Source organism: Kribbella deserti, assembly GCF_042434725.1.
GTDB lineage: Bacteria > Actinomycetota > Actinomycetes > Propionibacteriales > Kribbellaceae > Kribbella > Kribbella deserti.
On record NZ_JBHLTC010000049.1, the window covers coordinates 1 to 56733 of the forward strand.

Sequence of the window (56733 nt, forward strand, 5' to 3'; positions counted from 1 at the left end):
CCCTACCCCACCACCACCCGAACCCATTCCTCAACAGGCTCTGCAGCCAGGTAGTCGCGCAAATACTCGGCAGTGGACTGTGTCGGCTGACGTGTTCCGAGGGTCGACCGTCGGAATAGGGGATGGACCCGTCAGATTTGGTACGTCGACCCCCGACGTCAAAGGTCGACCCGGTGAACAGGCGAGATAAGGACCCGGTCGTCCGCGGGCGCGGATCGGTCCACCTCCGCGAGCGGCGTCAACCACGCCGACGTGGCCACTTGTGATCCCGGTACGGGACCGCTCGAGTCGACCGGCAGACCTCACCCGCGGCCTGACCACGCGACTCCTCAGGGGGACGGGTGGCAACGGAACAATCCGGCTCCGGTGGATCCCGCCGTCTGCGGGGCACTGAGAGGGCGGATGAACGCATCCTGAGGGCGGACTCGCGCGCCCGGATATCGGGCGGCTCGGTCCCGCTCGGCCTGGCGATTCAGAAACTGTCCGAGGCGGCGTTTAGGGTGAGGTTCATCCCGCTCACCGGCGTCCCCTGGAGGTCTGTTCAGACATGCCGTCCGCCGACAGTTTCGTGCATCTGCACAACCACACCGAGTACTCCATGCTGGACGGCGCCGCACGGATCAATGAGCTGTTCAAGACCGCCGAGCAGATGGGCATGCCCGCGCTGGCGACGACCGACCACGGGTTCGTCTTCGGCGCCTACGAGTTCTGGAAGACCGCCCAGAAGTACGACGTGAAGCCGATCATCGGCGTCGAGGCATATCTCACCCCGGGCACGCACCGTACCGAGCGCCGCCGGGTGAAGTGGAGCGAGGGCGGTAACAGCAGCGACGACGTCTCCGGCGGCGGGTCGTACACGCATATGACGCTGCTGGCGAAGAACACCAACGGCATGCACAACCTGTTCCGGATGGCCTCGCTGGCCAGCCTCGAGGGCTACTACTTCAAGCCCCGGATGGACCGCGAACTGCTCCAGACCTATGGCGACGGCCTGATCGCGACCACCGGCTGTCCCGGTGGCGAGGTCCAGACCCGGCTGCGCCTCGGGCAGTACAAGGAGGCCGTCGCGGCCGCGGCGGAGTTCCGCGACATCTTCGGCGCGGACAACTTCTACTGCGAGCTGATGGACCACGGCCTCGACGTCGAGAAGGGCGTGCAGGCCGACCTGCTCAAGCTGGCGAAGGAACTCGGCCTGCCGCTGGTCGCGACGAACGACCTGCACTACACCCACCCGGGTGACGCCGTCGCGCACGCGGCGCTGCTGTGCGTGCAGTCCGGCTCGACCCTGTCCGACCCGAAGCGGTTCAAGTTCGAGGCGGACGAGTTCTACCTGAAGCCGTCGGAGGCGATGCGCGAGCTGTTCCGCGACCACCCCGAGGCCTGCGACAACACGCTGCTGATCGCGGAGCGCTGTAACGTCACCTTCACCGAGGGGGAGGGCCGGTTCATGCCGCGCTTCCCCTGCCCGGAGGGACACAACGAGGAGTCCTGGTTCGTCTCCGAGGTGGAGACCGGCCTGCACAAGCGTTACCCGGCGGGCGTGCCGGACCACGTCCGCAAGCAGGCGGAATACGAGATCGAGGTCATCACCTCGAAGGGTTACGCCGGCTACTTCCTCGTCGTCGCCGACTTCATCAACTGGGCGAAGAACCAGGGCATCCGGGTCGGCCCGGGCCGTGGTTCCGGTGCCGGCTCGATGTGCGCGTATGCGATGCGCATCACCGACCTCGACCCGCTGCGGCACGGCCTGATCTTCGAGCGCTTCCTGAACCCGGAGCGCATGTCGATGCCCGACTTCGATATCGACTTCGACGACCGCCGCCGCCCCGAGGTGATCCGCTACGTCACCGAGAAGTACGGCGATGACCGGGTCGCGATGATCGTCACCTACGGCACGATCAAGGCCAAGCAGGCGATCAAGGACGCCGGCCGGGTGCTGGACTACCCGTTCGCGATGGGTGACCGGATCACCAAGGCGATGCCGCCCGCGGTGATGGGCAAGGACATCCCGCTGTCCGGCATCTTCGACCCCTCGCACAAGCGCTACAGCGAGGCGACCGAGTTCCGCTCGCTCTACGAGTCCGACGCCGACGTGCGCAAGATCGTCGACACCGCCCGTGGCCTGGAGAACCTGAAACGCCAGTGGGGTGTGCACGCGGCCGGCGTGATCATGTCCAGCGAGCCGCTGATCGACCTGATCCCGATCATGCGCCGCGAGCAGGACGGCCAGATCATCACCCAGTTCGACTATCCGAGCTGCGAGACGCTCGGCCTGGTCAAGATGGACTTCCTGGGTCTGCGCAACCTGACGATCATGGACGACGCCGTCAAGAACGTGGAGGCGGCGCACGGCATCGAGCTCGACCTCGACGCGCTCGGTGAGACCCTCGACGACGCCAAGACCTATGAGCTGCTCGGCCGTGGTGACACCCTCGGCGTCTTCCAGTTCGACGGTGGCCCGATGCGGGCGCTGCTGCGGCTGATGAAGCCCGACAACTTCGAGGACATCTCCGCCGTCGGCGCGCTCTACCGCCCGGGCCCGATGGGTGCGAACTCGCACACCAACTACGCCCTCCGCAAGAACAAGCAGCAGGAGATCAGCTACCCGCACGACGAGCTCGCGGACGCGCTGGAGCCCATCCTCGGTACGACGTACGGCCTGATCGTGTATCAGGAGCAGGTCATGGAGATCGCGCAGAAACTCGGCGGTTACACGCTGGGTAAAGCGGATCTGCTCCGCCGGGCGATGGGTAAGAAGAAGCGCGAGGTGCTCGACGCGGAGTATGTCGGCTTCTCCGAGGGCATGAAGGCGAACGGCTTCTCCGAGCAGTCGATCAAGGCGCTGTGGGACGTCCTGGTCCCGTTCTCCGACTACGCGTTCAACAAGGCGCACTCCGCGGCGTACGGTCTGGTTTCGTACTGGACCGCCTACCTGAAGGCGAACTACCCCGCGGAGTACATGGCCGCCGTTCTGACGTCCGTCAAGGACGACAAGGACAAGATGGCCATCTACCTGAACGAGTGCCGCCGGATGGGCATCAAGGTGCTGCCGCCCGACGTCAACGAGTCCGACTCGAACTTCACCCCGGTCGGCACCGATATCCGCTTCGGCCTGTCCGCGATCCGCAACGTCGGCGTCAACGTGGTGGCCGAGATCGTCTCGGCGCGCGAGTCCGAGGGCCGGTTCACCGACTTCGTGGACTTCATCGACAAGGTGCCGCTGCCGGTCTGCAACAAGCGCGTGATCGAGTCGCTGGCCAAGGCCGGCTCGTTCGACTCGATGGGACATGCGCGCCGCGCGGTCGTCGCCGTGCACGAGCAGGCGGTCGACGAGGCCATCGACCTCAAGCGCAACGAGGCACACGGCCAGTTCGACCTGTTCAGCATGGGCGACGACGACACCGGCGAGGGTGGTAGCCGGCTGACCGTGCAGGTGCCGGAGATCGAGGAGTGGGACAAGCAGACCAAGCTCGCCCACGAACGGGACATGCTCGGGCTGTACGTGTCCGACCACCCGCTGTTCGGCGTCGAGCACGTGCTCACCAACGGCACCGACTGCACGATCGGCCAGTTGCTTGCCGACGACGAGCGCCCCGACGGCACTCAGGTGACGATCGGCGGCCTGGTCACCTCGGTCCAGCGCAAGGTGAACAAGCGCGGCGACATCTACGCCATCGTCACGATCGAGGACCTGGAGGGTTCGATCGAGGTGATGATGTTCTCCTCGGCGTACCAGCTGGCCGCGCATGTACTGGTCAACGACGCGATCATCTTGATGAAGGGCCGGATCCGGCGCCGCGACGACCGGATCGAGCTGAGTGGTTCCGACGTCACCGTGCCCGATCTGACCGAAGGCCCGTCCGGACCCGTGGTCATCTCGATGCCGGTCAACCGGTGTACGCCGCCGGTGGTCGAGCAGTTGCGCGAGGTGCTGTCGTCCCACCCGGGCATGACCGAGGTGCAGTTGCGTTTGCAGGCCCGGCAGAAGACGACGGTGATGCGGATCGGTGACCGGTTCCGGGTCACTCCGACGCCGTCGTTGATGGCCGACCTGAAGGCGTTGCTCGGCCCGCACTGTCTGGCCAGCTGATGATCCAGCTGCGTGACCGCGGTGCGGTAGGCCTTCGGTGATGGGTCACACTGGCGAGGTGAGCCAGTATCCCCAGCCGTATTACCAGCAGCCCGTCGTGCCTGAGCCGCCGATGCCCTGGGCCCGTGCCCTCGGCATCACCGTCGCCGTTTATCTGGTGGCGGGCGCGATCGGCGGCTGGGCCTGGCAGCAGTTCGCGCCCCTCGCCCGGTACACGGTCGACGCGAACGGTGGCGCCCTACCGGAAGAGGAGATGACCCGGGTCTTCGGTCCCGACGGCACCTTCACCGCGATCGGTTTCATCGCCGGCCTGGTGCTCGGCGGTGCCTTGTTCTGGTGGCTGAATCGCTACGGTCCGTGGTCCGTCGCGATCGTTGTGGCCGGTTCCGCGCTCGGCTCAGTCGTGGCCTGGGGCGTCGGTATGCTGCTCGGCCATGATCCGCTGGACCCCCGGCTGGAGGCCGCCAAACCAGGCGACCTACTGCCGGCACCGCTCGAACTGCATGGCTGGACCCCCCTTGTTTCCTGGGTTGTCGGGGCAGCTCTTGTCGCCGCCATCATCGCCGCGACGACTTGGCGGAACGATGCGCCCGCGCCTGCAACCGGATCGGCTCCGGCTGCGTCGGAACAGACGCCGTGGATGCACTAACCTGACCCGGCCCGGCGACCTGCCGGACGATCGGAGGGGGCTCGATGTCTGACCACACCAACCCGCCGTACGGCGGCCACCCGGGTGGGGGAAATCCCGGTGGTCCCTACAGCGGCCAACCCGGCCCGGCCCACGGCGGCGCACCGGGCCAACCCGGGCCTTACGGTCCTCCCGCCGGCCAGCCCGGGCCTTACGGTCCTCCCGCCGGCCAGCCCGGGCCTTACGGTCGGCCTGCCGGCCAATCGCCTTACGGTGCTGGGCGTCCGCAGCCCGGGCCCTACGGTCCTCCCTCTGGCCAACCGCCTTACGGACAAGGCGCTCCGGGCCAACCCACACCCGGCCAGTACGGCGCTCCGAGCGGTCCCGGCGGCCCTGGCGCCCCGAACGGGCCCGGTGGACCCGGGGCTCCTGCTGGTCCCGGTGGTCCGGGGCCTTATGGAGTTCCCGGTGGTGCCCCGCCGTACGGCGTTCCCGGTCAACCGGGTGGACCCGGGCACTACGGCCCGGGCCAGTACGGCGGCGGGCAGCCGGGGTCGACGTACGGAGCGGGTGGTTTCGGCCCCGGTGGTCCCGGCGGCCCTGGTGGCGTGCACATGCAACAGTGGCAGCCTGAGCCGCAGAAGCGCCGGAACAAGCTGGTCCCGCTCATCGCGGCACTGGCCGTCTTCCTTGTCGCAGGCGCCGGTGGAGCCTTTGCGTACAGCAGGATCTCGGGCGGCGGCGAGCAGCCCGAGGCGGTCCTGCCCGGTAACGCGATCGCCTACGCGCGCATCGACCTCGACCCGGGTGCCGGCCAGAAGGTGGCCGCACTGCGTTTCGGGATGAAGTTCCCGTCGGTCAAGGAAAAGATGGGCATCACCAGCGACAAGGACGATCTGCGCCAGAAGCTGTTCGAGTTCATCAAGAAGGAGTCGGGCGGCGAACTCGCCGACGTCGACTTCAAGAAGGACATCGACCCGTGGCTCGGCGACCGCGCGGGCGTTGTCGCGCTGCCTGGCGGTGACCAGAAGCCGGAGCCGGTGGTCGCCGTTCAGATCAAGGACGAAGGCAAGGCCAAGGCAGGTCTGGACAAGCTCTTCGCCAATGAGGATGCCGAGGACAAGCCGGGCATGGCCTTCAGCGGCGACTACGTGCTGCTGGCCGAGGACCAGGCCCTCGCCGAGAAGGCGGTTGCCGACGGCAAGCAAAACCCGCTGGCCAAGAACAGCGAGTTCACCAAAACGATGGACGAGCTGGGCGAACCGGGCTTCGCCTCGTTCTGGGCCGATGGCAAGGGCATCGCGGCGATGGCCACCAAGGAGTTGCAGCGGCCCGACGGCAAGGTGCCCGCGGGCAGTTTCGCTGCCGCGCTGCGGTTCGACGACAAGTTCGTCGAGCTGAAGGGCATCGGCCGCGTGGATCCGTCCACCGCGAAGCTCCCGATGACCGGTGGCGCCTCGGCCGCGGTGAACACCCTGCCGTCGACCACCGCGGCCGCGATCGGTATCGGCAGCGGCGAATCGATCATCGGTGAGATCTGGACCCAGATGCAGAAGGTCTCGTCCGACAAGTTCAACCCGACCGAGATGGCCAAGGGCTTTGCCGAGCAGTACGGTCTGGTCCTGCCCGACGACCTCAAGGTCCTCTTCGGCAAGAGCCTCGCGGTTTCGCTCGACAAGTCGACCGACGGCGGTCCCAAGGTCGCGGCCAAGATCAACACCGATCCGGCCAAGGCGGCCGCGGTAGCCGACAAGCTGCTCGGCATCGCCCGCAGCAAAGGCCGGGAGATCCCGGTCGTCAAGGTCCAGGACTCCGACACCCTCGTACTCGGCACCTCCCAGTCCTACGCGGACGAGGTACTGAAGGACGGCAACCTAGGTGATTCCGAAGCCTTCAAACAAGCCGTCCCGAACACGGACAACGCCATCATGCTGGCCTACGTCGACTTCGAGGCTGTCTCCGCCATGCAATCCCGACTCGACAACCCCGACCTCAAAGCCCTCCGCTCCGCCGGCCTGGTCAGCCAAGTAACCGCCGACGGCAAATCGGACTTCACCCTCCGCCTAGTAGCCAAATAACCAGCACTCCACCTCCAGCCGTCGGCGCCCCCGGCCCCGGCGGCTGGCGGCCATCCAGCCAGGCCCAGACGCCGACCCTGGCCCATCGACATGCAACGCAGCCCGCCCCGCGCGTCGTATCCCGCTCATCGGACCCTTGTGACGCGGTGTGTCGCCGTTCATTGGACGCTTGTGACCATCTGCCGGCGTGTCGTCGGGCCCTTGTGACCAGGCGTGTCGTGGTTCATCGGACTCTTCTGACCGGGCTGGCGAGCTGGTTCGTGCGGAGGCATCTCCGGTTGGCAGGTCAGCGCGTACTGGCGGGGAAGATCTTTGCGCGGAGGTGGTCGGGTAGTTGGCGGTATTGCCAGTCGCGTTCTTCCACCGTGGCGATTTCGTCCGCGCCGGCTTGGGTGGCGGCCTTGGCGGCGTACGACGCGGAGTGTGACGCGTGCGTGATCACGTGCGCGGTCGCGGCGGCATGCCCGGCGGCGCGCGCGGCGGAACGTGCCGCCGGCTGCGAGACCTCCCGGGCCGCCTCGTGCGCGGCGAATGCGGCATCCCGCGCCGCCGTCACCGAAATCTCCCCTCGGGCCCAGGCATGTGCAGCCTCGATCGCGAGTCGCGGGCGGTCGTCGGTGGGCTCGGCCTGCTCGAAGTGGGGGAGGACGTGTTCGGCACAATCGGCGGCCCAACGAGCCAGCGCTTGGTGATCCTCCATGCATCCTTCCCCAGGCTGCGATCACACTCTCTGGTAAATCGTGTGCCTAAGCGCGAGCCCTCGGCAACAATTACGGCATGTCCCGCCCAGGTTCCCTCAGCCAGACGCCCAACCCGGCGCTCGGCCCGGGCGAAGTCCCTGACGATTCAGCCTTCCTGGATCGCCTGGCCGACCGCCTCGCCGGACTGCCCGGAGTAGAAGCCGTTTCACTAGGTGGCTCGCGGGCGCAGGGCACGAATCGCCCGGACAGCGACTGGGACCTCTCGATCTACTACCGCGGCACCTTCGATCCGCAGGACCTGCGCGATGTCGGCTGGCCCGGTGAGGTGGCCGAAGTTGGCGCGTGGGGAGGGGGCGTCTTCAACGGTGGAGCCTGGGTCCACGTCGAGGGCCGGCCGGTTGACATCCACTACCGCGACCTGAACTCCGTCGAGCACGAACTGGCCGAAGCTCGGCAAGGGCGGTTCCGGACCGAACGGCTGATGTTCCACCTGGCCGGGATTCCCAGCTACATCGTCGTCGGCGAACTCGCGATCAACCAGGTCCTCCGCGGCGACCTGCCACAGCCGTCGTACCCCGAGGCCCTGCGCGAGAACGCCCCGAAGGTCTGGTGGAGCCTCGCCGAGCTCACCTTCGGATATGCCGCCGACGGCCATGCCGCCCAAGGCCGTCTGGCCCAATGCGCTGCCACGTTGACCGTCGCCATGTCGTACGCCGCCCACGCGGTCCTCTCCGCCCGGGGCGAATGGACCACCAACGAGAAGACCCTGCTCAGCCGCGCGGGCCTCTCGGGACTCGACGACATCCTCACCGATTTCACTCCGGCCAACCTCCCCGATGCCTGCGAAGCCGCCCGGGCCCTGGCAGACTCCGCCCGCTCCGCAGGCTGATTCCCGCTCCGCAGGCTGAGGCCTACTGGTCGGAAGACCCGGGTGTACGTCGTACCGGGTCTTCGATCGCGAGCTGGGCGCGGACATGGTCCTCGAGGTCGTTCATCGTGCTGGTGAACGCCTGCTCGAGATCCACGCCGACCGCGTCGGCGATGACCAGCACGCTCCAGAGGCAGTCGGCTAGTTCATGTCCGAGGGCGGCGGGCAGATCCTCGGGCCCGGGACGGGAACCCGCGTGCGCGCCGACCAGTTTCGCCAGGTCGCCCACGTCGCCGGTGAAACCGTTCATCAGCTCGGTCGCGGACCACGCACGCCCGTCCCGTCGTACCTCCCAGTCGGCGTACAACGCCCGCACCTCAAGAGCCCGCCCACGCATCTCCGCAAAGTCCATCCCGGCAACCTACCGACCGAGCCGGGGCTGGATCAGGCCTGCCGGGGCTGGATCAGGCGTCGGCCGCGAGCGCCGCCAGCACGCCTTCGCCGTACTTGGCGAGCTTGTTCTCACCGACGCCGCTGATCGTGCCGAGTTTGGCGAGCGTGTCGGGTATTTCGGTGGCGATCTGGCGCAGGGTGGCGTCGTGGAAGATGACATACGCCGGGACGCCTTGTTCCTTGGCGACGGCGCCACGCCAAGCACGCAGCCGCTCGAACACCGGCAGCGCCTCGGGCAGCAGATCCGCGGCCGGGCTCGCCTTCCGCGACGACCTGGACGGCCGGCTCGCGCGCTCGGGCTCGCGGCGCAGCGGGACCTCGCGCCGGCGGCCAAGGACCTCGGCGCTGTCCTCGGTGAGCACGAGCGTGCCGTAATCACCTTCGACCGCGAGCAGTTGCCGGGCGAGGAGCTGCCGGATCACGCCGCGCCATTCGGTGTCGCGCAGCTCGGTTCCGATGCCGAAGACGCTCAACTTGTCGTGGTCGAACTGGGTGACCTTCGGCGTGGTCTTGCCGAGCAGGATGTCGATGATCTGGCCCGCGCCGAACTTCTGCCGCCGTTCGTGCTGGAGGCGGTAGACGGTTGAGAGCAGCTTCTGCGCGGCGATAGTCCCGTCCCACGACTCCGGCGGGTTGAGGCACGTGTCGCAGTTGCCGCATGGAGTAGCGGCTTGACCGAAGTAGTTGAGGAGCTGGACCCGTCGGCACTCCACCGTTTCGCACAACGCGAGCATGGCGTCCAGATGCGCACTAAGTCGTCGCCGGTGCGCGAGATCGCCCTCAGACGTGTCGATCATCTTGCGCTGCTGAACGACGTCCTGCAGACCGTAGGCCAACCAGGCGGTCGAGGGCAGTCCGTCACGACCGGCGCGGCCAGTCTCCTGGTAGTAGCCCTCGACCGACTTCGGCAGATCCAGATGCGCGACGAATCGCACGTCCGGCTTGTCGATTCCCATGCCGAAGGCGATCGTCGCGACCACGATGAGCCCGTCCTCGCGCAGGAAGCGGGACTGGTTCTTCGCGCGCACGCGGCTGTCGAGTCCGGCGTGGTACGGCACGGCCGGAATGCCGTTCTTCACCAGGAATTCCGCGGTCTTCTCGACCGAGTTGCGCGAGAGGCAGTAGACGATTCCCGCGTCGCCTTCGTGCTCATTGCGAAGCAGATCGAGCAACTGCTTCTGCGGGTTGTCCTTCGGCACGATCCGGTACTGGATGTTCGGCCGGTCGAAGCTGGCGACGAAGTGCTTCGCCTCGGTGAGGTTCAACCGGGTCGCGATCTCGGCGTGCGTAGCCTCGGTCGCCGTCGCGGTCAACGCGATCCTCGGCACGTCGGGCCAGCGCTCGTGCAGTTCCGACAACATCAGGTAGTCGGGCCGGAAGTCGTGTCCCCATTGCGAAACGCAGTGCGCCTCGTCGATCGCGAACAGCGAGATCTTGCCCTGGTCGAGCAGCCTGGTGGTCGCCTCGACGCGAAGGCGCTCGGGCGCCAGGTAAAGCAGATCGAGCTCACCCGCGAGGAACGCCTGTTCAACCTCGCGGCGCTGCTCGAAATCCTGTGTGGAGTTGAGGAATCCGGCCCGGACGCCGGCCGTGGTGAGCGCGTCGACCTGGTCCTGCATCAACGCGATCAGCGGCGAGATGACCACGCCCACGCCGCTGCGCACGAGCGCGGGAATCTGGTAACAAAGGGACTTCCCGCCGCCGGTCGGCATCAGCACCAGCGCGTCGCCACCGGAGATGACGTGCTCGATGATCTCCTGCTGTTCGCCGCGGAAGGCGTCGTAACCGAAGACCCGGTTCAGCACGTTCAGTGCTTCGCTGACCTCCGACGCGATCTCGGGCCTGAAGGCGTCAAGCGTCGGCGGCTTCTCCTCCAGGGTTGGAGCGTTCGATTCGGACGGGTTCTCCACAGCAGCCACCCCGGGATTCTACGAGCCCGTCGACGGCAATACCCGCCACCAGGCCGCCCCTGTGGATAACCCGCCCGCAATGCGTGCGCTTGGTGCTTCGTTGGTCAGGGCTTTTCGCCGGCGTAGGTGCCCACGCTCCAGAAATTGCCCTCATGGTCGCTCACCGTGAAGCCGCGCGATCCATAATCCTCGTCCCGCAAACCACGCACCAGCTTCGCCCCGGCGGCCTGGGCCCGCGACAAGAGGCCATCCGGGTCGTCGTACACGAGGTAGTTCGAGGCCGGATGGTCCGCGAGCACGTCGAACTCGCTGTCCGCGCCACGGTCGAGCGAGCTGACCATCACCCCGCCACCGGTCGGCCAGTGCAACTCGGCATGCGCGATCGACCCCTCGCTCTCCCCGGGGTACGACGCGATGAGCCGGAAGCCGAGGCCTTCGGTCAGGAAGCGGATCGCCGCCGCTCCGTCGCGATACACGAGTGTCGGCCAGACGCCGATCACGTTCTTCTGTTGCTTCGTTTCAGTGCTCATGCCTGCCAGAATGCTCGGTTCCGGCTTGATCGTCTTGAACGAATGGGAGTTCCTCGATCATCCACTGGCGCGGCGAACACCCCGCCAGCGCATGCCACTCGCGGGTCAGATGGGCCTGATCGGCGTACCCCAGATCGGCCGCGAGGTCCGCCAGCTTCGTCCGGGGTTTTCGTTTGAGGCGCACGACGGCTCGCTCGAACCGCAACACCCGGGCCGCGACCTTCGGAGCAAGGCCGAACTCCTGGCTGAACCGGTCCGTCAGGTGCCTCCGGCTCCAACCAACCTCTTGGGCCAGTTCCTGCACACTGATGGCGCCGGCTGATTCGCGCAGCCGTCGCCAGGCCCAACCCAATTCCGGTCTGAGGCCGTCGGACACCCGCCCGGGATCTTGCTCGAGCAGGAGGCCTTCGATCCGGTCGAACCGTTGCTCCCAGGCCGGTATCGCCTGGAGCTGATCCGCCAACTGCTTCGCTGGCCGACCCAAGAGCGCGTCCAGATCAACAACGATCGATCCGAGCTCACCAGCCGGTACGCCGAACAGCGCGCGGGCTCCCGCGGGAGTGAGCGCGAGCTGGATGCCCGAACGGTTTGGGGAGTCACCGATCGCCACCGCCCGTGAGTGCAACCCGCTGATCAGCATGTCGAACTTGTCGACGGGCGCACCCGGCCAGGCCACGCCGAGCGGCTCGTCGAGGCTGATCACCACGGTCAGGAACTGCGAGGGCAACCCGCGATGCAGCGCAGGCGGATCGCCGGAGTAGGCATACCCCACGAGCTCCGCGACGAACGGACGCAGCGCCGGGGTGGCGCTGCGACCGCGAAGCTCGAACTCGGGTGCCATTTCTCCAGGCTAGATCCTGGCGCCGACAATTTTTGGGCGGGCGAAGCCGTTGGGTCTACTTGCGCACGGTTGCGCTGGGCCCACCCCAGATCAGGGTGGCGTCCACGAAGTACACGCGGTAGTCCCGGGCTGCAGCCGACGTGTAGGTGTAGGCGTACTTGCCGAGGCTGCTGGACTTGACGGACTTCAGCGGCTTCCAGGTCGTCGTACCCGGCGCCTTGTACTGCAACTGTCCGACCGATCCCGCCCACGCCACGAACTTGTTGGACGTATGGGCATAGCGGGCGGACGACGTACGCAAGGTGACCTTGCTGCCTACACGAGTGGCCGTCACCTGGGCCCACGAGCCCATCTTCACCCAAGTAGCGGGGGTGTTCTGAGTTGCGACTTGGTTGACGTCGTCGTCCCAGGCCCATTGCGGCTTGAACCGCCACAGGCCCCAGTAGTGGTCGGGCCACTGATGCACCATCGAGGTGGAGCCGTACTCGAACCGAGCCGTCGGCGGGAAGGGCTTCACATTGTCGGGGTTATACGCGCGCCAACTCGAGGAGACCACGCCGGCTCGCTTGCAGTCCGCGCCCTCCCGGAACGTCACGGCGGTGTTGGGTGTGACCACCCGGATTTTCGCTGGTACGAGCAACGTGCACGGCGGCAACGCCTGTACGTCGGCCTGCGCGGTGGCCGGTACGGCGAGCATCGGGGCGGCGGCTAGGCCGGCAAGGGCAAGAGCTGATCCAAAACGCATGGCTTCTCCGAGTCATCGCAGGGTCTCTCGGGACCGTACAGGAGAACCGCTGGCCAGCGCGATGGATCATTTCACCTTGCCAACGGGCTGCGCTCGGTGCAAGCGGTGGTCAGTCCAAGTCGTAGGCGGACCGGATCGCGTCGGACAACGCGAGCTCCTGATCCGGCAGCAGATAGCCGATCGCCCGCCCGAGCTGCTTGCGGGGAATGGTCTGCACGTTGTCGCAACTCACCACGCTCGGGTGGTCGAGACCGTTCTGAAGGCCGACCGGCACCTCGGTCGACAGCCCGCGCACCGTACTCGTGATCGGCGCGACGGTGACGTTGTTCAAGTGCGGGCGGACCAGCTCACGCGTAAGCACCAGCACCGGCCGCGGCTTGTCCAGCCGGGCAATATGAATCGGCCGCATCAGTCGAGATCAGTCAACGGCGTCGATCCGGCGTAACTCGCCAATTCGTCCAGATCGTCACGGGCCCCATCCGGCCCTTGGTGCTCGCTCAGCGCCGCCAGAATCGCCGCGTCCTTCGCCGCCAGATCCCGCCGCCGCTCACGCTCCATCGCCCGAGCCACCACAGTGGCCCGGCTGGGCGCCAACTTGTCGTCCACCAGCCGATCGATGAACTCCACAATCTCATCCGGCAACCGCACGGTAATCTGCTTACTCATCCCACAACCATACCACTCTGGTATGCAGTTGGGATTCGCCTAGGAGGCCGAAATTCTCCTCGAGGCGTACGAGTACGACGCGGCAGGCAACCTCACCGGCCGCACGGAAGTTGGTAAGCCGAAAGACATCTTCGCCTGGGACGTTGAAGGACGTCTAGCGTCGGTGACATCTACGTCGGGGGCGACGTCGATGGTGTACTCCGCCGACGGCCAGCGTCTCATTCGGCGTGATCCGACGGGTGCGACGCTGTACCTGCCCTCGACGGAGGTTCGCTGGACTAAGGCGACGGATTCGCTCAGTTCGACGCAGTACTACAGCTTCAACGGCACTCCGGTGGCCGTCCGAACCGGGGTCGAAGCGGCTGATCTGGTCATCACAGATCCGCATGGAACCGGCCAAATCGGCATCAACGCGTATACGCAGGACTATTCGCGGCGTCGCTCCGACCTGTTCGGCAACGTGCGCCAGACAGCCGGCCCGTGGGGGGCAACCAATCACGGTTTCGTCGACGGCGTCATCGACGCTTCGACCCGCCTGACGCATCTAGGCGCACGCGAGTACGACTCGAAGATGGGCCGCTTCATCTCGGTAGACCCGGTGATGGACCTGTCCGACCCGCAATCCCTCAACGGCTACAGCTACGGCAACAGCAACCCCCTCGTCTACACCGACCCGGCCGGCACCCAGAACGAATCGTTAGGCGACGGAGGACTACCGCCGCCGTTGCCGGCCGACCCGCCTCCGACGGCGGATCCCGAGCCGGACACCGCCACTGACGAGGTGCCGACCGGCAGTTCGGACTCGCATTGGGAGCAGATCGGCAACTGGAAGAGCAGCTTCGACCGCACGGTGAAGCGCAAGGCCCGTGAGCTCGGCGAAAACACCGCAGATTGGATCACCGACAATCCGAGTGGCCAGCAGATGGCTGCGTCGCTCGGAAAAAAATTCTACGAGGACACCAAAGAAGAAATAATTAACTGGACGACTGCCTGCGGCTCCGCGTCAAACAGTGCGGTTTGTAAGATCCGAACTGCAGGTATCGCCTTCTGGCTCGTCCCTGGTGGAGGCATAGTATCCAAGCCTGCTGTTCGCCCCGTCGTGAATGTTGCGGTCAAGCAAGCCGAAAAGGTGGCAGCAAAAAACGCGGCAGGCGAGTCGTCGATCCGGGTATACCGTGTTGAGGGGCCCGGCAATAAGCGTTTGGACATTGATTCTGCAGGTGATGTATCAATTAAGGGCAGGGGTATGTTGTTTTTGAATTTTGGAGATGAGGCCCGCGCCCAGAGATTCTTGGCGAACCGGCTTTCTCAGGGTCATGCTGGAACAACGATTAAGTCGTTCGCTGTGCCTACGTCGTACTACGATGACCTGGTGTCGCGCTCGGTGCCCGAAAGGATGGCCAGGATGGGATCAGTGGTTCAAGTCGACGTGAATCAGACCACAAGGTCGTTCGGCCTTCGGTCATCGGAGTTTCCGGGCCTGCAGTGCGCGATCATCCCGGGGAGCGGGTGCTGATGCTCATACTTGATGAGCTTCGTCACTTGGCGTCGGGTGCCCGCGCCGATGAGACACCCGGAGGAAGCGGACTCGCTTCACTAACTGTGACCAGCGATGGCGAGATCGACAGGGTCGTCGAGCGTGTCACAGAAGTTCTCCGTGCCGTTGTTGAGTCGTCAGCGGTAGCATGGGACGCTGACGCGGTGGCGCTGAGGTTGCCTGGGTGGTTCGTAGCCGGCTGCGCGCCGGCACAGTCCGTCGATGAAGCTCAGAAATGGCTGAGTTGGTGGCGTGGCTTGGACGATGACGCTCGGGCTAAGGCATCTAGCGAGGCGCCATGGAGTGTCGCCGATTGGCTAGCCTGGCTGAATCCGGCCGAGCGCCAATGGTATTGGTGGGATGCCGTAGTGCAGGACCAGCATTCAGCCGCAATTCTCGTAGAAGTTACCGGATGGCCAGCGGCACTTGGGGCACTTGTCTGGCTGCTTCGAGTGGCGGGTGCGGCAACGGTGGCGGTTGCCGACGGCGGCTAATCCAATTCAATGCGCACCTATGGTTAGGGCCAGGCCGACCGGCAACGGGTAGGGCCGTTCGGCAGGAAGCAGCGAACGCGCGGTATCCAGTGCGCCTCCGGCAATGGCGCACTGGATCTCACGCACCCGCTCGGTGACATCGTCGATGTGGACGATCCAATCGTTAACGTAGGCGCGGGTGGCAGGGCCACTGAGACCAACTTGGATCGAACGCCACGGAAGTGGCGCGAGGGTGATACTGCGCTCAGGGTCCCACTGAACCCTGACCGAACTCGCCTCTTTACGTGCTGCCCAGGTGGCGTGATCGGCATAGACGTCAGCCTCGAAATGACTGAGGCACGAAAGGGAGAGTGCTTCCTCAAAGCCGGCGCGAGTAATCTGGATGGCCAGGATGTGTTCTTGGCTGAGCTTAGTGGCCCATCGTGAGATGCAAATAGCCATAGTTTCGCCGAAACCCGGTTGAGCCCTCCAGTAAAGGTGCTCGTCTTCGGTGTGCTGCAATGGGTGCGATACGCGGATGAGTTGCCATCCGCCGGAACTACTGGCACTGCGATGTGCCTTCGCTGGGCGAGGAGACCGTTGCGCACGGTGCCCACGCTAGAAGAAGTCGACGCCGCGACACGGAGCATTCTGGCGGTAAGTAACCATTACCGAGCAGTTAGTTGGGGGACATGTTGGACCAGGGGAGGTCTACGGCGGGGAGGCTGGGGAGGGCGGTTATGGCGGCTAGTTCGGCGTCTAGGAGGCCGACTAGGTGGGCTAGGCGGGTGGTGGTGTCGGTGGCTTCCAGGAGCTTTTGGCGTTCCGGGGTTAGGAGGACCATGGCGGCGGACATGAGGTACGAGAGGGTGCTTGGGTCGTCGGGGAGGCTGCCGATGTGGAGGCCCGGTTGGCTGATCTCGGTGACGGCTTCGGCGTAGCGGCGGAAGCGGTTGACGGCGATGGTGGCTGCGCCGAGGGGGTCGTCGCCGGGGGTTTCGGGTAGCCAGTCGACGTTGGCGACCAGGTAGTCGCCTTCGGCATCGAGTTCGGCGACCTGAAAGCGACGGTTGCCCGTCAGAGTCACCTCCATCGGGCCTTCGAGGGCCCCGGTCGCGCCGTTGCCGGCGTCCATGGTGATCTCGGAGATGCTGGCGGCGCAGCCGATGCCGTGCAGGGAACGGAAGACGCGGTCGCCGAGTTCGTAGCCGTCGCGGATGGTCACCGCGCCGCAGACGAGTTCGCCGCCGTTTTCGACCAGGTCGCGGATGACGGCGCGGCTCTGCGCGTCGCGCACCGGTACCGGTATGACCAGCCCCGGGAAAAGGACCGTGTCGACGGTCAGCAGGGGCAGGCGGGAGTCCATGTCACGAGCGTAGTGCCCAGCCCCACGCCGACACCCGCGATTACAAGTCCCCGGCCCGCCACGGGATGGTCACAAGGGTCCGATGAAGGGCGACACGCCTGGTTACAAGGGTCCGATGACGCGCCCGGGGTGGGGAGGTGGGAAGTGGGTGGCGGTCGGTGGGGTGGCATTCATCGGTCCGAATCTGCCCGCTTGGATTGGCGGCGAGGTGGCGGGTTGTGGAGAGGGCGGGCAGATGCAGACCGATGAATGCGGAGGCAGGATCTGGATGGGCGCGCCGTTGTGGACGGGGCGGTGGGGGTGGGGGTGGTGGACGGTAAACTTGGGGCATGATTCGCCGCGTTGACCTGCGGGGCCGCGTGGCTGCTGGTGAGGTCCTTGACCTTCAGGCCCTTGTGCCCCGAGCCGAGTTCGATGTCGAGAAGGCTCTCGACGTCGTCCGACCCATCACGGAAGCCGTCCGCCATCGGGGTGCCGACGCCATTCGTGAGTTCGGCGCGAAGTTCGACCATGTGGCGGTCACCGATCTGCGCGTACCAGCCGAGGCGCTGAAAACCGCCCTCGAAGAGCTTGATCCGGCCATCCGGAGCGCCTTCGAGGAGTCGATTCGCCGCGTCCGCGAGGTGAGCGAGGACGAGCGCGGCGAGGACGTGCACTCGGAACCGGCCAAGGGCGGCCGGGTCACCCAGCGCCTGGTGCCGGTCCAGCGCGTCGGGCTGTACGTGCCGGGCGGGCGCGCGCCGTTGTCGTCGAGCGTCGTGATGAACGTCGTACCAGCGCAGGTCGCCGGAGTGCCTTCACTGGCTGTCGCGTCGCCGCCACAGCAGGACGGGCTGCCGCACCCCACGATCCTGGCCGTGTGCGAGCTGCTCGGCATCGATGAGGTGTACGCGATGGGCGGGGCGCAGGCCATCGCCGGTTTCGCGTACGGGTTTGAGGGCTGCCGCAAGGTCAATATGATCACCGGCCCGGGCAATATCTATGTGGTCGCGGCCAAGCGGTTGCTGAAGGGCCAGATCGGGATCGACTCCGAGGCCGGGCCCACCGAGATCGCCGTACTCGCGGATGACACGGCCGACGCCGGGCACGTCGCGGCCGACCTGATCAGCCAGGCGGAGCACGACCCGATGGCCGCGAGCGTGCTCGTCACGCCCAGCACCAAGCTGGCCGACGAGGTCGAAGCCCAGCTGATCAAGCAAGTCCAGAACACGAAGCACGCCGAGCGCATCACCGAGGCGCTCAGCGGTGAGCAATCCGGCATCGTGCTGGTGGACGACCTTGATCAAGGCACGGCGGTCGTTGACGCGTACGGCGCCGAGCACCTTGAGATCCAGACCGCCGACGCCGAACAAAGGGCCGAAACGATCAACAACGCGGGCGCCGTCTTCATCGGGGCCTGGTCGCCGGTCAGCCTGGGCGACTACTGCGCCGGGTCGAACCACGTCCTGCCGACGGCCGGTTGTGCCTGCCACTCGTCGGGTCTGTCGGTGCGGAGCTTCCTCAAGGCCATGCACGTGGTGAACTACACCCGCGAGGCCCTCGAGGACGTCGCCGGTCACGTGGTCACCCTCGCGAACGCGGAGGACCTACCGGCCCACGGTGCGGCGATCACCCAGAGGTTCACCCAGTGAGCCTGCCGATCAGGGAAGAGTTCCGTCACCTCGAGCCGTACGGCGCACCCCAGCTGGACGTGCCCGTCGCGCTCAACGTCAACGAGAACCCGTATCCCCCCAGCGAGCGAGTCGTCGCTGATATCGCGCACGCCGTCGCGCAGGCAGCGGCGGGCCTCAACCGGTACCCGGACCGCGAGTTCCTCGACCTGCGGGCCGACCTGGCGGCGTACCTCTATCGCGAGTCCGGCGCCATCCTCCGGCCGGAGCAGCTCTGGGCCGCCAACGGGTCCAACGAGGTGATGCTGCACATCCTGCAGGCCTTCGGTGGTCCGGGCCGGCGGGCGCTGAGCTTCGCCCCGACCTACTCGATGTACCCGGAGTACGCGCGCGACACCCACACCGAGTGGATCGTCGGGCGTCGCGAGGGCGACTTCACGCTCGACCGGAGCAAGGCCCTCGCGGCGATCTCGCGGCATCGCCCGTCGGTCGTGCTGCTCGCCTCACCGAACAACCCCACCGGTACGGCGCTGCCGATCGACCTGATCGAGGCGATCGCGGCCCGTACGGCGGAACTCGGCTCGGTCCTGGTCGTGGACGAGGCGTACGGCGAATTCCGTCGCGAGGGAACTCCCAGCGCCACGACGCTGCTCCCGTCGTACCCGAACCTGGCCGTCGCGCGCACGATGTCGAAGGCCTTCGCGCTTGCGGGGGCGAGGCTCGGTTATCTTGCCGCGAGCAACGACCTGATCAACGCGCTGCGGGTGGTCCGGCTGCCGTACCACCTGTCCGCGGTGACACAGGCCGTCGCGCGGGCCGCCCTGAGGCACTCCGAGGAGTTGCTGAGCCGGGTCGGCCAGCTCCGGCAGGAGCGGGACGAGACCGTGCACTGGTTGCACAGCCAGGGTCTGCAGGCGGTCGACTCCGACGCCAACTTCGTACTGTTCGGCACCTTCCGGCAGCGGCATGCCGTCTGGCAGTCGCTGCTCGACGACGGTGTCCTGATCCGGGAGACCGGGCCGGACGGCTGGCTCCGCGTCTCCATCGGCACCGCCGCCGAGATGGCCGCCTTCAAGGCCGCCCTCGAGAAGGTGCTCAAGGCAAGTGAAAGGTGAACCGATGAGCAGGACTGCCCGGGTCGAACGTGAGACCAGCGAGTCGAAGGTCGTGATCGAGGTCGATCTCGACGGCACCGGCCGCGCGGACATCTCGACCGGCGTCGGCTTCTACGACCACATGCTGAACGCGCTGGCCAAGCACGCGCTGCTCGACCTGCAGGTGAACACGGTCGGCGATCTGCACATCGACGCCCACCACACCGTCGAGGACACCGCGATCGGCCTCGGTCAGGCGCTCAAGGAAGCCCTCGGCGACAAGCGCGGTATCCGCCGGTTCGGCGACGCGACCGTGCCGCTGGACGAGGCGCTGGTGCACTGCACGGTGGACCTGTCCGGCCGGCCGTACTGCGTGCACACCGGTGAGCCCGACGGACAGGTGTACGCCGTGATCGGTCGCGACTACGCCGGTTCGCTGACCCAGCACGTCTTCGAGACGCTGGCCTTCAACGCGGCCATCTGCATCCACATCCGGGTGATCTCCGGACGCGACCCGCACCACATCGTCGAGGCCCAGTTCAAGGCGTTCGCCCGGGCCCTGCGCGCCGCGGCCGAGCTCGACCCGCGCCAGCCGGGCATTCCCAGCACCAAGGGAGCCCTGTGACGGCGAAGGTCGTTCTGCTGGACTACGGCTCGGGCAATATCCGCAGTGGCGAGCGTGCGCTGCAACGCGTTGGCGCCGACGTCACCGTGACGGCCGACTTCGACGAGGCGCTGAACGCCGACGGCCTGCTGGTTCCGGGCGTCGGCGCGTTCGAGGCGTGCATGACCGGCCTCAAGGCGGTTCGCGGTGACAAGCTGATCGATCAGCGGCTCACCCGGGGCCGGCCGGTGCTCGGGATCTGCGTGGGCATGCAGATCTTGTTCGGACAAGGCATTGAGCATGGTGTCGAGACCGACGGCTGCGACCAGTGGCCGGGAGTGGTCGAGCGCCTGCAGACCACCGAGCCGATCCCGCACATGGGCTGGAACACGGTCGAGGCCGCCGACGGTACCGAGCTGTTCAAGGGCATCGAGGGCGAGCGGTTCTACTTCGTGCACTCGTACGGCGTTCGCGAGTGGCGCCTCACCGAAACCCGGGAATCCGTCACGCCCAAGGTGACCTGGGCGTCGTACGGCGGAGACCGGTTCGTCGCGGCCGTCGAGAACGGGCCGTTGATGGCGACGCAGTTCCATCCGGAGAAGTCCGGGGACGCCGGCGCCGCCCTGCTACGGAACTGGGTCAGCTCCCTAGCCTGATTCACTCCTGACACCGGTCACGGTTCGGGCATCGACGCGAGGTTTTTGCCTTCGGCCACTTCCGTAGATGACATCGATGCTGTCACACTCACACGCCAAACGCTTCGGAATCTCGGGGATTCCAGGAGGCCGTACGTGCTGGCTGTGCAGAACCTCGAAGTCGTGTACGACGATGTGATGCTGGTACTGCGAGGCGTGAGTCTCCAGGTCGAGCAGGGGCGGATCGTTGCCCTGCTCGGGGCCAACGGTGCCGGTAAGTCGACGCTGTTGCGTGCGCTGTCCGGGCTGCTCGATGTCCATGAGGGCCGGGTCAGCCGCGGCCGGATCACGCTCGACGGCGAGCCGATCCACGGTCTGCAGGCGAGCCGGATCGCCGAGCGCGGCATCAAGCAGGTGATGGAGGGCCGGCGGATCTTCGCCGAGCTCACCGTCGAGGAGAACCTGCGCGTCGGGGCGCACGTCAAACCCCGCGCGACCCGGCAGAACCTCGATCGCACCTACCAGCTGTTCCCGGTGCTGGCGGATCGCCGGCGTAAAACCGCGGGCTATCTGTCCGGTGGCGAACAGCAGATGCTGGCCATCGGCCGTGCGCTGATGTCCGATCCGCGCTACCTGCTGCTGGACGAACCGAGCCTGGGTCTCGCGCCGATGATCGTGCAGCAGATCCGGGACGTGATCGTGGAGATCAACGCACAAGGCACGACCGTGCTGCTGGTCGAACAGAACGCGGCGATGGCGCTCTCGATCGCCGAACACGGCTACGTGATGGAGAACGGCGCCATGGTGATGGACAAGCCCGCGGCGGCCTTGCTCGACGACGGGGACGTACGCGAGTTCTACCTCGGCCTAGGTGCCGAAGGCGCGTCCAAGTCCTTCCGGGACGTCAAGCACTACAAGCGCCGCAAGAGGTGGTTGTCGTGATCCTGACCTTCGAGGATGTCGTGCTCTCCTTCTCCGGCGTCACCGCGCTCAACGGCGTCAGCTTCGAAGTCGGTGAAGGCGAGCTGTTCGCGGTCATCGGCCCGAACGGCGCCGGTAAGACCTCCATCTTCAACGTGCTCTCCGGGGTCTACCGGCCCGAGCAGGGCAAGGTCCGGTTCAAGGCCGAGGAAGACGAAGACGTGGATCTACTGGGGAAACGGCCCAGCCAGATCGCCAAGCTCGGCATCGCCCGCACCTTCCAGAACATCGAGTTGTTCTCGAACCTCACGGTGATCGACAACCTCATGCTCGGCCGCCATCACCACCATCCGTACGGCGTGCTGCAGGCCTTCGCGTGGTTCGGTACCGCCCGGCAGAACGAGCTGACCAATCGCGCCAAGGTCGAGGAGATCGTCGACTTCCTCGAACTCGAGCAGTGGCGCCGCCTGCCGGTCGGCCTGTTGCCGTACGGCGTGCAGAAGCGGGTGGAACTCGGCCGGGCGCTCGCGTCCGAACCGCGGCTGCTCCTGCTGGACGAGCCGGTGGCCGGGATGAACCTGGAGGAGACCGAGGACATGGCCCGGTTCATCCTCGACATTCGCGACGAGCTCGGCCTGGCGATGGTGATGGTCGAACACGATATGGGCCTGGTGATGGATCTGGCCGACCGGATCATGGTGATCGACTTCGGCCGTCCGATCCGTACGGGTCGTCCACGCGAGGTCGCGGCGGATCCCGACGTGATCCGGGCCTACCTCGGCGAAGAGCATCGGATCACCTCATGACCAGGACCGTCGCGAGCCGGGTCAAGACCAGGGCTGAGCAGACACCCGAGCGGATCGCCCTGCGGGAGAAGGACCTTGGCGTCTGGCAGCAGGTCAGCTGGTCGGCGTACTGGGAGACCGCGGAGCTGGTCGGGCACGCGTTGCTGGCCCTCGGAGTCGAGGTGGGCGATCGGATCGCGATCCACTCGGAGAACCGGCGCGAGTGGCTTTACAGCGATATCGGCATCGTCGCGGTCCGCGCGGTCACGGTCGGCCTTTATCCGACCAACCCGGCTCCGGAGGTCGGCTACCTGCTGAAGCATTCCGGCGCGCGCGTGCTGATCGCGGAGGACCAGGAACAGGTCGACAAGGCGCTCGCGGTGGACACCGAGCTCGAGTACATCGTCTACCTGGAACCACGCGGCATCCGGAACCGGTACGACGACCAGCGCTTGCTGGCCTGGCCGGATTTCCTTGCCCTCGGCTTCGAACACCGTGAGCAGCATCCGGACGCGGTGACCACTCGGATGGCCGAGGCGCAACCGGACGACATCGTGGCGCTGATCTACACGTCGGGGACCACCGGGCCGCCGAAGGGCGCGATGCTTTCGGTGGCGAACGTGGAGTTCGCGATCGTCGAACTGGTCGAACGTGGCGGGTTCACCTCGCCGCCGCCGTCCTCGAAGGACCTCAGTCTTTCGTACCTGCCGTTGTGCCATGTCGCGGAGCGGATCTTCAGTTGCTGGTTCAGCGCCGCCGCCGGGGTGTGCGTGCACTTCGCCGAGTCGATCGAGACGGTGCAGGGCAACCTGCGCGAGGTGCAGCCGTCGATCCTGTTCGGCGTACCGCGAATCTGGGAGAAGATCGCCGCCGGTATCCAGATCAGGTCGGAATCCGCCAGCCCGGTCAAGCGCGCGATGGGCCGGTTCTGGCTGCGCCGGGCCGACGCGATCGGAACCACTCTGGTGGCCAACGAGGGCCGGCACACGATCGGCTCGCGGCTGCAGTACGCGATCGGCTACGTGTTCTTCTACCGCGCGTTGCTGGACCGGATCGGCCTGCGCAAGGTGCGGTACGCCGCCTGTGGCGCGGCGCCGATCGCCCCGGACGTACTGCGGTTCTTCATGGGCCTGGGCGTGCCGATGCACGAGGTGTACGGCATGACCGAGAACACCGCCGTCGCGACCGCGAACCGGCCGGGCCGGGTCAAACTCGGCACGGTCGGCGAGGTGCACGACGGGGTCGAGCTGAAGGTGGACGAGCAGACCGGCGAGATCCTGACCCGGCACGGCGGCACGTTCGCCGGTTACTGGCAGGACCCGGAGGCGACCGCGCGGGTGATCGACGCCGACGGCTGGTTGCACACCGGCGACGTGGGGGAGTGGGTCGACGGCACGCACCTGCGTATCACCGACCGGATGAAGGACATCATCATCACCGCCGGTGGCAAGAACATCGCGCCATCGGAGATCGAGAACGCGCTCAAGGCCTCGCCGTACATCAAGGAGGCCATCGTGATCGGGGACCGGCGCAGCTATCTGACCGCGCTGATCGGGATCGAGCCGGACACGGTCGGCCACTGGGCCCAGACCCGGCGGCTGGCCTACTCGACGTACCACGATCTCGCGTCGAAGCCGGAGGTGATCGCACTCGTCCAGGAGGTGGTCACCGAGATCAACGAGCGGTTCGCGACGGTCGAGCAGATCAAGCAGTTCCGGCTGTTGCCGAAGCTGCTGGACCATGAGGACGGCGAGCTCACCGCGACCCAGAAAGTCAAGCGCAGCGCGGTGACGACGGCCTTCACCGACCTGGTCGAGTCGATGTATTCGGGAGGCCGGCGATGAACGACTTCCTCGCGACGCTGATCCGCGGACTCGGCAGTGGCTCGATCTATGCCCTGCTGGCGTTGGGCTTCGTGATCATCTACAAGTCCATGCGGGTGATCAGTTTCGCGCAGCCGGCCTTCATGATGGCGGGCGCGACGCTGGTCAGCCATCTGGTCCTGCGGATGGACTTCTGGCTGGCGCTGCTGGTCGCGTTACTGCTGACCGGGCTGCTCGGCGCCGGGGTCGAACGGCTCGCGCTGCGCCCGATGATCGGCAAGCCCGTCTTCGTGATCGCGATCATCACCCTTGGCGTGGACATCGTGATCCGCACGGTGGTCAACTCGTTCATCGGCCTGGACATCCGCCAGATGGCCGACCCTTGGGGCCTGCGGCAACTAACCGTGTTCGGCCTGACGATCGACCAGCGCCACCTGGCCACGCTGGTCGCGACCCTGCTGGTGGTCGCCGCGCTGTTCGCGTTCTACCGGTACTCGCGGATGGGCCTCGCGATGCGCGCCGCGTCGTACGACCAGGAGGTGGCGCTCGCCCAGGGCATCTCGGTCGGCCGGGTCTTCTCGCTGTCGTGGGCGCTCGCGGCGATGCTGGCCGCGCTCGCCGGAGTGTTCCTGTCCACCGGCATCGGGTTGGAGCAGAACCTCTGGCTCACCGCGCTGAAGGCCTTACCGGTCATCATTCTCGGCGGTCTCGATTCGCTGGGCGGTGCCGTGGTGGCCGGTCTCGCGATCGGCGTGGTGGAGGCACTGGTCGGCTCGTACGGCGGCCGGGTCAGCCCGATCTTCGGCGGCGACTTCTTCCTGGTGGTCCCGTATCTGCTCATGCTCGCGGTCCTGCTGGTCAGACCGTACGGCTTGTTCGGCACCAGGGAGGTGGAACGGATATGAGCAGGGGCCGCCCGCAGTTGTACCTGTCGTACGCCCAGGACATGGCGTTGCTGAACACCCCGACCAAACGGGCCTGGACCGTGGTACTCGTCCTCGTGGCGGTGCTGATGCCGTTCCTGCTGGAGGACGACCTGCTCGTCGTACTGGCCACCGCGTTCGTGGCGGCCATCGGCGCGATCGGCCTCAACCTCGTCACCGGGTACGCCGGTCAGGTTTCGCTCGGGCACGCGTTTTTCCTCGCGCTCGGGGCGTATACCGCCGCGGCCGTGTCGGGCGATCCGGACAGCCCGCGGCTGATCGGTTTCGGCATCACCTCGATCCCGGTCTGGCTGCTCGCGTCCGGACTGGTCGCGGGACTGGCCGGGCTGATCGTGGCACCGCTGGCCGCGCGCTTGCGCGGGTTGTACCTGGCGGTGGTGACGCTCGGGCTGGTGTTCATCGGGGAGCACGTCTTCAAGCACTGGAAGAGCCTGACCGGTGGTGTCGGAGTAGGCCGGCCGGCCGCCGTACCGGAGTTGTTCGGCATCCAGTTCGCGGTGGACGGCGCGTTCTTCACGAAGGCGCAGAAGCTTTACCTCCTGATGTTCGTGCTGCTGGTGATCTTCGGCGTGCTCGCGCGGAACCTGGTCCGCTCCCGGATCGGGCGCGCGCTGGCCGCCGTACGGGACCGCGATCTCGCTGCCGAGGTGATCGGCGTGGACGTGACCCGCTACAAGATGATCGCGTTCGCGGTGTCGTCGTTCTACGCGGGCGTCGCGGGCGCCCTGCTGTACGTGATGATCGGCTTCGTCGAACCGGGGTCGTTCAACCTCGGCTTGTCGGTGCAGTACATCGCGATGATCCTGATCGGTGGCGTCGCGACCATCTCGGGCTCGGTGATGGGCGCGCTGTTCATCACCTTGCTGCCGCGGGTCACCCGCGAACTTCCCGCCATCCTGCCGTTCGTGAGCTCGAGCTCCACCGGCGCCGGGATCAGCGTGTTCCAGCTCGAGACGATTCTGTACGGCCTGCTCATCATCGGGTTCTTGATCTTCGAACCCCGCGGGCTGTTCGGCATCTGGATCCGTATCCGCAACTACTGGAAGACCTGGCCGTTCTCGCACTAATCCCGGGAGGGAGTTGTCATGCGCAGAAGCACTAGGGCGATTGCGGTGGGCCTGGTGGCCGCCGTACTGGCCGTCGCGGGGTGCCGCAACGACGCACCGGAGACACAACAGGGCACCGAAGGCGTCAAGTTCGACGTCGGCGTGACCAAGGAGCCATGCCCGGAGGCGGTCGACAAGTCGCGCGGCTGCATCTACCTCGGGGTGATCTCGGACCTGACCGAGGGCCCGTTCAAGGCGCTCGGCGTGTCCGTCACCGAAGGGCAGAAGGCATTCTGGAAGCGGGTCAACGCGGCCGGCGGCATCGGTGGCTACGAGGTGGACATCACCAAGTTCACCAAGGACAACAAGTACAACCCGCAGATCCACAACGAGGTCTACTCCGAGATCAAGCCGGACGTACTCGGTCTGGCGCAGACCCTCGGTTCGCCTCCCACCGCCGCGATCCTGGCCGATCTGAAGTCGAGCGGCGTGGTCGCCGTACCGGCCTCGTGGACGTCGGCCTGGGCCTTCGAGGACGTCATCTTGGAGTCGGGAACCAACTACTGCTTCGAGTCGATGAACTCGGTGGACTACGGCGCGGAGACGTTGCAGGCCAAGTCCGTCGCGGCGGTGCACTTCCCGGGTGACTACGGTGACGACGCGGCCGCTGGTGCGAAGATCGCGGCCGAGGCCAACGGCATGACCTTCACCGATATCCCGACCGCGCCCGGGCAGGAGAACCAGGGCTCAGCGGTGGCGAAACTGGTCGCGGCCAAGCCCGATCTGGTCATTCTGAGCACGGGTCCGACCGAGGCCGCGACGATCGTGGGCGGGGCGGCGCAGGCCGGGTTCAAGGGCAAGTTCATCGGCACCAGCCCGACCTGGAACCCCGCGCTGCTGAAGTCGCCGGCTGCTCCCGCGCTCACCGCGTTGTACCTGCAGTCGGGCCCCTGGGCGCCGTACGGCACGGACAGCCCGGGGCACCAGGCGCTGCGGGAGACACTCGACGAGGCGATGTTCAAGGCGGCGCCGAGCGACGGCTACACGGCCGGCTGGGTCTGGTCGTACCCGATGCGGGCCGCGCTGCAGAAGGCCGTCGAGAGCAAGGACCTGACCCGTGCGGGACTGCTCGCCGCAGCCAAGTCGCTGGAGACGGTCGACTACGAGGGCATGCTGCCGCCCGAGGCCGGCAAGTACGGCGGTGAGGCGAACGACCGGGTCTTCCGGCAGAGCATCATCTCCAAGGTCGACGCGCCGTCGCCGACGGGGGTGAAGGTGGAGAAGCAGTTCTTCACCGGCAAGACCGCGGAGGGCTACTCGTTCAGCAAGCCCTGCTATCAGTAACCGCTTTCCCGTTCCTGCCCTGTGCGGTCGTCACGCTCCGCACAGGGCAGGCGATAGGTCTTGTCGTTTGCCAGTTGTTCACCGTACGTTCACTGATGACCACCCGATGTACCGCGGGTTCCGTCCCGCCCAAGGAGGCCGTCCAGTGACCGAACAGTCATCCGCCCTGACTCGCCGTCAGCTCATCGCTCGCACCGCCGCGGCCGGTATCGCCGTCAGCGTGGCCGGGTCAGTCGAGGCGTTGTACTCGGCCCAGCCCGCGCTCGGCACGTCCGGGCCGAAGGTCGGCTACGGGCCGCTCGTACCCGACCCGGACGGCATGCTCGACCTGCCGCACGGCTTCAAGTACAAGATCGTGTCCCGCGAGGGCGAGTTGCGCCCCGACGGGCTCAAGAGCGCCAGCCGCTTCGACGGTATGGGCGTTTTCCCGGACAAGCACGGTGGCGCGCGGCTGGTCCGCAACCACGAGTGCAACCTGACCGCCCGGAACCCGCTGAAGGCGCCGCCGGAGCGTACGTACGACCCCGGCACCGTCGGTGGTACCAGCACGATCGTGGTCGACCGGCACAACCAGCCGCTGGACGAATACACCAGCCTCGGCGGTACGGCGGTCAACTGCTCGGGTGGTCCCACCCCGTGGCGGACCTGGCTCACCTGCGAGGAGACCGAACGCCGCAAGGGCGACGCCGGTTACACGAAGGACCACGGCTACATCTTCGAGGTCGACCCGTACGACAACCGCCGCAACGTGGACCCGACTCCGTTGACGGCGATGGGCCGATTCCAGCACGAGGCGGTCGCGCTCGACCCGGCGACGGGCATCGTCTACGAGACCGAGGACGCCTTCGTCGCGCCGCTGGGCGGGTTCTACCGGTTCCTGCCCGAGCGTCCGTGCGGCGGTTGGGGCAGTCTCCGCGCGGGTGGCGAGCTGCAGGCCATGCACGTGCCGGGTCTGCTCGACATGTCGACCGTGCAGGAGGCAGGCGCGGTCTTCCACGACGTGCAGTGGGTGAAGGTGCCGGATCCGCTGGCCACGACCGTGTCGGTTCGGGCCCAGGAGTACAAGAAGCCGATCACCGGTGGTTACAAGCTCGAAGGCTGCTGGTGGGGCAAGCTCGACCGCTGCGTGTACTTCGTCTCGTCGTTCGCCCGGACCGAGCTCGGGCCGAAGCAGAACCACGACGGCCAGGTCTGGCGGTACGACCCGCGCCGTAAGACCCTCACGCTCGAGGTCATCTTCACCCGGCCGGAACCGAACGACAATCCGCTGTACGATGCCCCCGACAACATCACCATGTCGCCGTACGGCGGTCTGATGATGTGCGAGGACGGCACCGGCGACCAGCACATCCTCGGCACCACCGAGGACGGCGAGGTCTTCAAGTTCGCCAAGAACCGCGTCAACATCGGAACTCCGGAAGAACCCGAATTCGGTGAACTGGCCGGCGCCGGCTTCTCCGCCGACGGCCGAACCATGTTCTTCAACGTCTACAACCCCGGCATCACCTACGCCATCACCGGCCCCTGGCGCCGCCGCCGCTAACGCCCGATCACGCATACCCCGCCGCCCCGCGTCCTCCGCAGGGCGGCGGGCTGGTTGTGCCCACCACCCAAGCCCTACGTCACGCGGAGCCACTCAAGCTCTGCGTCACGCGGAGCCACTCAAGCTCTGCGTCACGCGGAACCACTCAAGCTCTGCGTCGATTGGTCTGGATTTGCCCTGCTCGAGCGGCGGGTCAGGTGTCCAGCAAGGTGCATGCGGGCAAATCCTGACGAATCGTCGCTAACCCGGACGAGGTATCGCTTCGGCCCGGGGTCGTTCCGTGCGGAAGGCCTCGGTGCTTGGGTGGTTCGGTGCCGGCGTTTAGCGTCGATTGGTCCGGATTTGACCGCATGCACGTCAGTGACCACGGCGGGCCGCCACTCCAGCGGGTCAAATCCAGACCAATCGACGCAGTGCTTGAGTGTTTCGATCGGCTCCGGTGGCTCCGGTGTTGGCGCGGCTCACTCAGCAGCCGGAGCTGGCTGGACGTGGCCAGGGCCCGCTCCACCTGGAGCGGGCCCTGGGCAGGGGATCGACCAGCCGTTGCGGACGGGCTTACGGCTGGTCGATGACGATGGCCTTCTCCATCGCGAGGACCTTTTGGTAGTCGTCGTCGAGGGTTTGGGCGTCGCTGTGGATCAGGATCACCCAGGCCAGGCAGGTGAACAGGTCCACGGTTTCGGGAACGATGGCGTCCTCGTCGTGCAGGATCTTCATCCAGTGGAACGACTTCAGGCCGTCGATACCGTCGAAGACCTCGCGGTTGCGGAAGTAGCCGGTGCGGTAGGCGGAGATGAAGATGCCGCGCAGGTGCTGGACCAGGTCGAAGCTCTCGCGGAACTCGCCCCGGACCCGGTGCGCGACGGTCCGCTTGATGTGGTTGTCGCCGGTGGCCAGCTCGCTGACCATCTGGTGGCCACCGCCGGACGGACGGGCCGCCACCTCGATCAGGCGCGGGCCGTCGGGCGTCATCATCACCTCGGCATGACCGCAACCCACGCGGATGCCAACGGCGTCGAGGACCTGCTGGGTGTACGGCCAGAGCGCGAGCACCTCGGGATCGTCCGCCGCCAGGAAGTCGATCCGGTGGTAGATGCCGATCTTGTCGCCCCGGCTGATCTTCGTATAGCGGCAGACGTCCACGAGCTCGTGCCGCCCGTCGACCGAGTAGCTGTCGACCAGGTACTCCGTGCCTTCGGCGTACTCCTGAATCAGTACGGCGTCGTTGCGAAGGCCCATCTTGTTGTCCCGGCCCAGTACCCGGTCGAACCGCTCACGCCAGTCGCCACCTTCGAACACGGTGTAGACCTCGTCGCCCGCGGCACTCTTCGGCGGCTTAATGACGAGCCGTCTGCCGAGTAGATCGTTGTCCCGCAGCCACTGCTCGGCCTCGGCCGGGTCCGCCGTACAAAGTTGACGCAGGTGCGGGACGCCAGCCCGCGCGAGCGCTTGGGCCATCTGCCACTTGTCGCGACGGGCTGTCGACAGTTCGAAGACGTTGCCCGTTCCAGGGACTAGTAGTTCCGTGAGCTGGTCGCAGAGCTCCACGCCAGCCTCGGAACCTGCGATCAGGTACTCCGGCTCGTAGACCTTCAACGCGTCCGCAAGCGACGGAAGGTCTCCCTCGAAGTAGTGGATGTGCTCGAAGTCCTCCGGGTGCCAGCTACCAGTGAAGGCTGGAGCCGGCTCGAGCCCACTCAGTACGGCGACAGGCGTCTGTCCGGCCTCTTTGAAGGCGGCAGCGTATTCCTGGCCAGTCGACAATGGGTCGACGATGATCGTGTATTTCGACATCAGGCACTCTCACTTGGTAGTGGTTCGGTGGCCGGTGTGGTGTCCACTACGGGCTCCTCGACGTCCACGCGCTTCATGCCGAAGTGAGCCAGTACGACGCCGACAGCGCCGGCGATACCGCACCAGAGCCAGACGGCGGTTCCGGCCGTGTTCCAGATCCAGACCCCGATGAACGGGCCGAGCGCGGAACCGAGGCCGAACATCGCGTGCGCGGCGCCGACGTACCGCCCGAGCAGTGGCTTCGGCGCGGCCTTCCCCGGGTAGGCGAACATCGTGGGTCCGCCGATGATCTCCGCGAGGGTCCAGATCAGCGTGCCGATCACGAAGATCGCCACCCCGCCGGGCAACGCGTAGAACGCCAGACCGCCGCCCAGCAGTACGAACCCGGTCATGGCGACCAGACGCGCCTCCCAGTGCTGAACCACCTTCGTCACCAGCAACTCGCAGGTGATCACGATGAAGCCGTTCAGCGCGACCACCGCGCTGAACCACCAGGTGGAGAGCCCTTCGGCCTTCATGTGCAGGGGAAGCGTGGCGAGGTACTGCATGTAGATCGCGGCGTTGATGAACATGCACAGCAGGAACAGCACATACCGGCCGTCCTTCAGTACGGCGCCATAACCACCCTTGACGGCCTCAGGCGCAGCAGACGGCTCCGAGCCGGTAGAAGCCTCAGCAACCTCTGCAGTCTTACGACGGGGCAGAGCGACAACAGCAACCGCTGCATAGGCAAGCGCGGCAATAGCCTCACCGATGAACAGCAAGTCCCACGAGATGGCAAGCAGCGCAGCACCGATCAGAGGTGCCGCGGTCGTGCCCAGGTTCATCGCGAGCCGGTAGACCGCGAAGATCATCACCTGGCGATTTTCCGGCGTGAGCTCGGTCAGAAGTGCCGCAGACGCCGGGCGGTAGAACTGCCCGACAGCGCCGGCCAAACCGACCATGACCAGTACAGCCGCGTAACTCGGCACATACGCGATGGCAAGCACGAACCCGGCCATACCGAACATGCTGATCATGACGGCGTTGCGCGGGCCGAGGCGGTCGGACAACGAACCACCGATGATCAGGCCGATGACCGAGCCGCCGCCGTACACGCCCAGCGCCGTACCGGCCTGGACGTCGGTGAATCCCTGCGAGCTGGTGAGGAACAGCACCAGGAAGACCTGGAGGAACCAGCCGAGCTTGTTGACGAAAACGCCGACAAGCAGGGCTTTGACCGCTACCGGGGCTTCCCGGATCGTGGTCCAGATTCCGGTGTCGGTAGTGCTCACGACCCCTCCTTGACCAACCGGTGGCCCGACCAGGTCAGCGCCTTCTCAGCGGCGTCCAGTCCGGCCCGGCAGTCGTCGAGCGAGGTGGCCACCGCGGTCGCGTAGGCGATCCGGCCCCACAGCGTGCCGACCGGCGGGGGACTGGTGTTGGCACCCGGCTCCATCAGCACCACCAGTTGGTCGACCGTGCCGGGCAGATCCGTCTTGTCGAACTCGACCGAGTCCAGGATCGTTTCGTTCTCGTCGACGTAGAAGAACCGCACGCCGCCGCACATCGCGCGGTCCGGCACCAGCTCAGGCGCCTGTCCGCACGCGACAGCCGCCGCGGCCAGGCCCGGATCGGCGCCAGTGGCCTGCAGACCGAGGTACGGGATCATGTCGCCGCCGATGCGGGCGTTGATCTCGATCACCTTCGGGCCGTCTGCCGTCATCATGATCTCGGTGTGCGTCACACCGTCGGTGAAGGCGATCGCGGCATGCGCGTCGGCCAGCACCTTCATCAGCTCCTGGTCCACCAGCAGCGGGTCGTGCGCGTCGACGTAATGACCGATCTCCTCCGCGTACGGCGGGTAGCCGATCTCCTTGCGGGCCAGGCAGAACGGCGTCACCTGGCCGTGGAACACGGCCGAGTCGATGCTGATCTCGTACCCGTCGGCGAACTCCTCGACCAGCACCTTCACGTCGTAGTGCGGCGCCTCCGGCACGGTCGTGTCGTGCGCGAACTCCCAGTTCTCGGTGAGTTCCTCGGGGTTGTTGACCTTCACCACGCCGAGGCTCGCCGCGAGCGCTCGCGGCTTCAGGATGACCGGATAGCCGAGGTCCGCCGCGATCGCCCGGGCGTCCTCGACCGTGTCCACCAGGTACGACGCGGGCTGCGGTACGCCGTACTCCGCGAGCGCCGTCCGGGTCAGGTGCTTGTCGCGGCAGCGGTTCACCATCGCGACGTCACCACCGGGCAGGCCGAGCGCCTCGGCGACGTGGGCCGTTTGCAGGATGCGTGCCTCGTCCCAGCACAGCACGCCGTCGATCGGGGACTTCTCGTGCAGCGCGCGGGCGGCCTCGACCAGCAGATCGGCCTCCAGCGTGGTCTCCAGCACGGTCCAGGCCTCGATGTACTCCTTCTCCCAGGTCGGTTCGGCGTGCAGGAACATGTGGATCCGGTACCGCGGCCCGATCGAGCGCAGGATGTACTCGCGGAACAAGCGCATCCCGGTGGCGACCACCAGCAGGTGTGGACGTTCGGACATGATCAGGCCTCACTCTTTGCATTGGGCGCCGTCAGTGGTGGCGCGATCTCCTCGATGTAGGACACGCCGGTGGTGCCGTCGGCCCGTTCCCAGTGGTCGGCGATTCGCAGGGTGCCGCGGACCACCTCCGGAATGCTGGTGCATTCGCCGGTGATCAGCTCGCCGTCGGTGCCGAGCAGGCAGTACGCGGCCCGGATCGAGCCGTCGGGCTGCCGGTGCCCGACCAGCCGGCCGCTGCGCAGCGATCCGCCGGCGTAGAACTCGGCCCAGACCAGGTCGTTCTCGCAGTGGTACTGGCCGTACGGCGCCGCGCCGTCGGTGACGAGGCGGAACCAGCGGCCGTCGATATCCAGGTCGGGCTGCGGTTCCCAGGCGGCAGCGCTCACCACTTCACCGCACAGAGCTCGTCGCGGATCGGGTAGATCTCGCGGTCGAACATCGAGTTCAGCACGATCGCGGCCCGCACCGGCAGCTGCGTCAGGCCGGCGTTGGTCAGACCGTGGCTGTAGCGGCTGTGATTGAAGGTGTACATCTTGTGGCCGTTGCGGCCCTTCCAGCGCACGGAGTAGTCCGGCTCGACGATCATCTCGTCATCGGCGTCGTAGTCGATCCGCTCACGCAGGTCGTCGTCGAACGGCGCCGCCACGTGCTCCCGCCCGGCCGCGACGACCAGGTGCCGGACCGCGAACTCCTCGGGCGCCGAGTGCGACGTACAACGCACGGTGATCCGGCCGTCGGTGCCCAGTTCCGCCGACGTCACGTCACGACCCGGAAGCAGCGTGACGGGGAATCGGCCGAGGGTGAGCAGACCGTCGTAGTTCGCCTGGTACAGCGCCTTCAGGGCACCCGGGGTGAGCGCGTCGCCGCTGTAGCGGTGGTCGGTGATCAGCTCACGGCGCTTGGCCCGGCCGAGCTCCTGCATGAACTCGATGTGCGACGGGCGGTAGAACTCGTTCGCCATCGGGGAGTCGTCGATACTGCGGAACCACTGGTGCCGGCCGATCCAGCGGATGTCGGTGAAACCCGAGCCGAGCAGACGCAGTACACACTCGACACCGGTCTGGCCGCCACCCACCACGGCGATCGGATCGGCCTTGTGCGCGTCCATCGACGGCAGCCGCATGCCCAGATCGTCGGCGATGAACGCTCGCTCCGGCGGCAGTTCGGTGAAGTACGACGGCGTCACCGGGCGGGTACCGAGACCCAGCACGAGGTGTTCGGAAACAGCGACCGGCTCGTCGTTCTGCTTGATCAGGAAGCCGTCGTCGGTGATCGAGATCTCGTTCACCGTGACGCCGAACGAGACCACCGCGAGCTTCTCGGTGCACCAGGCCAGGTAGCGCTCGTACTCGATCCGGGGCAGCGCGTCGAACTGCGAGTTGATCAGCGCGTACAGCCGGCCCGAGGTGACCAGGTAGTTCAGGAACGACAGCTCGTGCTTGGGATCGACCAGTGAGACCAGGTCCTTCATCCAGCCGGTCTGCATCCGCACACCCGGGTAGAGCAGCGGCGTGTGCCACCCGGCCACCGGACGGCTGTCGAACAACGCCAGCTTCTCGTCGGTGGCGGACTGGTACAACGCCGCCAGGGATAGGTTCGCCGGTCCGGCGCCGATACCGATGGTGTGGTACCGGGGAAGTCCGTCGGGGGCTTGTTCCGTTGTCGACATGCGCTTGTTCTCCGTCCGCGATGGGTTGGTGCGGGGTGTCTCCCCGGTGGCCTGCTGCTGGGGATCCGCCTGTTCCAGCAGGTCGCGAGCCGCCGTCCGGCTCGCAGCCAGGGCGGTTTTCACGCTGCCGCCCGAGCCACCGGTGAAAGTGAAGAGCCGATGGGTGCCGCCGAGAACCGACCACAAGGTCAGCACCGGCGGATCGGCATAACAGTCGGTGCTGTTGACGGTTTGTCCCGTCGCCAGCAACCGCAGGTGTGGCAGCCGCCCGGCGACCAGCCGGACCGCCCGCGCCGACATGTCCGGCATATGCGGGCGACTGCCGGGTGGTACCGCCCACTGCTCGGTATCGATGCCGAGCAGCAGCCGGTCGTTGCCCGTGGGCCGTCCGAACAGCCCGGTGGTCTCGTCCACGAACATCGTCGGGCGGGCGCCGTACGTGGTGAAGACGCCGTACTGGATCGACTTGGTCCGGTACGGCGAGGCCGGCAACGCGTTGTTCGCCAGCAGGCTGGGGGTCCATGGCCCGGCCGCGACCACCACCGCGTCGTACCGGGTGGTGCCGCTCGGCAAGGTGCAACTCACGGAGCCGTCGTCGTGGGGCGCCAGCTTGATGACCGGACCGACCAGAACCCGGCTGCGCAGACCGCCGCCGAGTTCGGCCAGTACGGCGGAGCGCAGCAGGTCCGGCCGGATGAAGCCCGCCCGCCGTTCCAGTACGCCGACCGTGCCGTCGGGTAATCCGTGCCAGCCGCGGCGGCGCAGTTCGCCGGCGTCGACCAGCTCGGCCTCGTCCACCTCGTCGACCGCCGCCTCGAGCCCGTCCTCCGGCGCCAGGATGTACGTCGAACCGGTCTCGGTGTAACCGGCCCAATCGAGCAGGCGCGGGCTGTCCAGCAGTTCGCTCAGACTCCGTACCGCGAGGCCGCGCTGCAGTGGATGGGTCTCGAACGCGCGTACGCCGCCACCGGAGGCCGCCGTGGCGTCGTCGTGACGCGGGCCGGTGACCAGGTCGACCGACACGCCCGGACGTTCCACCAGCCGCCAGGCCAGTAGTGCCCCGGCGATACCCGCGCCGATCACGCAGATCCTCATGGCGCTAGCCGCCCGTGAGACATCGCAGGGTGCCGACGTCGCGGACGCCACCCTCGAGCAGGGTCAGCAGGCAGCGCGCGGCCAGCGCCGGGTCGAATCCGGACAGCTCCAGCGCCGCCTCACCGCGGGCGCGTTCGGCTGCGGCCGCCACCGGATCCAGCGGCCGGATAACGTCGAATTCCGGATCGAACAGCGGCGCGACCCGGTCCCGGAACGCGGCAAAGCCCGCCCAGGTGAAATCACTCTGATATCGATCGGGCCGATCCCAGGCCAAAAACAAACGCACGATTGACGGATCTTCACCCGTGAGTATTTCGTTTGCCCAGACCGCATGGTTTCGGCTGGTCGAAAACTTCGATCCGTCCAGGGTATAGAACTCGTTCACCGCCAATCCCGACAAGGGCAATGGATTAACTCCGGCGGCGGCCCATACCGCGGGCCAGTACAGGGCATACCAGAATGCATTGTCCAAGCCGAGGAAGTGCCACAACCGGTCTACCCGGCCGGCCGCGGCGGCGAACTCCGGCAATGTCGACGCATGCGGATCGACCGCGCGGGCCACGGCGCACAGGTCGGTCAGCGCGATCTCGGTATAGGGCCCGATCCGCAGGCCGGACAGTGATCCCGTGCCCTCGATGCCCCAGTTGGTCGGATAGGCGAGCGGTACCTCGGGCAGGCCGTCGGCCAGCTGGCGAGTGACCAGGTCCCGGACCGCCGGGGGCAGGTCGGCCCGCAGCCACAGATCGACCAGCGCGTCACGGTGGTCGGCCATCGCCAAGACCGGTACGACGGCCTGGAACGGACGCGGTTCGCCACCGCAGCGGCCACAGACCGGATCGACCATGGTCGCGACGTGGGTGAAGGAGCCGCACTGCTCGCACGCGCCACCTCCGGCCGGGGCCTTGCAGTGCCCGCACAGCCCGGTCAGGTACGACTCGTGCAAGGTGCGATGGCAGTCCGCGCACGCGTGCAGGGTGACCTCGCGCAACGGCGCGGCGCCGCTGTCGACCAAGCCGCGCAACATGCCCTCGATCCGAGCCGCATGGTCCGCCTGCAAGGGATCTGAGAAGTGGTCGTACCCGATGCCGGCCAGCTGATAGGTGTGCTGGATCTCGGCCCGGAAGGCGGTCATCATCGGCTCGACCTCGGTGCCTTCGTTCTCGGCGCGGGTCAGCACGTAGTTCTGGTGCACGTCGAGACCAGTGCTGACGAACACGCGTTCGCCGCGAGCCCGGGCCGCCCGCGCGGCGAGATCGGCCGCGACGTACGGGCCGGACAGATGGCCGACGTGCAGCGGTCCGTTGGCGGTCGGCTGCGGAAAGGTGATGACGGTGACCGGATCCGTCAGGCCGGCGTCAGACATCGCCCTGGCCGGGCATCCAGTACGCGCTGAAGATCGTCAGCGTCGCGTCGGTGGACCGGTTCTGCACGATGTGCGTCTCGGTACTGCTCAGCAGGAAGGCCGAACCCTGTTCGACGGCATGCACCTTCTCGCCGGACAAAACGTGCGCGGTGCCGGCGACGACCACGGACAGCTCTAGCTCCGGATGCTGGTCCAGTGGGCTCTCCGAACCCGGCGGAACGCTGTACCACATTGCCTGGAATGGCAATTCTTTGCCGAGTTCGTATTGCTCCCAGCGGACCACTCGAATGTCTTTCACGAACTGGTCCGACCCGGTCGCGAGATCGAATGTACGCATGCTTCACTACCCTCCGTAGTCAACGCAGCGCGCGACTCAAGAAGTGGCGGAAATACAAGGAAGATCGGTCAGCCGATACGGCTGGAATCACCACCCCCATGGCGATGAATGTCCGGCAGCCCCCCAGCCACCGTTGACCGGAAATATAGGGAAGGAGACGGTCCGAGTAAAGGGAATCACCCGACGAATTTTTCTCAGCCCGTAACCTCGCCGGATAATTGTCGTTACGGTGGCATAACGTGGCTGACCCGGTACTCAGGGCCACCGAATCCGGGCAGCTAATACGTGCTGACGCGGAGTGTTCGAAACTGAACTACCTCATCGGCCGATCGGGCCGGGGTTACGCAGCGTCAGCCCGACAACAGTGATGAGCTGAGGTCAGCGAGCACATCCACACTTGCCGCCCGATCCCGGTTCCCGTGGGCTGCCCCGTCTTTGGCCCGGTCTGTCGGCCGTAGGTCGCTGGTTCGGCTACCGGCTTGTGGGGCGCCTACCGGGTTGTGGTGTGCCCGCTACCGAGTTTTTGCCCGGCTACCCGGTTGCAGCCAGGTAGTCGCGCAAATACTCGGCAGTGGACCGTCTCGGGTGAAGGGTGGCGTCGCGGTGACTTGTTCGAGGGGCGATCGTCGGATTCGGTACGTCGACCGTCGGATTCGGGGGTGGACCCGTCGGATTTGGTACGTCGCCCCCCGATGTCAAAGGCCGACCCGCTGAACAGGCGAGATGGCACCCGTTCGTCCGCAGGCGCGGAGCCACCACCGGCCATCCGGGTACGGGCCCCTCGAGGCAACCGGCCAGACCTCACGCGTCCCCCTGGCAGCTCGCTGCACTTGGCCGGAAGCGGCCCGGGTCAGGGCGCCCAGCGTCGCCGCCAGGCGATTCTCAACCCTTGACGCGGGCCGGTTCGGCCTGACAGTTCGCGACTCATCAGGGGACGGGTGACCACGAGAATCCTGGCCCGCGAACGGATGCGCGCCCTCGCGACCACTCGTGCGGCACTCGCGACCACTCGCGCCGATTCGCGAGTGAGGACGCATGCCCCGTCGCAGCGGCCCTGCCGGTCATGCTCGACCCACGATCCCGCCAATCCCCGGTCGGCTTCGAGAGGAGCATCCCTGATCAGGCGACCTGGGTCAGCCGAGCGGCATGGCGGCGGGGCTGCCACCCCAGAGCATGTGCTCGCGGGCTGCCGCGATACCGGCCTGGACCGCCAAGGTGCGGGTCGGTTTGGTCTCGGCCGCCGCCGTCAGATCGCCGTACACGACGGCGAGGCGTTGCTCGACCAGCCGGATCAACGCGATCGCGGGCGGCTGCCCGTTGACCTGCGACGGCAGGTCGTACGCCGGTTCGGCCGGGGCCGGTTTATCCCCGGCGGCGGTGATCAGTTCGATCAGCCGGTCCCGGCGCACCTCGTGCCGTTCGTAAAGGTCCCGGGCAGCGGTGAAACGTGCACCTTTGAGATGTCCGCCCGCGACGCCGATCGCATAGATGGCAGCGTGTTCGCCCGCCAGGCAGGCCTGCAGAGCCTCGACCTCGCTCATCGGTCCGCCTTCGCCTTCGGCTGTGCGGCCAGTGGTCCGAGCGCAAGCGCCAGCTGGGTCTCACCGGCCGCGATGGACGCGATCAGCCTGGCCGGTTCACCGGTCAGGCCGGCCGCGGTGGTCGCGTGCGCGACGGCCAGCGCCTGCTCGCGGGTGGCCAGGTCCTTGATCGCCGCGGCCGGAGTCGCCGGAATGCCCGGGGGTTTCGGTGCTGTCGTGGCTGACGGGGCCGGCGCGTTCATCGCTTTGAGTTTTGCCAGCTGGGTGGCGTGGTTCTTGGTGGCGAACGCCAGTTTGCTCGCCAGCGCGGGATGACGCTTGATCACCGCGGCATAACGCGCGCTGAGCTGAGTGAGGTGGCCCGTGATCGTGGAGACCGCCGCCGCGACCGCTGGATCCAGCGCCGCGGTGGTCGGCTGGTTGCGGCCCTTGCCGCCGGGCTGGCCCCCGCCCGGTGGTTCCGGGCTGTCGTCACACGCCGCGACCAGCAGCGCCGTACCGGCCGCGAGCGCGGCACCGCCCAGCGCCGTACGGCGGGAGAGCGGTCGCGCGGGATGATCGGAACTGGTCGTCGGCACGGCCTGAACTTATCCCAGGCCCGGGACCGATAGGGTGGGCTACTGCTCTCGGCGGCAACGCCGGGCAGGTAGTCAACGGGTGAAACAAGTGGAGAGAGGCAGGTCGCCCAAGTGAGCCGGAAGTCTGACCACATCGACGACGAGCGCCTCGTAGCCTTCCTCCGGCCGATCGTGGCGCAGTTCGGCTGTGATCTGGAGGCGGCCGACGTGACACCGGCCGGAAAGCGCCGGTTGTTGCGCGTCCTGGTGGACCGTGATGGCGGGATCAGTCTCGATGACGTGGCCGATGTCACCCGGGCGATCTCGAAGGCGCTGGATGCCGACGAGTCCGTGATGGGCAGTAGCGCCTACACGCTGGAGGTGTCCAGCCCTGGCGTCGACCGGCCGCTGACGCTGCCCCGGCACTGGCGCCGCAACGTGAGCCGCCTGGTCGCCGTGTCCCTGCTGGACGGCGGCAAGGTGAAGGGCCGCATCGTCGCGGCCGCGGAGGAATCCGCCGAGGTGGAGGTCACCGACGCAGCCGGCCAGATCCGGACTGTGGCCTACGCCGACGTGGAGAAGGCGAAAATCCAGATCGAGTTCAACCGACCCGCCGGCGCGGGCGAGACGGCCGACGAAGACGGCGTGGAGGAGGACTGATCATGGACATCGATATGGCGGTACTGCGTTCCCTGGAACGCGAGAAGGACATCGCCTTCGACGTGGTCGTCGAGGCCATCGAACAGGCGCTGCTGGTGGCGTACCACAAGAGCGAGGGCGCGTCGTCGCACGCGCGGGCCGAGCTGGACCGCAAGACCGGGCACGTGATGGTCTTCGCCCAGGAACTGGCCGAGGACGGCACCGTCGCCCGCGAGTGGGAGGACACCCCGGCCGACTTCGGCCGGATCGCCGCCACCACGGCGAAGCAGATCATCCTGCAGCGGCTGCGCGACGCCGAGGACGACATGCGGTACGGCGAATTCGCCAAGAAGGAAGGCGACATCGTCTCCGGTGTCATTCAGCAGGGTCGCGACCCGCGCTCGGTGATGGTCGACCTGGGCAAGATCGAGGCCGTGCTGCCGGTGCCGGAGCAGGTGCCGGGGGAGAAGTACGAGCACGGCTCCCGGGTCCGGGTCTACGTGGTCGGTGTGCGCAAGGGCTTCAAGGGCCCGCAGATCACCGTGTCGCGAACGCACCCGAACCTGATCAAGAAGCTGTTCGCGCTCGAGGTGCCGGAGATCGCCGACGGCACCGTCGAGATCACCGCCATCGCCCGCGAGGCCGGTCACCGCACCAAGATCGCGGTTCGCACCACGCATCCCTCGGTCAACGCCAAGGGTGCGTGCATCGGCCCGATGGGCCAGCGCGTGCGCAACATCATGCACGAGCTGCACGGTGAGAAGATCGACATCATCGACCACAGCGACGACCCGGCGACGTTTGTCGGGAATGCGCTGTCGCCCGCGCAGGTTGCCTCTGTCGAGGTCGTCGACGCCGCCGCACGCGCGGCACGCGTCATCGTGCCCGACTACCAGCTGTCGCTCGCGATCGGCAAGGAAGGGCAGAATGCCCGCCTCGCCGCCCGCCTGACCGGCTGGCGAATCGACATCCGGCCGGATACGGATGTGACTCGTGGCGACGAACCGGTAGACTGAGTTATCGGTCGGCCGACTGAGCCGTCCCGACACCCTGAGGACTCAAGACAACGTGAGTACAAACGCGCGTCCCGAGCGGACGTGTGTGGGGTGCCGGAAACGGGACAGTCCGGCCAACCTGCTGCGGATGGTGGTCACCGGAGGAGTGGTTCTTCCGGACGAGCACCATCAGGCACCAGGCCGCGGGGCGCATCTGCACCCGGTGACCGAGTGTCTCGACCTCGCCGAGCGGCGGAAAGCGTGGCCAAGGGCCTTCAAGGTCCCCGGCCCGCTGGACGTCCAGCTCGTGCGGGACTTCGTCGAACAGCGTGAGATCCAGCGCAGTACAAGTGCGGCCGCCCGGCCGCCCGCGGTTACCACCGCGAAGACATGAAGGCGGGTCATCGACTCATGACCACTCGATGAGTGTCGAACGATGAGTGTTATGCGATGAGCAAGCACGTCTACTAGCGGTCCGGGCATCAGGCTCGGACCAGAGGGAGAGTAGTGGCAAAGGTCCGAGTCTACGAGCTCGCAAAAGAGCTCGGCGTTACCAGCAAGGTCGTACTGACCAGGCTGAACGACATGGGTGAGTTCGTCCGGTCGGCGTCCTCGACGATCGAGGCACCCGTCGTCCGGCGGCTGGCGGAGGAGTTCGAGAAGAACCCGCCGGCCACCAAGAAGCGGGCTGCGGCGAAGAAGGCCGCCCCCAGTTCCAGTGAGACCACGAGCGCCCCCGCGGCGCCGAAGCCGGCTGCCCCCGCGGCGCCGGAAACCACCGCTCCGGCCGCTGAGGCGGCTCCGGTGGCGCAGACCCCGGCTCCGGTGGCGGAAACGCCTGCCGCGCCGGTTTTCGAGACCCCTGCCGCTCCGGCCGCGCCGGCGACGCCGGGCATCAAGCCGGGTCCGCGTCCGGGCCCGAAGCCAGGCCCGCGCAAGCCCGAGCCGGTCGCGCAGCCGGAGGCCCCGGCCGCCGCTGCCACGCCTGCTCCCGCTGCTCCGGCCGCGCCGGCGGCACCTGCCGCTCCGGCCAGCCCGAAGCCCGCTCCCGAGCGCACTGAGCGTCCGGCCGACCGCCCGGAGCGCACTGAGCGTCCCGCCGCGGCCGATCGCCCGGCCGCTCCGCCGTCCCCGCGTCCGGGTGCGTCGGGTGGCGCGCCGCGTCCGGGTGCACCTCGTCCCGGTGGCGCCCCGCGTCCCGGTGGTCAGGGTGGTCCGGGTTCGGGTCCCCGTCCGGGTGCTCCTCGCCCGGGTAACAACCCCTTCAGCTCGACTCAGGGCATGCAGCGCGGTGGCGCCCGTCCCGGCCCGTCCGGTGAGCGCGACCGTGGCGACCGTCCGGCTCCGGCCGGCAGCGGCGCTCCCGGTGGCGTGCCCGGCGCGCCCCGGCCGCCCGCGGCCCGTGGCGGTCAGTCCGACCGGCCGCGTCCGTCCGGTGGTGTGCCTGGCGCGCCCCGGCCGAACCCGGCGATGATGCCGAAGTCCAGCGCCGGTACCTTCACCGGCCGTCCGTCCGGTCCGGGCGGAGGCCCCGGTGGCGGTCGTGGTGGACCCGGTGGCCGTCCTGGTGGCGGTGCCGGTGGTCCCGGCGGCCGTCCGGGTGGCGGCGGTGGCGGTGGCGGTGGCTTCCGTCCCGGCGGTGGTGGCCCCAGCGGTCCCCCCGGTGGTGGCGGTGGCGGTCGTCCGGGCCCGGGTAACCGGGGCCGGGGCGGAACGCAGGGTGCCTTCGGGCGTCCGGGCGGTCCGGCCCGTCGTGGCCGTAAGTCGAAGCGCGCCAAGCGCCAGGAATTCGACAACATGCAGGCTCCCGCCGTCGGCGGCGTGCGCGTCAAGCACGGCGACGGTGAGGTCATCAAGCTCGCTCGTGGCTCGTCGCTGACGGACTTCGCCGAGAAGGTCGGTATCGATCCCGCGGCCCTGGTCCAGGTGTTGTTCCACCTGGGCGAGATGGTCACCGCGACCGAGTCGGTCAACGAGGAGACCCTGCAGGTGCTCGGCACCGAGCTGAACTACGACGTTCAGGTCGTTTCGCCCGAGGACGAGGACCGTGAGCTGCTCGAGTCGTTCAGCATCGACTTCGGCGCCAACGACGGCGGCGACGACGATCTGGCCGCCCGTCCGCCGGTCGTGACCGTGATGGGTCACGTCGACCACGGTAAGACCAAGCTGCTGGACGCGATCCGGCACGCGAACGTGGTCGCCAAGGAGGCCGGTGGCATCACGCAGCACATCGGTGCCTACCAGGTCACCACCGAGGTCGACGGCACCGAGCGCGCCATCACCTTCGTCGACACCCCGGGTCACGAGGCGTTCACCGCCATGCGTGCTCGTGGTGCGCAGGCCACCGACATCGTCATCCTGGTGGTCGCGGCCGACGACGGCGTGATGCCGCAGACGATCGAGGCGCTGAACCACGCTCGCGCGGCGAACGTGCCGATCGTGGTCGCGGTGAACAAGATCGACGTACCGAACGCCGACCCGGCCAAGGTGCGCGGTCAGCTCACCGAGTACGGCCTGGTCCCCGAGGAGTACGGCGGTGACACCATGTTCATCGACGTCTCCGCGAAGGCCCGGCTCAACATCGACGGCCTGCTCGAAGGTGTCATCCTCACCGCCGACGCTTCGCTGGATCTCCGGGCCAACCCGGACCAGCCGGCGCAGGGTCTGGCGATCGAGGCGCACCTCGACAAGGGCCGCGGTCCGGTCGCGACCGTGCTGGTTCAGCGCGGCACGCTGCGGGTCGGCGACTCGATGGTCGCGGGTCCGGCGTACGGCCGGGTCCGGGCAATGCTCGACGAGCACGGCAACAACGTCACCGAGGCACTGCCTTCGCGGCCGGTCCTGGTGCAGGGTCTGTCCGGGGTTCCGGGTGCCGGCGACAACTTCCTGGTTGTCGACGACGACCGGATGGCTCGCCAGATCGCCGAGAAGCGTGAGGCGCGGGCCCGTGCGGCCAGCAACGCCAAGCGCCGCGTGCGCCGTACGCTCGAGGACTTCATGGCCTCCATGGAGAAGGGCGAGACGCAGGAACTGCTGCTCATCCTCAAGGGCGACGTGTCCGGTTCGGTGGAAGCGCTCGAGGACGCCCTGGTGCGGATCGAGGTCGGCGACGAGGTCAACCTGCGCATCATCGACCGCGGCGTCGGTGCGATCAACGAGAACGACATCAACCTGGCCATCGCGTCGAACGCCGTCATCATCGGCTTCAACGTGCGGCCGGCGGGCAAGGCCGGGGATCTGGCCGAGCGCGAGGGTGTCGATGTCCGGTACTACTCGGTCATCTACTCGGCGATCGACGACATCGAGGCTGCTCTGAAGGGCATGCTCAAGCCGATCTACGAAGAGGTCAAGCTCGGTACCGCCGAGATCCGCGAGATCTTCCGCTCCTCCAAGGTCGGAAACATCGCGGGTTGCTGGGTCACCAGCGGCGTCATCAAGCGCAACGCGAAGGTGCGGCTCATCCGGGACGGCGCGGTTGTCGTCGAGAACGGTGACCTGTCGTCGCTCAAGCGGTTCAAGGACGACGCCTCCGAGGTCCGCGAGGGCTTCGAGTGTGGTCTGACCGTGAACAACTTCAACGACATCAAGCTGGGCGATGTCGTCGAGGCGTTCGAGCTGCGGGAGAAGCCGCGGACCTGACCGTCCGTTGTAGCCGGTTTCTGACCAGGTAACGTCCGGAGAGGCGGGTCCGCCCGCCTCTCCGGACGTTACTCATGAATGAGGGAGTGAGCCCTGATGGGTGAAGCACGGGCGAAGCAACTGGCCGATCGGATCCAGGTGCTGGTGGCCGAGCTGCTGGAGCGCCGGGTGAAGGATCCGCGACTGGGATTCGTCACCATTACCGACGCGCGACTGACCGGAGACCTCCGCGAGGCCAGCGTTTTCTACACCGTTTACGGCGATGAGCAGGACCGCGCGTCGACCGCCGCCGCGCTGGAGTCGGCCCGCGGCATGATCCGCTCCGAGGTGGGCAAGGTGCTGGGCCTTCGGCATAGCCCGAGCCTGGCGTTCTTCCTGGACGCCGTACCGGAGAGTGCCGGTCAGATCGAGGACCTGCTCGCCAAGGCCCGCGCCGCCGACGCCGAGGTGGCCAAGGCCGCCGCGGGCGCCAAGCCGGCCGGCGACGCCGATCCGTACAAGCGCCGCGAGGACGATGACGACGACGAGTGACCGGGCGACCGGCGTGACGGCAGTGCAGGACGGCATCGTGGTGGTGGACAAGCCGCAAGGTTTGACCTCCCACCAGGTGGTGGCCCGGATCCGCCGTCTCGCCGGTACCCGCAAGGTCGGTCACGCGGGCACGCTCGACCCGATGGCGACCGGCGTACTGGTGGCCGGCCTCAACCGCGCCACCCGGCTGCTCGGCCATCTCCAACTGGCCGACAAGTCGTACGACGCCACCATCCGCCTCGGCGCCACGACCAGCACCGACGACGCCGAAGGCCCCGTCGTGGACGTGGCCCCGGCTGGTTCGGTGGAGGCGCTCACGACCGAGGCGATCGAGGCCGCCATTCCGGCGTACCGTGGCGAGATCTCGCAGATCCCGTCCAAGGTCTCCGCGATCAAGGTCGACGGCCGCCGGGCCTACGAACGCGTCCGCGCCGGCGAAGAGGTCGCGCTCAAAGCCCGCCAGGTCACCATCAGCGAGTACGTCGTCCGCGATATTCGGGTGGTTCCTGCTGTCGAAGCCATGGTCGTCGGCGCGGATGATGCCGTGGTCGTTGCCGAGGGCAAAGGCGGAGGCGTTGCCGAGGACGAGCCCGTGGTGGTTGGGCCGTTCGTGGATGTGGACGTGACGGTTTCGTGTTCCAGCGGTACGTACATCCGGGCCCTCGCGCGTGATCTCGGGACCGATCTCGGCGTGGGCGGTCACTTGACCGCGTTGCGCCGTACTCGAGTCGGGCCCTTCGACCTGTCCGGCGCTTCCACGCTGGAGGAACTGGCGGACGACTTCGCGATGACCCCCATCGCGGAGGTAGCCGCCGCGACCTTCACCCGGTACGACGCGACCGCCGAGCAGGAAGCCGCCATCCGTACCGGCCGCCCGCTCACCGGACTGGGCCTCGACGCGGGTCTGACGGCGATGTTCGCCCCAGACGGCACCTTCCTAGCCCTCTACGAACAACACGGCCCCATCGCCAAACCCACCGCCGTCTTCGCCATCTGACCCCCACCCGGCCCGGCCCGGCCCGTTCGTTCGGCCCGGCCCTGCCCGGGCCCGTTCGTCCGGGTCGGCGCGTCTGGGCTGCGCCGGTGAAGCCGGCCCACCATGGCGAGCCGCATCCCCGCGGCGAGCCGCGCCCCACGGCATCCGCGTTCATCGGTGCCAACTCGCCCTCCGCCTGCCGTCGCCGCCGTCCTATTCCGAGGGTCGACCGTCGGAATAGGGGGTGGACCCGCGAGATCTGCCACGTCCACCCCCCATTCCGACGGCCGACCCTCGGAATAGGACGGCGGGTCGTGCTCGACGGCCCGGGCGGCCGGCACCATGCCGTTGCGGAGGGCGGATTCGAATCGATGAACGGCCTGGTGGGGCAGAGCGGGAGTCCACAGTGGCGCTGGGATGGGCCGGAAAGTGTCGGTGCTGGGGTTTAGCGTCGGCGGCATGAGATACGGGTTTGTTCTTCCTTATGGGGATGCGCGGACGACGGCGGAGCTGGCGAGCCTGGCCGAGGAGCATGGCTGGGACGGGTTCTTCGTCTGGGAGTCGATCTGGGGTCTCGACGCGTGGGCGATGCTGGCCGCCGCGGCGATGACGACTGAGCGGATCAGGCTCGGCACCATGTTGACGCCGTTGCCGCGGCGAAAACCGTGGGACGTGGCGGGCCAGACGTCCACGGTCGACAATCTGAGCAACGGGCGGGTGATTCTCGCGACCGGGCTTGGGGTGGCGGGGATGGACCGGTTCTGGCTGTTCGAGGACGATCCGGGCCGGAAGGTGCGGGCGGAGATGTACGACGAATCGCTGGAGATGTTGCAGCACCTGTGGCGCGAGGAGCCGTTCGAGTTCAACGGGAAGTACTTCAAGTCCAGGAAGGTCGACGAGCTCGACCCGCCGCCACCACCGGCGCCGGTTCAGCAGCCGCGGATCCCGACCTGGGTCGTTGGTGCGTGGCCCGCGCCGAAGTCGATGCGTCGCGCCGCCTTGCAGGACGGCTGGCTGCCGCACATCAGTCCCGAGCCAGGCGAGAAGGAGGGCACACTGACTCCGGAGGTGCTGGCCGACGGCGTCGAGTGGATCCGCCGCGAACGGGCGAAGCACGGCCTCGGCATGGACGGCTACGACATCGTTGCCGAAGGCACCACCAAGGCCGACGACCCGACCGCCGCCGACGAGGTCCGCAAGTGGGCCGACGCCGGCGCCACCTGGTGGATCGACGCCGATTGGTCCTCACTAGACCCGGACGTCGTCCGCCCCGCCGCCGAGGCCCGCCTCAAAGCCGGCCCACCCCGCCCCAACTGACCACGCACCGCCGTCGTCCACCGCGCTCCAACTGACCACGCACCGCCGTCGTCCACCGCGCTCCAACTGACCACGCACCACTGCCGTCACCCGCCCAACCGGCGCGGCGGCGATAACCGGCGGGCCGATGCTTGGGCGGGTGGTGGCGACCACCACCAACCCACCTCGCCGGACGGCGCCGCGCAGCACCAGCCCCGTTCGGGAGGGTGTAGCCGCGGACGACCTCGCCCACTGGATCCCCCAGGGCCCGCACCGGCGAGGGTCGGCGGATGGTGACTGCCGCCGGACAGCGCGGCGGCGTGGTTTGACCGCGTCGCCGTACGCCGGGGTGGGCGGCGCGCGGCGGAGGGCTGGGGGTGGTCGGGGTCCGTAGGGTTGGGGTATGCGTTCTCGTCCTACGTTGAGTTGGTCGCCGGGGGAGGTGGCGGCTGGTACGGCGCGGGTGGATGCGGTGCGCGAGGTGGACGGTGTCGCCGAGGTGGTGGGCGGCGGTGGGGTGGTCGTGTTGAGTGGGGCCGGGTTGTCGACGGAGTCGGGGATTCCGGATTACCGCGGCGCTTCGGGAAGTCTGCGCAGGCATACGCCGATGACGTATGGCGAGTTCGTCGGTACGGCCGAGGGGCGCCAGCGGTACTGGGCGCGCAGCCACCTCGGTTGGCAGACGATCGCGCGCGCCGATCCGAATGACGGGCACCGGGCGGTTGCGGCCTTGCAGGCACGGGATTACCTCAGCGGCGTCATCACCCAGAACGTCGATGGGCTGCACCAGGCGGCGGGCGCTCGCGACGTGATCGAGTTGCACGGCAGTCTCGATCGGGTGATTTGCCTGCGGTGCAAGGCCACTACCGCGCGGATCGAGTTGCATCGTCGGCTGCAGGCGGCCAACCCGTCGTTCCAGGCTGAGGCGACGCGGATCAATCCCGACGGTGACGTCGATCTGTCGGCGGAGGCGGTCGCGGGGTTCCGGTTGGTGCCGTGTGAGGCGTGTGGGTCGGACCTGCTCAAGCCGGACGTGGTGTTCTTCGGGGAGAACGTGCCGAAGCCGCGGGTGGAGCGGTGCTATCGGCTGGTCGATGAAGGCAATGCCTTGCTGGTGCTCGGGTCGTCGTTGACGGTGATGTCGGGGTTCCGGTTCGTCCGGTATGCCGCGAAGGCCGGGAAGCCGGTGCTGATCATCAACCAGGGCGAGACTCGCGGGGATGTGCACGCGACCGCGCGGGTCGATCGGCCCTTGGGAGCGGCATTGGGGGAGTTGATCGCTCTGCTCGGGTGATCCTGGCTCCGGTGAAGCGTTCAGCGGGTCGAAGCCAGGCGAATCGACGCAGGGCTTAGGCCACGCGGACCACGCGACTGGTTCCGGCCTTGGTGGTCACCTGCGGCCCCAGCGCCGGTAGGCCCGAGCCGGGCGGGGCCACTGTCCGTGCTGCGTCGATGGGGCTGGATTCGACCCGCTACCGCGGCGGGCAACCGCCGGTTACCGGCGGTCAGGCGGTCAAATCCAGCCCCATCGTCGCTACTCCCGGAGGACCGGAGGACGAATCACTCGCGCCCCGGCCTCAGCGTGCAGCCTTGTTGAGGGTGTTGCGGTAGCTGGGGTTGGTTTGGGCTAGTTGGGTCGCCTTGGTGCGGAGGTGGCGGGCTTTGGTGGCCCAGGTGGCCTGCTTGGCGGCGTCGAGGATCGGGATGTCGCCGACCACGCTCGCGAAGGTCAGTTCGGCTACCGCGGCCTGGCCCTCGTAGCGCGGGTGGTAGCTGGCCGCGCGGAACAGGTCGGTGTCCTGGCCCTGGATCCACGCCTGGCCGTCGGGCGCGCAGGCGTCGTGGCCGGTGGAGGGGCCGAAGGTGTCGACGTACGTCGCTCCGCCGGCTGCCGCGGCCTTTGCCACTGCCGCGTTGAGGTATTCCTCGATCGCATACAGATAGCGGTAGTCGCCATCCGCGAACGGCAGGATCGTCGGGCAGGTCCCGGTCTCGGGCGCGATCTTCGGATAGCCGATCAGCATGATCTTGGCCTGCGGCGACCGGGCCTTGATGCCCTTCACGACGGTCGTGATCCGGGCCTGGGTCTTGTCGATGCTGGCCTTGAGCGTATCCACGCCGGTCGAGTTGAAGTGCCGGCGGCACGGATCACCGGTCGGGTCCGACGCCCGCAGGCCCGGGCAGGTCCCGATGATCGTGCCGAACACGCCGAAGTCGTTGCCGCCGATGCCAACCGTGACGAGGTCCGTCTCGGCGGTCAACGCGCTGAACTGCGGCGGGAAGATGCCGAGCGGCGTCTTCTGCCAGTTGGTCATGTGGGTGGTGTCGGCGCCACCGCACGTCACGTCGCGGAAGGTGTCGACGTCCAGGAACTCGGCCAGCTGCTTCGGGTAGTTGCTGCCCGAACGAAGGCAGCCCAGCGAGAGCAGGTCGACGATCGGCACCAGCGGCGCCGAGCTGTACGAATCGCCCAGGGCGACGTACTCGCTGTAGGGGTTCTCGGGGTAGGAGTCGGTGGCTGCGGCGGTCACCGGACCTGGAGCGGCGAAGGCCGCCACGGCGGTGAGGCCCAGGAAGACGGAGAGGACACGGCGCACGTTCACGAAGACCTCCGGAAGGGCTGGGACGTCCGGCCGGGCGAAACTCGGTAGCCGGGCGACTACAACAAGTGACAATAGTCGGTTAGGCGATCCTGGTCAGCGGCTCGCCGGGGTGGCATGGAATCCTTGCTTCATGCTTGTCTGGCACAGCCTGGACGAGGTGGGTCCGGACTTCGGCCCCTCTGTCGTCACCATCGGCAACTTCGACGGGGTTCATCGGGGACACCAGGAGGTGCTCGCGCACGCCCGGTCGCAGGCCGAGGCGCGTGGCGGGCTGCCCGTGGTCGCCATGACGTTCCACCCGCACCCGATGCAGGTCCTGCGGCCCGGTCACGGACCAGCCACCATCACGGAACCGGCCGAGCGGGCCGAACTGCTCGCGAAGGCGGGAGCCGACGCGGTGCTGGTCCTGCCGTTCGATCGCGAGGTCGCCGCCTGGTCGCCGGAGGAGTTCATCGACCGGGTCCTGGTCGGCGCGCTCAAGGCGAAGGCCGTCGTGGTGGGGGAGAACTTCCGCTTCGGGCACAAGGCCGCCGGGCACGTGGACACGCTGGTCGAGGCCGGCGCGACGAAGGGTTTCGAGGTCGAGGGCCTCGCGCTCGCCGGCGCGGAGCAGCCCTGGTCGTCGACGTACATCCGGGGCAAGATCGCCGAAGGTGATGTCGAGGCCGCCGCCGAAGCGCTCGGCCGCCCGCTGCGGGTCACCGGCGTGGTCATCGAAGGCGACAAGCGCGGCCGCGAACTCGGCTACCCGACGGCGAACATCCCGGCGGCGGCCGACGCGGCCATTCCGCTCGACGGCGTGTACGCCGGCTGGCTGACGGTGCTCGAGCCCGCGCCTGGCGCTCCGGTGTACGACGAGCCTCTGCCGGCCGCGATCAGCGTCGGGTCGAACCCGACCTTCGACGGCGTCGACCGGCGCGTCGAGTCGTACGTGCTGGACCGCGACGACCTCGAGTTGTACGGCTCGAAGATCGCGGTGGACTTCGTCACCCGGTTGCGCGGCAGTCAGATCAAGTTCGAGTCGATCGACGAACTGCTGGTCCAGATGAAGGCCGACGTCGACGGCGCCCGCACGGTTCTCTCGTCGTAGCCCGAGGCGTCACGAGCGGTAGCCCCGATTGGGTTGTGCTGTCCGCCCACTGATACGCTGGCTGTTGCCGTCTGAACGGCCGCGGATCGAGAGTGCCCGGGTGACCTAAGCCCCGGTGCGCCGCGCAACGAAATCGAGAGGAACTCGCGTGTCATCAGTTGACGCTGCTGCGAAGAAGAAGATCATCGGTGAGTACGCCCTGACCGAGGGTGACACCGGGTCCCCCGAGGTTCAGGTCGCGCTGCTGACCCACCGCATCGCGGACCTCACCGAGCACCTGAAGGAGCACAAGCACGACCACCACAGCCGTCGTGGCCTGCTCCTGCTGGTCGGCCAGCGCCGCCGGCTGCTGAACTACCTGGCGAAGAAGGACATCAACCGCTACCGGTCCTTGATCGAGCGGCTCGGCCTTCGCCGATGACCTGGTGAGGAGCGGCCCCCGGCGTTCGGGTGGCCGCTCCTCCCGCATCATGACCCACAACTGAATAAGCAAGACGACAACGGGACGACGCGGTGCGTGACGGGAGTACGACCGGTCCTCGGTAGTGGCCTTCGGGACGACCTGGCAACAGGGCCCGCGGGCCTCGATCGAAGACCGGCACCCCTCAAGAAAAGCTCCGGAATCCCAGAGCTCGCGCCTCGTGGTCGTCCAACGCATGCGAGAGAGGGGTATCCCGTGACGGGAACCACCGCGCCCATGGAGGGCGCAGAATTCACCGAAGCCGTTCTGGACAACGGAAAGTTCGGTACCCGCACCATTCGTTTCGAGACCGGCCGGCTGGCTCAGCAGGCCGCCGGTTCGGCCGCCGCCTACCTTGACGGCGACACCATGCTGCTGTCGGCGACGACGGCCAGCAAGAAGCCCAAGGACCAGTTCGACTTCTTCCCGCTGACGGTGGACGTCGAAGAGCGGATGTACGCCGCCGGCCGGATCCCGGGCTCGTTCTTCCGCCGGGAGGGCCGTCCTTCCGAGGAGGCCATCCTGACCTGCCGCCTGATCGACCGCCCGCTGCGGCCGTCGTTCGTGTCCGGCCTGCGTAACGAGATCCAGGTCGTCATCACCGTGCTCGCGCTGAACCCGGACAAGCTGTACGACGTCCTGGCCATCAACGCCGCGTCGATGTCCACCCAGATCGCCGGGCTGCCGTTCTCGGGCCCGATCGGCGCCACCCGCGTCGCCCTGATCGACACCCAGTGGGTCGCGTTCCCGACGCACACCGAGCTCGAGGACGCCGTCTTCGACATGGTGGTCGCCGGCCGCGTCACCGACGCCGGTGAGGTCGCGATCATGATGGTCGAGGCCGAGTCCACCTCGGGCACCTTCGACGCCGTTGCCGCCGGCAAGCAGGCGCCGACCGAAGAGGTCGTCGCCGAGGGCCTCGAGGCCGCCAAGGGCTTCATCAAGACCCTGATCGACGCGCAGTCGGAGCTGGCGGCGAAGGCCTCCAAGCCGACCGGCGAGTTCCCGGTCTTCCCCGACTACGCCGACGACGCTTTCGCCGCGGTCGAGACGGCCGCGACCGACGAGCTCGTCCAGGCGCTCGCGATCACCGGTAAGCACGACCGTGAAGACGCCATCGAGGCCGTCAAGGCCGCCGTCGTCAGCCAGCTGGCCGAGGGCTTCGAGGGTCGCGAGAAGGAGCTGTCCGCAGCGTTCCGCTCGCTCACCAAGAAGCTGGTTCGCCAGCGCGTGCTGACCGACAAGGTCCGCATGGACGGCCGTGGTCTGGCCGACATCCGGCCGCTCAAGGCGCAGGTCAAGGTGCTGCCCCGCGTGCACGGCTCGGCGCTGTTCGAGCGCGGCGAGACCCAGATCCTGGGTGTCACCACGCTGAACATGCTCCGGATGGAGCAGCAGCTCGACACGCTCTCCCCGGAGACGCGCAAGCGCTACATGCACAACTACAACTTCCCGCCCTACTCGACCGGTGAGACCGGCCGGGTCGGTTCGCCGAAGCGCCGCGAGATCGGTCACGGCGCGCTGGCCGAGCGGGCCCTGGTGCCCGTGCTGCCCTCGCGTGAGGACTTCCCGTACGCGCTGCGTCAGGTGTCCGAGGCCCTCGGGTCGAACGGCTCCACCTCGATGGGCTCGGTCTGCGCCTCGACGCTGTCGCTGCTCTCCGCCGGTGTGCCGCTGAAGGCGCCCGTCGCCGGTATCGCGATGGGCCTCATCTCCGGTGAGGTCAACGGCGAGACCGAGTACGTCGCGCTCACCGACATCCTCGGTGCCGAGGACGCGTTCGGTGACATGGACTTCAAGGTCGCCGGTACCAAGGACTTCGTCACGGCTCTGCAGCTGGACACGAAGCTCGACGGCATTCCGGCCAGCGTGCTGGCCGGTGCGCTGACCCAGGCCAAGGAAGCCCGCCTGACGATCCTGGACGTGATGGCCAAGGCCATCGACGCGCCGGGTGAGATGAGCGAGTTCGCGCCGCGGGTCATTTCGGTCAAGGTCCCTGTGGACAAGATCGGAGAGGTCATCGGCCCGAAGGGCAAGATGATCAACCAGATCACCGACGAGACCGGCGCCGACATCTCGATCGAGGACGACGGCACGGTTTACATCGGTGCGACCAACGGCCCGTCGGCCGAGGCCGCCCGGGTGATGATCAACTCGATCGCCAACCCGACCATGCCGGAGAAGGGCGAGCGCTACCTGGGCACGGTCGTGAAGACGACCAACTTCGGCGCGTTCATCAGCCTGCTGCCGGGCAAGGACGGTCTGCTGCACATCTCGAAGCTGCGCGGCCTGGCCGGTGGCAAGCGAGTGGAGGCCGTGGAGGACATTCTCTCCGTCGGTCAGAAGCTCCAGGTCGAGATCGCCGAGATCGACGACCGCGGCAAGTTGTCGCTGATCCCGGTTCTGGACGAGGACGCGAAGTCCGATGACGCTGCTGACGCGGCGTCCGACGACGACACCGAGTGACTCGCGCCAAAACCAGCACGTTGCTGAGCCCGGAGGAGGGCGGTCCCGTCACACGGACCGTCCTGCCCTCCGGGCTCCGCGTGCTTTCCCAGTCCGTCCCCGGCTTCCGTAGCGTGAGCTTCGGCGTCTGGGTCGGGGTCGGTTCCCGCGACGAGCCTGACTCGCTCGCGGGCGCGACCCACTTCCTCGAGCACCTGCTCTTCAAGGGCACCACCCGCCGGGACGCCCTGGAGATCTCCGCGTCGCTGGACGCCGTCGGTGGCGAGATGAACGCCTTCACCGGCAAGGAGTACACCTGCTACTACGCGCGGGTGCTCGACACCGATCTGCCGCTCGCGGTCGACGTCATCTGCGACATGATCACCTCGGCCACGCTCACCACGGCCGATGTCGAGTCCGAGCGTGGCGTCATCGACGAGGAGATCGCGATGCACGCCGACGAAACGTCGGACCACATCCACGATCTCTTCGCCGAACAGCTCTGGGCCGGTTCGTCCCTGGGCCGTTCCATCACCGGTTCGCCCGAGTCCGTGGCCGGACTGTCCCGTGCCCAGGTCGCCGGGTGGTACCGCCGCCGCTACAAGCCGTCGAACATCGTCGTCTCCGTGGCCGGCAACGTCGACCACGCGAGCGTCGTACGACTGGTGCGCAAGGCCTTCGAACGCCACTGGGTCACCGAGGACGCGGAGCCCGCACCCCTTCGTACGGCGGGCAACCGCCAGGTCGCGACGTACGGCGGAGTGCAGGTCCACCATCGCGACGTCGAACAGGCGCACCTGGTCCTCGGACTGCCAGGTCTGGTCCGTACCGACGAGCGGCGGTACGTCGCGGGCGTGCTGCACGGCATCGTCGGCGGCGGGATGTCGTCGCGCTTGTTCCAGGAGGTCCGGGAGAAGCGCGGTCTGGCGTACTCCGTCTTCAGCTTCGGCTCGGCCTACGCGGACGCGGGCATGGTCGGGGTCTACGCGGGCTGTCTGCCCAAGAAGGCGCCCGAGGTGCTCGACGTCATTCGTGCGGAGCTCGAGACCGTCGCGACCAAGGGCGTCACACCGGACGAGTTGCTGCGGGGCAAGGGTCAGATGCGTGGCTCGGTGGTGATGGGGCTCGAGGACACCGGCGCCAAGATGACCCGCATCGCCAAGGCCGAACTGGTGTACGGCGAACTGCCGACGGTGGACGAGATCCTCCGCCGCATCGACGAGGTCACCCTGGACGACGTCACCGCCCTGGCCGCCGAGCTCTACGCCGGCAAGCCTGCCCTAACCGTCATGGGCCCCTTCGACAACGACTCCGCCTTCACCCTCTAGGCCCTTCGCCGTACCGCCCCACCGTCTTTTGCGACGAGTGGACGCGTTTGCCGCTGCGAGCCTGCCTGCACGTGACAGGTAGCGGACGAGCGGCAAACGCGTCCACTCGTCGCAACGGACCCGTCGCGCGTCCGCGGAGCGAGGACATCCGCACGTGCCACCCGATCCCGATCCCGATCCCGTGGGCTACCCCGTCTGTCGCCGCGTTTTTCGCCCGATCTGTTGGCCGTAGGTCGCGGGTTCGGCTCCCGGTACGCCGCGAACCGCGGCCGGCTACCGGGTTGTAGGGCGGCTACCGGGTTTTGGTGTGCCCACTACCGAGTTGTGGTGCGGCTACCCGGTTGCAGCCGGGTAGTCGCACAAAAACTGGGTAGCGGGGTCTCGTGGCCATCCCGGCTGCCGCGTCCACGTTGATTTAGCGTCGACCTCGACCTGCCCCGGGCTCCACCTCGTGCAGCGACCGTGACAACGCCGCCACGCCACGCGACCCAGCACGATGCCACGCCGCGCCACGCGACCCAGCACGATGCCGCGCCACGCCGCGCCGCGCGAGCCCAGCAGTTGAGTCCAGCAGAGTGGTGTACGACGAGATCTCGGTGACGCGTGGCGTGGAGACGTG

49 protein-coding genes are annotated in these 56733 nt (G+C 67.5%); 28 read left to right on the forward strand and 21 right to left on the reverse strand.

The window, feature by feature from the left end; genetic code table 11:
• The first annotated feature begins 547 nt into the window (after positions 1-547).
• From dnaE to ACFFGN_RS34670, 3 genes are all read left to right on the forward strand, one after another.
• Positions 548-4090 carry a DNA polymerase III subunit alpha gene (gene dnaE, locus ACFFGN_RS34660; RefSeq protein ID WP_380057025.1) on the forward strand — a complete coding sequence of 1181 codons (3543 nt, stop codon included), beginning with the start codon at positions 548-550 and terminating at the stop codon, positions 4088-4090.
• Between the two features lie 58 nt (positions 4091-4148).
• Positions 4149-4739 (forward strand): hypothetical protein, encoded by a 591-nt coding sequence (locus tag ACFFGN_RS34665; protein ID WP_380057027.1) that lies wholly within the window; start codon positions 4149-4151, stop codon positions 4737-4739.
• 593 nt (positions 4740-5332) lie between these two features.
• Positions 5333-6796 carry a DUF3352 domain-containing protein gene (locus ACFFGN_RS34670; RefSeq protein WP_380057030.1) on the forward strand — a complete coding sequence of 488 codons (1464 nt, stop codon included), beginning with the start codon at positions 5333-5335 and terminating at the stop codon, positions 6794-6796.
• A gap of 286 nt (positions 6797-7082) precedes the next feature.
• Here the strand turns inward: ACFFGN_RS34670 and ACFFGN_RS34675 are convergent, their stop codons facing one another.
• Positions 7083-7496: a putative immunity protein gene (locus ACFFGN_RS34675; protein ID WP_380057033.1), complete on the reverse strand. Its 414-nt coding sequence runs from the start codon at positions 7494-7496 to the stop codon at positions 7083-7085.
• Positions 7497-7573: 77 nt separating this feature from the next.
• Here ACFFGN_RS34675 and ACFFGN_RS34680 point away from each other — a divergent pair, with 77 nt between their 5' ends.
• Positions 7574-8386 carry a nucleotidyltransferase domain-containing protein gene (locus tag ACFFGN_RS34680; protein WP_380057036.1) on the forward strand — a complete coding sequence of 271 codons (813 nt, stop codon included), beginning with the start codon at positions 7574-7576 and terminating at the stop codon, positions 8384-8386.
• A 22-nt stretch (positions 8387-8408) separates the two neighbouring features.
• On the opposite strand, the gene ACFFGN_RS34685 is transcribed toward ACFFGN_RS34680, so the two are convergent.
• The 7 genes from ACFFGN_RS34685 to ACFFGN_RS34715 all read right to left on the reverse strand — a co-directional run bounded on the left by ACFFGN_RS34685 (position 8409) and on the right by ACFFGN_RS34715 (position 13510).
• Positions 8409-8777, reverse strand: a complete 369-nt coding sequence (locus tag ACFFGN_RS34685; RefSeq protein WP_380057039.1) for a nucleoside triphosphate pyrophosphohydrolase family protein — start codon at positions 8775-8777, stop codon at positions 8409-8411.
• 52 nt (positions 8778-8829) lie between these two features.
• Entirely contained in the window at positions 8830-10737 is a 1908-nt protein-coding gene (gene recQ, locus ACFFGN_RS34690; protein ID WP_380057042.1) for a DNA helicase RecQ, read from the reverse strand.
• Between the two features lie 95 nt (positions 10738-10832).
• On the reverse strand, positions 10833-11258 hold the full coding sequence (locus ACFFGN_RS34695) for a VOC family protein (protein WP_380057045.1): 426 nt from the start codon (positions 11256-11258) through the stop codon (positions 10833-10835).
• Positions 11248-12099 carry an AraC family transcriptional regulator gene (locus ACFFGN_RS34700; protein WP_380057047.1) on the reverse strand — a complete coding sequence of 284 codons (852 nt, stop codon included), beginning with the start codon at positions 12097-12099 and terminating at the stop codon, positions 11248-11250. Before ACFFGN_RS34700 ends, ACFFGN_RS34695 begins: the two co-directional genes overlap by 11 nt.
• A 55-nt stretch (positions 12100-12154) precedes the next feature.
• Complete coding sequence (locus ACFFGN_RS34705; RefSeq protein ID WP_380057049.1) at positions 12155-12844, reverse strand: hypothetical protein; 690 nt, start codon at positions 12842-12844, stop codon at positions 12155-12157.
• Positions 12845-12953: 109 nt separating this feature from the next.
• Positions 12954-13253, reverse strand: a complete 300-nt coding sequence (locus tag ACFFGN_RS34710; protein ID WP_380057052.1) for a type II toxin-antitoxin system PemK/MazF family toxin — start codon at positions 13251-13253, stop codon at positions 12954-12956.
• A complete protein-coding gene (locus ACFFGN_RS34715; RefSeq protein WP_380057055.1) occupies positions 13253-13510 on the reverse strand; it encodes a ribbon-helix-helix domain-containing protein in 258 nt (85 codons plus the stop codon). The genes ACFFGN_RS34710 and ACFFGN_RS34715 overlap by 1 nt, the downstream gene beginning before the upstream one ends.
• Positions 13511-13700: 190 nt before the next feature.
• Here ACFFGN_RS34715 and ACFFGN_RS34720 point away from each other — a divergent pair, with 190 nt between their 5' ends.
• On the forward strand, positions 13701-15026 hold the full coding sequence (locus ACFFGN_RS34720) for an RHS repeat-associated core domain-containing protein (RefSeq protein WP_380057058.1): 1326 nt from the start codon (positions 13701-13703) through the stop codon (positions 15024-15026).
• Positions 15027-15547: 521 nt separating this feature from the next.
• On the opposite strand, the gene ACFFGN_RS34725 is transcribed toward ACFFGN_RS34720, so the two are convergent.
• Positions 15548-15982 (reverse strand): DUF4291 family protein, encoded by a 435-nt coding sequence (locus ACFFGN_RS34725; protein ID WP_380057061.1) that lies wholly within the window; start codon positions 15980-15982, stop codon positions 15548-15550.
• Between the two features lie 217 nt (positions 15983-16199).
• The gene (locus ACFFGN_RS34730) at positions 16200-16886 is read right to left on the reverse strand and encodes an LON peptidase substrate-binding domain-containing protein (RefSeq protein ID WP_380057064.1); all 687 of its coding nucleotides are present in this window, start codon (positions 16884-16886) and stop codon (positions 16200-16202) included.
• Positions 16887-17215: 329 nt separating this feature from the next.
• On the opposite strand from ACFFGN_RS34730, the gene hisD reads away from it, so the two are divergent.
• The 11 genes from hisD to ACFFGN_RS34785 all read left to right on the forward strand — a co-directional run bounded on the left by hisD (position 17216) and on the right by ACFFGN_RS34785 (position 29235).
• Positions 17216-18517: a histidinol dehydrogenase gene (hisD, locus tag ACFFGN_RS34735; RefSeq protein WP_380057066.1), complete on the forward strand. Its 1302-nt coding sequence runs from the start codon at positions 17216-17218 to the stop codon at positions 18515-18517.
• Positions 18518-18519: 2 nt separating this feature from the next.
• Positions 18520-19611: a histidinol-phosphate transaminase gene (locus ACFFGN_RS34740; RefSeq protein ID WP_380057151.1), complete on the forward strand. Its 1092-nt coding sequence runs from the start codon at positions 18520-18522 to the stop codon at positions 19609-19611.
• Between the two features lie 4 nt (positions 19612-19615).
• Positions 19616-20215, forward strand: a complete 600-nt coding sequence (hisB, locus tag ACFFGN_RS34745; protein WP_380057069.1) for an imidazoleglycerol-phosphate dehydratase HisB — start codon at positions 19616-19618, stop codon at positions 20213-20215.
• Positions 20212-20850, forward strand: a complete 639-nt coding sequence (hisH, locus tag ACFFGN_RS34750) for an imidazole glycerol phosphate synthase subunit HisH (RefSeq protein WP_380057072.1) — start codon at positions 20212-20214, stop codon at positions 20848-20850. The genes hisB and hisH overlap by 4 nt, the downstream gene beginning before the upstream one ends.
• A gap of 135 nt (positions 20851-20985) precedes the next feature.
• A complete protein-coding gene (locus ACFFGN_RS34755) occupies positions 20986-21771 on the forward strand; it encodes an ABC transporter ATP-binding protein (RefSeq protein WP_380057075.1) in 786 nt (261 codons plus the stop codon).
• Positions 21768-22556: an ABC transporter ATP-binding protein gene (locus tag ACFFGN_RS34760; protein WP_380057079.1), complete on the forward strand. Its 789-nt coding sequence runs from the start codon at positions 21768-21770 to the stop codon at positions 22554-22556. The genes ACFFGN_RS34755 and ACFFGN_RS34760 overlap by 4 nt, the downstream gene beginning before the upstream one ends.
• Positions 22553-24379, forward strand: a complete 1827-nt coding sequence (locus ACFFGN_RS34765) for an AMP-dependent synthetase/ligase (protein WP_380057082.1) — start codon at positions 22553-22555, stop codon at positions 24377-24379. Before ACFFGN_RS34760 ends, ACFFGN_RS34765 begins: the two co-directional genes overlap by 4 nt.
• Positions 24376-25263: a branched-chain amino acid ABC transporter permease gene (locus ACFFGN_RS34770; protein ID WP_380057085.1), complete on the forward strand. Its 888-nt coding sequence runs from the start codon at positions 24376-24378 to the stop codon at positions 25261-25263. Before ACFFGN_RS34765 ends, ACFFGN_RS34770 begins: the two co-directional genes overlap by 4 nt.
• Positions 25260-26369 carry a branched-chain amino acid ABC transporter permease gene (locus tag ACFFGN_RS34775; protein WP_380057087.1) on the forward strand — a complete coding sequence of 370 codons (1110 nt, stop codon included), beginning with the start codon at positions 25260-25262 and terminating at the stop codon, positions 26367-26369. Before ACFFGN_RS34770 ends, ACFFGN_RS34775 begins: the two co-directional genes overlap by 4 nt.
• An 18-nt stretch (positions 26370-26387) precedes the next feature.
• Complete coding sequence (locus tag ACFFGN_RS34780) at positions 26388-27692, forward strand: ABC transporter substrate-binding protein (protein WP_380057090.1); 1305 nt, start codon at positions 26388-26390, stop codon at positions 27690-27692.
• Between the two features lie 145 nt (positions 27693-27837).
• Entirely contained in the window at positions 27838-29235 is a 1398-nt protein-coding gene (locus ACFFGN_RS34785) for an alkaline phosphatase PhoX (protein ID WP_380057093.1), read from the forward strand.
• Positions 29236-29790: 555 nt separating this feature from the next.
• Here the strand turns inward: ACFFGN_RS34785 and ACFFGN_RS34790 are convergent.
• The 9 genes from ACFFGN_RS34790 to ACFFGN_RS34830 all read right to left on the reverse strand — a co-directional run bounded on the left by ACFFGN_RS34790 (position 29791) and on the right by ACFFGN_RS34830 (position 40133).
• A complete protein-coding gene (locus ACFFGN_RS34790; protein WP_380057095.1) occupies positions 29791-31029 on the reverse strand; it encodes an ATP-grasp domain-containing protein in 1239 nt (412 codons plus the stop codon).
• Entirely contained in the window at positions 31029-32303 is a 1275-nt protein-coding gene (locus tag ACFFGN_RS34795; RefSeq protein WP_380057098.1) for an MFS transporter, read from the reverse strand. Before ACFFGN_RS34795 ends, ACFFGN_RS34790 begins: the two co-directional genes overlap by 1 nt.
• Positions 32300-33550, reverse strand: a complete 1251-nt coding sequence (locus ACFFGN_RS34800) for an ATP-grasp domain-containing protein (protein ID WP_380057100.1) — start codon at positions 33548-33550, stop codon at positions 32300-32302. The genes ACFFGN_RS34795 and ACFFGN_RS34800 overlap by 4 nt, the downstream gene beginning before the upstream one ends.
• A gap of 2 nt (positions 33551-33552) precedes the next feature.
• Positions 33553-33936, reverse strand: coding sequence for an avidin-fold protein (locus ACFFGN_RS34805; protein ID WP_380057103.1), 384 nt, complete (start codon positions 33934-33936; stop codon positions 33553-33555).
• The gene (locus tag ACFFGN_RS34810) at positions 33933-36314 is read right to left on the reverse strand and encodes an FAD-dependent oxidoreductase (protein WP_380057106.1); all 2382 of its coding nucleotides are present in this window, start codon (positions 36312-36314) and stop codon (positions 33933-33935) included. The genes ACFFGN_RS34805 and ACFFGN_RS34810 overlap by 4 nt, the downstream gene beginning before the upstream one ends.
• Positions 36315-36318: 4 nt before the next feature.
• The gene (locus tag ACFFGN_RS34815) at positions 36319-37677 is read right to left on the reverse strand and encodes a class I tRNA ligase family protein (RefSeq protein WP_380057108.1); all 1359 of its coding nucleotides are present in this window, start codon (positions 37675-37677) and stop codon (positions 36319-36321) included.
• Entirely contained in the window at positions 37670-38014 is a 345-nt protein-coding gene (locus ACFFGN_RS34820) for a cupin domain-containing protein (RefSeq protein WP_380057111.1), read from the reverse strand. Before ACFFGN_RS34820 ends, ACFFGN_RS34815 begins: the two co-directional genes overlap by 8 nt.
• Before the next feature lie 1133 nt (positions 38015-39147).
• Complete coding sequence (locus tag ACFFGN_RS34825; RefSeq protein WP_380057114.1) at positions 39148-39555, reverse strand: ferritin-like domain-containing protein; 408 nt, start codon at positions 39553-39555, stop codon at positions 39148-39150.
• A complete protein-coding gene (locus ACFFGN_RS34830) occupies positions 39552-40133 on the reverse strand; it encodes a cell division protein FtsK (RefSeq protein WP_380057117.1) in 582 nt (193 codons plus the stop codon). Before ACFFGN_RS34830 ends, ACFFGN_RS34825 begins: the two co-directional genes overlap by 4 nt.
• Before the next feature lie 111 nt (positions 40134-40244).
• On the opposite strand from ACFFGN_RS34830, the gene rimP reads away from it, so the two are divergent.
• From rimP to ACFFGN_RS34870, 8 genes are all read left to right on the forward strand, one after another.
• Positions 40245-40772 (forward strand): ribosome maturation factor RimP, encoded by a 528-nt coding sequence (rimP, locus tag ACFFGN_RS34835; protein ID WP_380057119.1) that lies wholly within the window; start codon positions 40245-40247, stop codon positions 40770-40772.
• A 2-nt stretch (positions 40773-40774) separates the two neighbouring features.
• A complete protein-coding gene (gene nusA / locus ACFFGN_RS34840; RefSeq protein ID WP_380057122.1) occupies positions 40775-41767 on the forward strand; it encodes a transcription termination factor NusA in 993 nt (330 codons plus the stop codon).
• Positions 41768-41852: 85 nt separating this feature from the next.
• Positions 41853-42140 (forward strand): YlxR family protein, encoded by a 288-nt coding sequence (locus tag ACFFGN_RS34845; protein ID WP_380057154.1) that lies wholly within the window; start codon positions 41853-41855, stop codon positions 42138-42140.
• 113 nt (positions 42141-42253) lie between these two features.
• Positions 42254-45385 (forward strand): translation initiation factor IF-2, encoded by a 3132-nt coding sequence (gene infB, locus ACFFGN_RS34850; protein WP_380057125.1) that lies wholly within the window; start codon positions 42254-42256, stop codon positions 45383-45385.
• Positions 45386-45481: 96 nt separating this feature from the next.
• The gene (gene rbfA, locus ACFFGN_RS34855; RefSeq protein WP_380057128.1) at positions 45482-45916 is read left to right on the forward strand and encodes a 30S ribosome-binding factor RbfA; all 435 of its coding nucleotides are present in this window, start codon (positions 45482-45484) and stop codon (positions 45914-45916) included.
• Entirely contained in the window at positions 45900-46913 is a 1014-nt protein-coding gene (truB, locus tag ACFFGN_RS34860; RefSeq protein WP_380057131.1) for a tRNA pseudouridine(55) synthase TruB, read from the forward strand. The genes rbfA and truB overlap by 17 nt, the downstream gene beginning before the upstream one ends.
• 438 nt (positions 46914-47351) lie before the next feature.
• Positions 47352-48209, forward strand: coding sequence for an LLM class flavin-dependent oxidoreductase (locus ACFFGN_RS34865; protein ID WP_380057133.1), 858 nt, complete (start codon positions 47352-47354; stop codon positions 48207-48209).
• A gap of 382 nt (positions 48210-48591) precedes the next feature.
• Positions 48592-49482, forward strand: a complete 891-nt coding sequence (locus tag ACFFGN_RS34870; RefSeq protein WP_380057136.1) for an NAD-dependent protein deacetylase — start codon at positions 48592-48594, stop codon at positions 49480-49482.
• Positions 49483-49765: 283 nt separating this feature from the next.
• Here the strand turns inward: ACFFGN_RS34870 and ACFFGN_RS34875 are convergent, their stop codons facing one another.
• On the reverse strand, positions 49766-50791 hold the full coding sequence (locus tag ACFFGN_RS34875) for an SGNH/GDSL hydrolase family protein (protein WP_380057138.1): 1026 nt from the start codon (positions 50789-50791) through the stop codon (positions 49766-49768).
• 130 nt (positions 50792-50921) lie between these two features.
• Between ACFFGN_RS34875 and ACFFGN_RS34880 the strand changes: the two genes are divergently transcribed.
• The 4 genes from ACFFGN_RS34880 (at position 50922) to ACFFGN_RS34895 (ending at position 56114) form a co-directional block, all read left to right on the forward strand.
• Positions 50922-51881 carry a bifunctional riboflavin kinase/FAD synthetase gene (locus ACFFGN_RS34880; RefSeq protein ID WP_380057141.1) on the forward strand — a complete coding sequence of 320 codons (960 nt, stop codon included), beginning with the start codon at positions 50922-50924 and terminating at the stop codon, positions 51879-51881.
• Between the two features lie 148 nt (positions 51882-52029).
• Entirely contained in the window at positions 52030-52302 is a 273-nt protein-coding gene (rpsO, locus tag ACFFGN_RS34885) for a 30S ribosomal protein S15 (protein WP_328994948.1), read from the forward strand.
• 276 nt (positions 52303-52578) lie between these two features.
• On the forward strand, positions 52579-54807 hold the full coding sequence (locus tag ACFFGN_RS34890; protein ID WP_380057157.1) for a polyribonucleotide nucleotidyltransferase: 2229 nt from the start codon (positions 52579-52581) through the stop codon (positions 54805-54807).
• Positions 54804-56114, forward strand: coding sequence for a M16 family metallopeptidase (locus ACFFGN_RS34895; RefSeq protein ID WP_380057145.1), 1311 nt, complete (start codon positions 54804-54806; stop codon positions 56112-56114). Before ACFFGN_RS34890 ends, ACFFGN_RS34895 begins: the two co-directional genes overlap by 4 nt.
• A 415-nt stretch (positions 56115-56529) precedes the next feature.
• On the opposite strand, the gene ACFFGN_RS34900 is transcribed toward ACFFGN_RS34895, so the two are convergent.
• Positions 56530-56733: hypothetical protein (locus tag ACFFGN_RS34900; protein ID WP_380057148.1), on the reverse strand; the 204-nt coding region annotated here is incomplete at its 5' end.

What these genes read in the sequence shown, in the direction of transcription:
- hisD (WP_380057066.1), top strand. Translation starts at nt 17,216, where the DNA reads ATGATTCGCCGCGTTGACCTGCGGGGCCGCGTGGCTGCTGGTGAGGTC.
- ACFFGN_RS34680 (WP_380057036.1), top strand. Translation starts at nt 7,574, where the DNA reads ATGTCCCGCCCAGGTTCCCTCAGCCAGACGCCCAACCCGGCGCTCGGC.
- ACFFGN_RS34770 (WP_380057085.1), top strand. Translation starts at nt 24,376, where the DNA reads ATGAACGACTTCCTCGCGACGCTGATCCGCGGACTCGGCAGTGGCTCG.
- ACFFGN_RS34695 (WP_380057045.1), bottom strand. Translation starts at nt 11,258, where the DNA reads ATGAGCACTGAAACGAAGCAACAGAAGAACGTGATCGGCGTCTGGCCG.
- ACFFGN_RS34720 (WP_380057058.1), top strand. Translation starts at nt 13,701, where the DNA reads ATGGTGTACTCCGCCGACGGCCAGCGTCTCATTCGGCGTGATCCGACG.
- ACFFGN_RS34865 (WP_380057133.1), top strand. Translation starts at nt 47,352, where the DNA reads ATGAGATACGGGTTTGTTCTTCCTTATGGGGATGCGCGGACGACGGCG.
- ACFFGN_RS34700 (WP_380057047.1), bottom strand. Translation starts at nt 12,099, where the DNA reads ATGGCACCCGAGTTCGAGCTTCGCGGTCGCAGCGCCACCCCGGCGCTG.
- nusA (WP_380057122.1), top strand. Translation starts at nt 40,775, where the DNA reads ATGGACATCGATATGGCGGTACTGCGTTCCCTGGAACGCGAGAAGGAC.
- dnaE (WP_380057025.1), top strand. Translation starts at nt 548, where the DNA reads ATGCCGTCCGCCGACAGTTTCGTGCATCTGCACAACCACACCGAGTAC.
- ACFFGN_RS34780 (WP_380057090.1), top strand. Translation starts at nt 26,388, where the DNA reads ATGCGCAGAAGCACTAGGGCGATTGCGGTGGGCCTGGTGGCCGCCGTA.
- ACFFGN_RS34775 (WP_380057087.1), top strand. Translation starts at nt 25,260, where the DNA reads ATGAGCAGGGGCCGCCCGCAGTTGTACCTGTCGTACGCCCAGGACATG.
- ACFFGN_RS34725 (WP_380057061.1), bottom strand. Translation starts at nt 15,982, where the DNA reads ATGGCTATTTGCATCTCACGATGGGCCACTAAGCTCAGCCAAGAACAC.
- hisB (WP_380057069.1), top strand. Translation starts at nt 19,616, where the DNA reads ATGAGCAGGACTGCCCGGGTCGAACGTGAGACCAGCGAGTCGAAGGTC.
- ACFFGN_RS34705 (WP_380057049.1), bottom strand. Translation starts at nt 12,844, where the DNA reads ATGCGTTTTGGATCAGCTCTTGCCCTTGCCGGCCTAGCCGCCGCCCCG.
- ACFFGN_RS34810 (WP_380057106.1), bottom strand. Translation starts at nt 36,314, where the DNA reads ATGAGGATCTGCGTGATCGGCGCGGGTATCGCCGGGGCACTACTGGCC.
- ACFFGN_RS34820 (WP_380057111.1), bottom strand. Translation starts at nt 38,014, where the DNA reads ATGCGTACATTCGATCTCGCGACCGGGTCGGACCAGTTCGTGAAAGAC.
- ACFFGN_RS34870 (WP_380057136.1), top strand. Translation starts at nt 48,592, where the DNA reads ATGCGTTCTCGTCCTACGTTGAGTTGGTCGCCGGGGGAGGTGGCGGCT.
- ACFFGN_RS34815 (WP_380057108.1), bottom strand. Translation starts at nt 37,677, where the DNA reads ATGTCTGACGCCGGCCTGACGGATCCGGTCACCGTCATCACCTTTCCG.
- ACFFGN_RS34825 (WP_380057114.1), bottom strand. Translation starts at nt 39,555, where the DNA reads ATGAGCGAGGTCGAGGCTCTGCAGGCCTGCCTGGCGGGCGAACACGCT.
- truB (WP_380057131.1), top strand. Translation starts at nt 45,900, where the DNA reads ATGACGACGACGAGTGACCGGGCGACCGGCGTGACGGCAGTGCAGGAC.
- ACFFGN_RS34790 (WP_380057095.1), bottom strand. Translation starts at nt 31,029, where the DNA reads ATGTCGAAATACACGATCATCGTCGACCCATTGTCGACTGGCCAGGAA.
- ACFFGN_RS34765 (WP_380057082.1), top strand. Translation starts at nt 22,553, where the DNA reads ATGACCAGGACCGTCGCGAGCCGGGTCAAGACCAGGGCTGAGCAGACA.
- ACFFGN_RS34710 (WP_380057052.1), bottom strand. Translation starts at nt 13,253, where the DNA reads ATGCGGCCGATTCATATTGCCCGGCTGGACAAGCCGCGGCCGGTGCTG.
- ACFFGN_RS34890 (WP_380057157.1), top strand. Translation starts at nt 52,579, where the DNA reads ATGGAGGGCGCAGAATTCACCGAAGCCGTTCTGGACAACGGAAAGTTC.
- ACFFGN_RS34715 (WP_380057055.1), bottom strand. Translation starts at nt 13,510, where the DNA reads ATGAGTAAGCAGATTACCGTGCGGTTGCCGGATGAGATTGTGGAGTTC.
- ACFFGN_RS34675 (WP_380057033.1), bottom strand. Translation starts at nt 7,496, where the DNA reads ATGGAGGATCACCAAGCGCTGGCTCGTTGGGCCGCCGATTGTGCCGAA.
- ACFFGN_RS34880 (WP_380057141.1), top strand. Translation starts at nt 50,922, where the DNA reads ATGCTTGTCTGGCACAGCCTGGACGAGGTGGGTCCGGACTTCGGCCCC.
- ACFFGN_RS34685 (WP_380057039.1), bottom strand. Translation starts at nt 8,777, where the DNA reads ATGGACTTTGCGGAGATGCGTGGGCGGGCTCTTGAGGTGCGGGCGTTG.
- rbfA (WP_380057128.1), top strand. Translation starts at nt 45,482, where the DNA reads ATGGGTGAAGCACGGGCGAAGCAACTGGCCGATCGGATCCAGGTGCTG.
- ACFFGN_RS34670 (WP_380057030.1), top strand. Translation starts at nt 5,333, where the DNA reads ATGCAACAGTGGCAGCCTGAGCCGCAGAAGCGCCGGAACAAGCTGGTC.
- ACFFGN_RS34800 (WP_380057100.1), bottom strand. Translation starts at nt 33,550, where the DNA reads ATGTCCGAACGTCCACACCTGCTGGTGGTCGCCACCGGGATGCGCTTG.
- ACFFGN_RS34730 (WP_380057064.1), bottom strand. Translation starts at nt 16,886, where the DNA reads ATGGACTCCCGCCTGCCCCTGCTGACCGTCGACACGGTCCTTTTCCCG.